Source organism: Spirillospora sp. NPDC052242 (assembly GCF_040679555.1).
GTDB lineage: Bacteria > Actinomycetota > Actinomycetes > Streptosporangiales > Streptosporangiaceae > Spirillospora.
The window spans coordinates 57,672-113,512 of sequence record NZ_JBFAUZ010000030.1; the positions used below are offsets into that span (position 1 = coordinate 57,672).

51 protein-coding genes (2 of these 51 cut by a window edge) are annotated in these 55,841 nt (G+C 75.3%); 35 read left to right on the forward strand and 16 right to left on the reverse strand.

All coding sequences use genetic code 11. The annotated features are described in order from the left end of the window. Positions 1-1,099, reverse strand: the 5' portion of a protein-coding gene (locus tag AB0L25_RS24110; RefSeq protein WP_500174923.1) for an ABC transporter ATP-binding protein. 866 nt of this gene lie to the left of the window's left edge; only the first 1,099 of its 1,965 coding nucleotides appear in the window; it begins with the start codon at positions 1,097-1,099; its stop codon lies off the left edge, out of view. Between the two features lie 204 nt (positions 1,100-1,303). Here AB0L25_RS24110 and AB0L25_RS24115 point away from each other — a divergent pair, with 204 nt between their 5' ends. After that, positions 1,304-5,932 carry an HAD-IC family P-type ATPase gene (locus tag AB0L25_RS24115; RefSeq protein ID WP_500174924.1) on the forward strand — a complete coding sequence of 1,543 codons (4,629 nt, stop codon included), beginning with the start codon at positions 1,304-1,306 and terminating at the stop codon, positions 5,930-5,932. Between the two features lie 12 nt (positions 5,933-5,944). Here the strand turns inward: AB0L25_RS24115 and AB0L25_RS24120 are convergent, their stop codons facing one another. After that, positions 5,945-6,151, reverse strand: coding sequence for a hypothetical protein (locus AB0L25_RS24120; RefSeq protein WP_500174925.1), 207 nt, complete (start codon positions 6,149-6,151; stop codon positions 5,945-5,947). Positions 6,152-6,323: 172 nt separating this feature from the next. Between AB0L25_RS24120 and AB0L25_RS24125 the strand changes: the two genes are divergently transcribed. The 7 genes from AB0L25_RS24125 to AB0L25_RS24155 all read left to right on the forward strand — a co-directional run bounded on the left by AB0L25_RS24125 (position 6,324) and on the right by AB0L25_RS24155 (position 13,344). Further along, positions 6,324-7,592: a sensor histidine kinase gene (locus tag AB0L25_RS24125; RefSeq protein WP_500174926.1), complete on the forward strand. Its 1,269-nt coding sequence runs from the start codon at positions 6,324-6,326 to the stop codon at positions 7,590-7,592. Beyond that, positions 7,580-8,239 carry a response regulator gene (locus AB0L25_RS24130; RefSeq protein WP_500174927.1) on the forward strand — a complete coding sequence of 220 codons (660 nt, stop codon included), beginning with the start codon at positions 7,580-7,582 and terminating at the stop codon, positions 8,237-8,239. The genes AB0L25_RS24125 and AB0L25_RS24130 overlap by 13 nt, the downstream gene beginning before the upstream one ends. A gap of 291 nt (positions 8,240-8,530) precedes the next feature. Beyond that, the gene (locus tag AB0L25_RS24135; RefSeq protein WP_500174928.1) at positions 8,531-9,115 is read left to right on the forward strand and encodes a TMEM165/GDT1 family protein; all 585 of its coding nucleotides are present in this window, start codon (positions 8,531-8,533) and stop codon (positions 9,113-9,115) included. A gap of 95 nt (positions 9,116-9,210) precedes the next feature. Then, positions 9,211-10,485, forward strand: a complete 1,275-nt coding sequence (locus AB0L25_RS24140) for a cytochrome P450 (RefSeq protein WP_500174929.1) — start codon at positions 9,211-9,213, stop codon at positions 10,483-10,485. A 100-nt stretch (positions 10,486-10,585) separates the two neighbouring features. Continuing rightward, positions 10,586-11,197 carry a Dps family protein gene (locus AB0L25_RS24145; protein WP_500174930.1) on the forward strand — a complete coding sequence of 204 codons (612 nt, stop codon included), beginning with the start codon at positions 10,586-10,588 and terminating at the stop codon, positions 11,195-11,197. A gap of 62 nt (positions 11,198-11,259) precedes the next feature. Next, a complete protein-coding gene (locus tag AB0L25_RS24150) occupies positions 11,260-11,658 on the forward strand; it encodes a VOC family protein (RefSeq protein WP_500174931.1) in 399 nt (132 codons plus the stop codon). A 246-nt stretch (positions 11,659-11,904) separates the two neighbouring features. Then, positions 11,905-13,344 carry a DUF4303 domain-containing protein gene (locus AB0L25_RS24155; protein ID WP_500174932.1) on the forward strand — a complete coding sequence of 480 codons (1,440 nt, stop codon included), beginning with the start codon at positions 11,905-11,907 and terminating at the stop codon, positions 13,342-13,344. A gap of 7 nt (positions 13,345-13,351) precedes the next feature. On the opposite strand, the gene AB0L25_RS24160 is transcribed toward AB0L25_RS24155, so the two are convergent. Next, positions 13,352-14,026, reverse strand: coding sequence for a hypothetical protein (locus tag AB0L25_RS24160; RefSeq protein WP_500174933.1), 675 nt, complete (start codon positions 14,024-14,026; stop codon positions 13,352-13,354). A 97-nt stretch (positions 14,027-14,123) separates the two neighbouring features. Between AB0L25_RS24160 and AB0L25_RS24165 the strand changes: the two genes are divergently transcribed. The 6 genes from AB0L25_RS24165 (at position 14,124) to AB0L25_RS24190 (ending at position 21,574) form a co-directional block, all read left to right on the forward strand. Then, positions 14,124-15,119, forward strand: coding sequence for an NAD-dependent epimerase/dehydratase family protein (locus tag AB0L25_RS24165; protein WP_500174934.1), 996 nt, complete (start codon positions 14,124-14,126; stop codon positions 15,117-15,119). 129 nt (positions 15,120-15,248) lie between these two features. Then, a complete protein-coding gene (locus AB0L25_RS24170) occupies positions 15,249-16,865 on the forward strand; it encodes an alkaline phosphatase D family protein (protein ID WP_500174935.1) in 1,617 nt (538 codons plus the stop codon). A gap of 312 nt (positions 16,866-17,177) precedes the next feature. Beyond that, the gene (locus AB0L25_RS24175; RefSeq protein WP_500174936.1) at positions 17,178-18,611 is read left to right on the forward strand and encodes a sigma-70 family RNA polymerase sigma factor; all 1,434 of its coding nucleotides are present in this window, start codon (positions 17,178-17,180) and stop codon (positions 18,609-18,611) included. Between the two features lie 343 nt (positions 18,612-18,954). Next, complete coding sequence (locus AB0L25_RS24180) at positions 18,955-20,400, forward strand: NYN domain-containing protein (protein ID WP_500174937.1); 1,446 nt, start codon at positions 18,955-18,957, stop codon at positions 20,398-20,400. A gap of 80 nt (positions 20,401-20,480) precedes the next feature. After that, on the forward strand, positions 20,481-21,128 hold the full coding sequence (locus tag AB0L25_RS24185) for a tetratricopeptide repeat protein (RefSeq protein WP_500174938.1): 648 nt from the start codon (positions 20,481-20,483) through the stop codon (positions 21,126-21,128). 314 nt (positions 21,129-21,442) lie between these two features. After that, positions 21,443-21,574, forward strand: coding sequence for a hypothetical protein (locus AB0L25_RS24190; RefSeq protein ID WP_500174939.1), 132 nt, complete (start codon positions 21,443-21,445; stop codon positions 21,572-21,574). A gap of 31 nt (positions 21,575-21,605) precedes the next feature. On the opposite strand, the gene AB0L25_RS24195 is transcribed toward AB0L25_RS24190, so the two are convergent. Continuing rightward, the gene (locus AB0L25_RS24195; RefSeq protein ID WP_500174940.1) at positions 21,606-22,133 is read right to left on the reverse strand and encodes a hypothetical protein; all 528 of its coding nucleotides are present in this window, start codon (positions 22,131-22,133) and stop codon (positions 21,606-21,608) included. Between the two features lie 69 nt (positions 22,134-22,202). On the opposite strand from AB0L25_RS24195, the gene pyrE reads away from it, so the two are divergent. Beyond that, complete coding sequence (gene pyrE, locus AB0L25_RS24200) at positions 22,203-22,739, forward strand: orotate phosphoribosyltransferase (RefSeq protein WP_500174941.1); 537 nt, start codon at positions 22,203-22,205, stop codon at positions 22,737-22,739. A gap of 9 nt (positions 22,740-22,748) precedes the next feature. Here pyrE and AB0L25_RS24205 read toward each other — a convergent pair whose 3' ends face one another. Continuing rightward, complete coding sequence (locus AB0L25_RS24205; protein ID WP_500174942.1) at positions 22,749-23,135, reverse strand: RodZ domain-containing protein; 387 nt, start codon at positions 23,133-23,135, stop codon at positions 22,749-22,751. Positions 23,136-23,615: 480 nt separating this feature from the next. Here AB0L25_RS24205 and fbaA point away from each other — a divergent pair, with 480 nt between their 5' ends. Both fbaA and AB0L25_RS24215 read left to right on the forward strand, forming a co-directional pair. Further along, positions 23,616-24,638, forward strand: a complete 1,023-nt coding sequence (fbaA, locus tag AB0L25_RS24210) for a class II fructose-bisphosphate aldolase (protein ID WP_500174943.1) — start codon at positions 23,616-23,618, stop codon at positions 24,636-24,638. 88 nt (positions 24,639-24,726) lie between these two features. Beyond that, complete coding sequence (locus tag AB0L25_RS24215; protein WP_500174944.1) at positions 24,727-25,176, forward strand: winged helix-turn-helix transcriptional regulator; 450 nt, start codon at positions 24,727-24,729, stop codon at positions 25,174-25,176. A 249-nt stretch (positions 25,177-25,425) separates the two neighbouring features. Here the strand turns inward: AB0L25_RS24215 and AB0L25_RS24220 are convergent, their stop codons facing one another. Together AB0L25_RS24220 and AB0L25_RS24225 are read right to left on the reverse strand one after the other, a co-directional pair. Further along, positions 25,426-25,962, reverse strand: a complete 537-nt coding sequence (locus AB0L25_RS24220) for a hypothetical protein (RefSeq protein WP_500174945.1) — start codon at positions 25,960-25,962, stop codon at positions 25,426-25,428. Positions 25,963-25,985: 23 nt separating this feature from the next. Then, positions 25,986-26,663: a Crp/Fnr family transcriptional regulator gene (locus tag AB0L25_RS24225; protein WP_500174946.1), complete on the reverse strand. Its 678-nt coding sequence runs from the start codon at positions 26,661-26,663 to the stop codon at positions 25,986-25,988. Between the two features lie 207 nt (positions 26,664-26,870). Here AB0L25_RS24225 and AB0L25_RS24230 point away from each other — a divergent pair, with 207 nt between their 5' ends. Then, a complete protein-coding gene (locus tag AB0L25_RS24230; RefSeq protein ID WP_500174948.1) occupies positions 26,871-27,626 on the forward strand; it encodes an IclR family transcriptional regulator in 756 nt (251 codons plus the stop codon). Here AB0L25_RS24230 and AB0L25_RS24235 read toward each other — a convergent pair. Next, positions 27,623-29,140: an MFS transporter gene (locus AB0L25_RS24235; protein ID WP_500174949.1), complete on the reverse strand. Its 1,518-nt coding sequence runs from the start codon at positions 29,138-29,140 to the stop codon at positions 27,623-27,625. The two genes, AB0L25_RS24230 and AB0L25_RS24235, sit on opposite strands and share 4 nt — an antisense overlap. 110 nt (positions 29,141-29,250) lie before the next feature. Here AB0L25_RS24235 and AB0L25_RS24240 point away from each other — a divergent pair, with 110 nt between their 5' ends. Next, on the forward strand, positions 29,251-31,632 hold the full coding sequence (locus tag AB0L25_RS24240) for an AfsR/SARP family transcriptional regulator (protein ID WP_500174950.1): 2,382 nt from the start codon (positions 29,251-29,253) through the stop codon (positions 31,630-31,632). 65 nt (positions 31,633-31,697) lie between these two features. On the opposite strand, the gene AB0L25_RS24245 is transcribed toward AB0L25_RS24240, so the two are convergent. Continuing rightward, positions 31,698-32,606, reverse strand: a complete 909-nt coding sequence (locus AB0L25_RS24245; RefSeq protein ID WP_500174951.1) for an LLM class flavin-dependent oxidoreductase — start codon at positions 32,604-32,606, stop codon at positions 31,698-31,700. 165 nt (positions 32,607-32,771) lie between these two features. Between AB0L25_RS24245 and AB0L25_RS24250 the strand changes: the two genes are divergently transcribed. The 13 genes from AB0L25_RS24250 to AB0L25_RS24310 all read left to right on the forward strand — a co-directional run bounded on the left by AB0L25_RS24250 (position 32,772) and on the right by AB0L25_RS24310 (position 46,837). After that, entirely contained in the window at positions 32,772-32,990 is a 219-nt protein-coding gene (locus AB0L25_RS24250; protein WP_500174952.1) for an EF-hand domain-containing protein, read from the forward strand. 108 nt (positions 32,991-33,098) lie between these two features. After that, positions 33,099-34,214 (forward strand): hypothetical protein, encoded by a 1,116-nt coding sequence (locus tag AB0L25_RS24255; protein WP_500174953.1) that lies wholly within the window; start codon positions 33,099-33,101, stop codon positions 34,212-34,214. 39 nt (positions 34,215-34,253) lie between these two features. Further along, positions 34,254-34,865, forward strand: coding sequence for a DUF1707 SHOCT-like domain-containing protein (locus tag AB0L25_RS24260; RefSeq protein WP_500174954.1), 612 nt, complete (start codon positions 34,254-34,256; stop codon positions 34,863-34,865). Between the two features lie 59 nt (positions 34,866-34,924). Beyond that, positions 34,925-36,487, forward strand: a complete 1,563-nt coding sequence (locus tag AB0L25_RS24265) for an ABC transporter substrate-binding protein (protein WP_500174955.1) — start codon at positions 34,925-34,927, stop codon at positions 36,485-36,487. Continuing rightward, positions 36,488-37,504 carry an ABC transporter permease gene (locus AB0L25_RS24270; protein WP_500174956.1) on the forward strand — a complete coding sequence of 339 codons (1,017 nt, stop codon included), beginning with the start codon at positions 36,488-36,490 and terminating at the stop codon, positions 37,502-37,504. Next, positions 37,494-38,360 carry an ABC transporter permease gene (locus tag AB0L25_RS24275; RefSeq protein ID WP_500174957.1) on the forward strand — a complete coding sequence of 289 codons (867 nt, stop codon included), beginning with the start codon at positions 37,494-37,496 and terminating at the stop codon, positions 38,358-38,360. The genes AB0L25_RS24270 and AB0L25_RS24275 overlap by 11 nt, the downstream gene beginning before the upstream one ends. Then, entirely contained in the window at positions 38,354-39,823 is a 1,470-nt protein-coding gene (locus AB0L25_RS24280) for an ABC transporter ATP-binding protein (RefSeq protein WP_500174958.1), read from the forward strand. Before AB0L25_RS24275 ends, AB0L25_RS24280 begins: the two co-directional genes overlap by 7 nt. Positions 39,824-40,213: 390 nt before the next feature. Next, on the forward strand, positions 40,214-41,038 hold the full coding sequence (locus tag AB0L25_RS24285; RefSeq protein WP_500174959.1) for an SAM-dependent methyltransferase: 825 nt from the start codon (positions 40,214-40,216) through the stop codon (positions 41,036-41,038). Between the two features lie 46 nt (positions 41,039-41,084). After that, entirely contained in the window at positions 41,085-41,309 is a 225-nt protein-coding gene (locus AB0L25_RS24290) for a DUF397 domain-containing protein (protein ID WP_500174960.1), read from the forward strand. A gap of 72 nt (positions 41,310-41,381) precedes the next feature. Then, a complete protein-coding gene (locus AB0L25_RS24295) occupies positions 41,382-42,233 on the forward strand; it encodes a helix-turn-helix domain-containing protein (RefSeq protein WP_500174961.1) in 852 nt (283 codons plus the stop codon). Between the two features lie 16 nt (positions 42,234-42,249). Next, the gene (locus AB0L25_RS24300; RefSeq protein WP_500174962.1) at positions 42,250-42,447 is read left to right on the forward strand and encodes a DUF397 domain-containing protein; all 198 of its coding nucleotides are present in this window, start codon (positions 42,250-42,252) and stop codon (positions 42,445-42,447) included. Between the two features lie 454 nt (positions 42,448-42,901). Continuing rightward, positions 42,902-43,654: an ATP-binding protein gene (locus tag AB0L25_RS24305; RefSeq protein ID WP_500174963.1), complete on the forward strand. Its 753-nt coding sequence runs from the start codon at positions 42,902-42,904 to the stop codon at positions 43,652-43,654. Between the two features lie 150 nt (positions 43,655-43,804). Continuing rightward, positions 43,805-46,837, forward strand: a complete 3,033-nt coding sequence (locus tag AB0L25_RS24310; RefSeq protein WP_500174964.1) for an ATP-binding protein — start codon at positions 43,805-43,807, stop codon at positions 46,835-46,837. On the opposite strand, the gene AB0L25_RS24315 is transcribed toward AB0L25_RS24310, so the two are convergent. The 3 genes from AB0L25_RS24315 to AB0L25_RS24325 form a co-directional block, all read right to left on the reverse strand. Further along, entirely contained in the window at positions 46,819-47,634 is an 816-nt protein-coding gene (locus AB0L25_RS24315) for an ABC transporter permease (RefSeq protein ID WP_500174965.1), read from the reverse strand. The genes AB0L25_RS24310 and AB0L25_RS24315 overlap by 19 nt on opposite strands. Then, entirely contained in the window at positions 47,631-48,581 is a 951-nt protein-coding gene (locus AB0L25_RS24320) for an ATP-binding cassette domain-containing protein (RefSeq protein WP_500174966.1), read from the reverse strand. The genes AB0L25_RS24315 and AB0L25_RS24320 overlap by 4 nt, the downstream gene beginning before the upstream one ends. Before the next feature lie 222 nt (positions 48,582-48,803). Then, positions 48,804-49,808: a DUF418 domain-containing protein gene (locus AB0L25_RS24325; protein WP_500174967.1), complete on the reverse strand. Its 1,005-nt coding sequence runs from the start codon at positions 49,806-49,808 to the stop codon at positions 48,804-48,806. A gap of 118 nt (positions 49,809-49,926) precedes the next feature. Between AB0L25_RS24325 and AB0L25_RS24330 the strand changes: the two genes are divergently transcribed. After that, on the forward strand, positions 49,927-51,591 hold the full coding sequence (locus AB0L25_RS24330) for a serine/threonine-protein kinase (RefSeq protein ID WP_500174968.1): 1,665 nt from the start codon (positions 49,927-49,929) through the stop codon (positions 51,589-51,591). Between the two features lie 3 nt (positions 51,592-51,594). On the opposite strand, the gene AB0L25_RS24335 is transcribed toward AB0L25_RS24330, so the two are convergent. After that, on the reverse strand, positions 51,595-52,782 hold the full coding sequence (locus AB0L25_RS24335) for a CaiB/BaiF CoA transferase family protein (RefSeq protein ID WP_500174969.1): 1,188 nt from the start codon (positions 52,780-52,782) through the stop codon (positions 51,595-51,597). Continuing rightward, entirely contained in the window at positions 52,766-53,416 is a 651-nt protein-coding gene (locus tag AB0L25_RS24340) for a GntR family transcriptional regulator (protein WP_500174970.1), read from the reverse strand. Before AB0L25_RS24340 ends, AB0L25_RS24335 begins: the two co-directional genes overlap by 17 nt. A 17-nt stretch (positions 53,417-53,433) precedes the next feature. On the opposite strand from AB0L25_RS24340, the gene AB0L25_RS24345 reads away from it, so the two are divergent. Further along, positions 53,434-54,366 carry a hydroxymethylglutaryl-CoA lyase gene (locus tag AB0L25_RS24345; protein WP_500174971.1) on the forward strand — a complete coding sequence of 311 codons (933 nt, stop codon included), beginning with the start codon at positions 53,434-53,436 and terminating at the stop codon, positions 54,364-54,366. A gap of 20 nt (positions 54,367-54,386) precedes the next feature. Here AB0L25_RS24345 and AB0L25_RS24350 read toward each other — a convergent pair whose 3' ends face one another. Continuing rightward, positions 54,387-54,800, reverse strand: coding sequence for a Dabb family protein (locus tag AB0L25_RS24350; protein WP_500174972.1), 414 nt, complete (start codon positions 54,798-54,800; stop codon positions 54,387-54,389). A gap of 154 nt (positions 54,801-54,954) precedes the next feature. On the opposite strand from AB0L25_RS24350, the gene AB0L25_RS24355 reads away from it, so the two are divergent. Beyond that, positions 54,955-55,599 (forward strand): TetR/AcrR family transcriptional regulator, encoded by a 645-nt coding sequence (locus tag AB0L25_RS24355; RefSeq protein ID WP_500174973.1) that lies wholly within the window; start codon positions 54,955-54,957, stop codon positions 55,597-55,599. 62 nt (positions 55,600-55,661) lie between these two features. Here the strand turns inward: AB0L25_RS24355 and AB0L25_RS24360 are convergent, their stop codons facing one another. Beyond that, a protein-coding gene (locus AB0L25_RS24360; protein WP_500174974.1) for a TetR/AcrR family transcriptional regulator crosses the window boundary here: on the reverse strand, positions 55,662-55,841 show its 3' portion. Its footprint extends 489 nt past the window's final position; 180 of the gene's 669 nt are visible here — the last part of the coding sequence; the start codon falls outside the window, past its right edge; the stop codon is at positions 55,662-55,664.

Here is a 55,841-nt window from a genome sequence, read left to right on the forward strand (position 1 = left end):
CGACGTAGTCGCCGAAGTACAGGCCGTCCTCGTAGCAGCGGTTCATGGCGTAGACGAAGTTGATCAGGGACGTCTGGCCGGCGCGGATCGCGAGGATGGCCGTGCCGGCGACGGCGAGCGGCATGACGCCCCGCCACAGCAGGACGCCGAGCACCGTGTACATGAGGGCCGTCGCGACGCCCTTGAGGATGTCGCCGTGGACCTGGGCGACGGTCTGGCGGCGCGCGAGGTCCAGCAGGACGTCGCGGATGTGGGCGGCGAGCGCGGCGTAGCGGAGCAGGAGGAAGTCCCGGACGGTGAAGGAGCGGACCTCGGCGGCGTGCTCGCGGTCGGTCATCAGGTCGGTGAGGATCCAGTTCCGCCGCCGGTGCTCGATGAGGTCGAGCTGGGTGAGGTAGCCGAGCCGGGCCGCCCGGACCGCCGCCCACCCCTCGGGCAGCGCGGTCAGCAGGAGCAGGGGGAGCAGGACGGGGTGCAGGACGCCGAGGGCGCCCGCGGCGGCGGCGACGCCGACGGTGGCGGTGAACAGGTCGACGGCGTTGTCGACCATGGACGGGGCCGAGTCCACGCCGCGGAGCCGGGCGCGGTGCAGGTCGTCCTGGAACGCGGCGTCGTCGAACGCGCTGAGTTCGATCGCGGTGGTCAGCTCGTACAGGCGCTGCTCGACGAGCCGCTGGACCTGCGGCCGCAGCCGGGCCTGCGCCCACTGCGCGGCCGCCGCGCACGCGGCCCGCGCGGTGACGGCCGCGCCGACCAGCAGGAGCTGCGGGGCGGCGGCGCGCACCCGGTCGGGGGTGGGGCCGGACGCCAGCAGCGCGGTGAGGACGCCCGTGGTGGCGAGCAGCCCGAACGCGGTGAAGATCCCGGCGACGACGTTGAGGGTGACGGTCACGACGAGGTCGCGCCGCGCGGCCCGCCACGCCAGCCGCATGACCTGGCCGATCAGCATCGGGAGCCGCCGCGCCATGGTGAGCGTCCCGGTCCGGGACATCTCGGACGCGTTGGCGTGCCAGCCGCGAAGCTCGGCGAGTTTCGGTCCGGCGGGCGATGGCGTCGGCGCGGTGCGGCGCTTCCGCCGCCGGGACGGCCTGATCCGCATGGGCGACCTCCAGCACTCGGGGGGACCCGATCCACCTTCGTGCCGGGCCCGCGCCGGGAGGAGGGGGCGCGACCCCGTCCCGGACGCCACAGTTCTCCGCCGGGCCGGTAAGCGACGGGACGTTCCGTTTGTCTTTCGTCACTCCGGGTAGTCGTTCGCGGATCATCGATCCATCCCGGTCGTCGGTGGGAGGGGGAGCGGGACGTGCGGATCCCGGGAGCGTCCGTCGTCGGGACGGTCCTCGCCACGGCGGGCACGGGCGTGCGGCGGGTGACGGCGCTCGCCGCCGGGGGCCCGCGCCGCCGGGTGTGGGCCGCGGACGGACGCGCGCACATCCAGGTGCACGGCCTGTCGGGCACCGGGCGCGCGCACCGCCGGTACGTGACGGCGCTGACCGAGGCGCTGCGGCGGCTGGAGGGCGTCGACTGGGCGGAGGTCAACGCGGTCACCGGGCACGTCCTGGTGGCGTTCGCGGAGGGCGCGGTGGACGTGCCGGACCTCGTGTCGGCCGTCGAGGACGTCGAGGACGCGCACGAGGCCCGCGGGTTCGACGCGTCCGCGCACACCGTGCCGCCCGACGACGAGATGGCGTGGGCGGCGGCGATGTCCGCGCTGGCGGCGGACTGCGCGGGGATCGCGGGCGCGGTCGCCGGACGGCTGCTGGTGCGCCCGCCGGTGCCGAGCCCGGTGCGGGCCGCGGTGTCGGTGGCGGAGTCGGTCCCGCAGGTGCGGCGGCTGGTGGAGCGGCGGCTGGGCGTGCTCCGCGCGGACGCCCTGCTCGGGGTGGCGAACGCCGTCGCACAGGGCGCCGGGCAGGGGCTCGCGCCGGTCGCGGTCGACGCCGTCCACCGGGTCTTCCAGCTGTACGAGATCGCGGCGCGCCGGGAGGCGTGGCGGGCCCGGGAGCCGCGGCTCGGGGCGCCGGGCCAGCCGCGCGACTGCGGCGCCCGCGCCGCCCGCCCGTGCCCGCTGCCGGACGGGCCGGTGGAGCGCGCGGCGGACCGCACGGCGCTCGGGAGCCTGCTCGGCGGCACCGGGGTGCTGGCCGGGGCGCGCGACGCGTCCGCCGCCGCGGAGCTGCTGATGGCGACCGTCCCGAAGGCGGCGCGGCACGGCCGGGAGGCGTTCGCCGCGGTGCTGGGGCACGACCTCGCGCGGCGCGGCGTGGTGCAGCTCGACCCGGGGGCGCTGCGGCGGCTGGACCGGGTCGGCGCGGTGGTGATCGACTCGGCGGTGCTGTGCGACGGGGAGCTGCGGCTGCTGTCGGCGGTCGCGGCCGGCGACCCGGGAGACTCCCCGGACGACTCCCCGGACGGCGCGCTCGACGACGCGGGCGTGTGGCGGACGGCCGACGCGCTCCTCGCCGGGTACGGGCACGACGACCTGCGGGGCCCCGGCCCGTGGCCCGCCGAGGACACCGGGGCCGAGGACGGCGGGGACGGGTGGCGGCTGGCGCGCGCGGCGGACGCGCCGCCGGGCGGCCCCGCCGACCCGGACGGCGTCACCCTCGACCTCCTCGACGGCGCCGGCCGCGTCCGCGGCCGGGTGCGGGTCGGGTCGTCGCTCGACCCGCTCGCCGAGGGACTGCTCACCGCCGCGCACGAGGCCGCGGACGTCGTCGTCCTGACCGAGCACGCCAGCACGCGCGAGCTGCTGGCCTGGGGGGACGACTCCCCCGTGGCGGCGGGCGAGCTGGCCCGCTGCGTCCGCGACCTGCAGCGCGACGGGCGCGGCGTGCTGGTCGTCGCGGGCGGGGACGACGCGGCGCTGGACGCGGCCGACGTGGGCGTCGGCGTGCTGCGCGGGGACGCGCCCGCCGACTGGCGCGCGGACCTCGTGTGCGGACCGGGGCTCGCGGAGGCGTGGCGGCTGCTGGCGGCGGTCCGGCCCGCGCGGCGGGCGAGCGAGCGGGCCGCGCAGCTCTCGCTGAGCGCGTCCGCGCTGGGCGCGCTGCTGCTGGTGGGGCGGCGGCCGCGGAGCCGCGCCGGGCTGGGCCCGCTGCGCCGCGCCGTCGGGTCGTGGCAGGACGTCCCCCCGATCTACGCGGCGTCGCTGTCGGCGATGCTGGCGAACGCGGTGGCCGCGCGGCGGCTGAACCACCGGGAGCTGCCGCCCCCGGTCGTCCGGGACGCGTGGCACGCGCTGACCGCCGAGGAGGCGTGGCGCCGCCTGGCGCGCACCGCGTCCCGCCGGACGGACGAACGCGCGACCGGGCACGCGCACGGGCGCGGGCACGCGCACGGGGAGCGGCGCGCGGTCGCGCGGCCCGTCGGGGCGGGGCTGCGGTTCGCCGCCGCCGTCCGGCAGGAGCTCGACGACCCGCTGACGCCCGTCCTCGCGCTCGGCGCGGCGGCGTCGGCGGTGGTGGGCTCCAGCGTGGACGCGCTGCTGGTCGCCGGGGTGATGACCGGCAACGCCCTGGTCGGCGCGGCGCAGCGGATGCGGGCGGAGCGCGCCCTCGAGGACCTGATGCTGGGGCAGCGGATCCACGCCCGCCGGCTGCGCGTCGCCGCCGGCACGACCGGCGGGTTCGAGACGCTGCGCGGCGCCCGCGGCGACCGGGTCACGGCCGACCGGCTGCGCGCCGGCGACGCGATCCTGCTGAACGCGGAGGACGTCGTCCCCGCGGACGCCCGGCTGCTGTGGGCGGAGTCGTTCGAGGTGGACGAGGCCACGCTGACCGGCGAGTCGATCCCGGTCGGCAAGAGCGTCGAGCCGTCGCCCGGCGACGACCCGGCCGACCGGCACTGCATGGTCTACGAGGGGACGACGGTCAGCGCGGGCACGGCGGTCGCCGCGGTCGTCGCGACCGCCGAGGCGACGGAGGCGGGCCGGGCCGCGGCGCTCGCGGGCGGCGGGGACCCGTCGTCCAGCATGCAGGCGCGGCTGGCGGAGCTGACGCACCGCGCGCTGCCCGCGACGGCGCTCGGCGGCGCGGCCGTCACGGCGCTCGGGCTGCTGCACGGCCTGGACCTGCGGCACGCCCTCGGCTCGGGCGTCGCGATCGCGGTCGCGGCCGTCCCGGAGGGGCTGCCGCTGGTCGCGACCGTCTCGCAGCTCGCGGCGGCGCGGCGGCTGTCGCGGCTCGGCGTGCTGGTCCGCTCGACGCGGGCGCTGGAGGCGCTCGGCCGGGTCGACACGCTGTGCTTCGACAAGACCGGGACGCTCACCGAGGGGCGGCTGCACGTCGTCCGGGCGTCCGGCCCCGGCCGTCCGCTGCCGCTGACCGGGGACGACGGGCGGCGGATCCTGCGGGTCGCGGCGCGCGCGTGCCCGCCGCCGGGCGAGGGGCGGGCGCCGCACGCCACCGACCGGGCCGTGCTGGAGCGCGCGGAGAGCCTGCCGCCCGACACCGGGTGGCGGCTGGCGGAGGAGCTGCCGTTCGAGACGACCCGGGGCTTCTCGGCGTCCCTCGGGCACGACGGCGACCGGGCGGTCATCGCGGTGAAGGGCGCCCCGGAGATGCTGCTGGCGAAGTGCGGCCGGGTGCACGGCGGGCAGCGCCGCCCCGACCTGAAGAACGCCGCGCGCAAGGGCGCCCGCCGCAAGGGCGCGGACGGCGGGGACGGGGAGGAGGCGCCGCTCACCGCCGCCCGCCGCCGGGCGGCCGCCGCGACCGTGCACCGGCTGGCCGGGCAGGGCCTGCGGGTGCTCGCCATCGCGGAGCGGGCCGTCCCGGACGCCGACCGGGTGCGCGGGGAGATCGCCGAGCACGTCGACGACCTCACCCTGCTCGGCTTCATCGGCATCGCCGACACCCCCCGCCCGACCGCCGAGGAGGCCGTGCAGCGGCTCCGCGACGCCGGCGTCCGGGTCACCATGATCACCGGCGACCATCCGGACACCGCCGCCGCCGTCGCCGCCGAACTCGGCATCCCCGGCGCCGACCAGGTCCTCACCGGCGCCGAGATGGACGCGATGCCGGTCGCGGCGCGGGTGAAGGCCGTCGAGGTCGCGTCCGTCTTCGCCCGCGTCTCGCCCGCCCAGAAGGTCCGCATCGTCAAGGACCTGCACCGGGCCGGGCGGGTGGTGGCGATGACCGGGGACGGCGCGAACGACGCCGCCGCGATCCACCGCGCGGACGTCGGCATCGCCGTCGCGGGGCGCGGCTCCGGCGCGGCCCGCAGCGCCGCGGACCTGGTGCTCACCGCGCCCGACACCGCGCTGATCCTGGACGCCCTCCGCGAGGGGCGCGCGCTGTGGCGCAGCGTCCGCGACGCCGCGGCGATCCTCGTCGGCGGCAACGCGGGCGAGGTGGCGTTCACCGTCCTCGGGACGGCCCTGGAGGGGAACGCCCCGCTGAGCCCCCGCCAGGTGCTCGTCGTCAACATGCTCACCGACATGCTGCCGTCGCTCGCCGTCGCGATCACCCCCGCCGCGCCGGGCGCCGACCCGGTGGACCCGCTCGGCGGCGGCCCGGTGCGCGGGTTCACCGGCCGGGAGATGCGGCAGGTGCTCGCCGTGCGCGGCACCGCGACCGCCGCGGCCGCCCTGGTGTCCTGGCAGGCCGGACGGCTCGCCCGGTTCCTGCCGCGCGGGGCGCGGCGCGCGTCCACGATGGGCCTGGCCGCGCTCGTCGGCGCCCAGCTCGGCCAGACGCTCATCGCCCGCTGGCACAGCCCGCTCGTCCTCGCGACCTGCGCGGCGTCGGCCGTGGCGCTGTTCGCGATCGTCGAGACGCCCGGCGTCAGCCAGTTCTTCGGCTGCACCCCGCTGGGCGCCGGGGCGTGGACGGTCGTCCTGCTGGCGGCGGCGGGCGCGACCCTCGGCGCCGCCGTGGCGCCGCGGCTGCTGCCGTCCGCCGCCGGGCCGGAGCCGTCCCCGGCGACCTGAACCCGGCGGGGGTCAGCGGCGCGCGGGACGGCGGCGGTGCCGGTAGTGGTGGACGATCAGGCCGACGACGGCGGCGAGGCTGACCAGGCTGAACACGGCGTTCCCGACCAAGGACACGCCGGTGGTCGAGAACAGGACGTTGCCGACCAGGCTGATGGCGAGCGCCATCCACAGCGCCGGGCGCAGGAATCCGTTCGGGGCGTCGTCGGTGTTCGTCATCGTGGGCTCCTCGGGAGGTCGTCGATCGCGGTGCCCCCAACGCTAGGGACGCCGCCGGTCCCGGACGATCCAGCCATCGCGTCGCCTTCGGGTACAGCAGGCTGTACTCGGAAACATCTGACAACTCCCCGAACGCACCCTACGATCTCCATACCGTGAGGTATCGATGACGGTGAGCGAGCGGAGGGCGGCCGCGCCCGCCCGCGGGCGGCGCGGACCGCTGGTCCGGCGCGCCCGCGCCGTGTTCGACGCGGTCGAGCACCTCGCCGGCGGGGTCGGCACGGGGGTGCTGGCGCTGGCCGCGCTGGCATGGCTGCTCCTCGTCGGGCTGCTGTGCCTCACGGGCGTGGGCCTGCTGCTGACGCGCACCGTCCCCCGGGTCGTCCGGATCGTCGCGGAACGCGAGCGCGGACGGCTGTCGCGGTGGGGCCCCGACGAGCTGTTCGGCGCGGGCCGCCCGGCGGACGGGCTGCGCCCCGCGCTCGCCGACCCGGTCGTCCGGCGGGAGCTGCGCTGGCTCGCCGTCCACGCCACGTTCGGCTGGATCGTCGGCCTGATCGGGCTCACGTTCGCGCTGCACGCCGTCCAGGACATGACGTACCCGGCGTGGTGGCGGATCCTGCCGCCGGACGAGGCCACGCCGACGCTCGTGCCCTGGACGGTGCAGAGCGAGCGGGACGCCGTCGGCGTCGCGATTTTCGGCGCCGGCCTCGCCGTCCTGTTCGTGGCGGTCGGCCCGGCGCTGGCGCGGCTGCAGGCGTGGCCGGGACGGCGGCTGCTGGCGCCGCCCGCCGACATGGACCTGTCGCTGCGGATCGCGCAGCTGTCGGCGACCCGGGCCGCGGCGCTGGACGCGCACGCGACGGAGCTGCGGCGGATCGAGCGGTCCCTGCACGACGGCGCGCAGAACCGGCTCGTCGCCGTGACCGTGCTGCTCGGCGCGACCCGCCGGGCGCTGGCCCGCGACCCGGCGAAGGCCGAGGGCATGCTGGAGCAGGCGCAGGACGCCGCCGAGCAGGCGCTCGCCGAACTGCGCACGGTCGTCCGGAGCATCCTGCCGCCGGTGCTGGAGGGCCGGGGGCTCGCGGGCGCGCTGTCCGGGCTCGCCGCCGACTGCGCCGTCCCGTGCGACGTCGACGTCGACGTCCCGGGCCGCTGCGCCGTCTCCGTCGAGGCCACCGCGTACTTCGTGACGGCCGAGGCGCTCACCAACATCGCCAAGCACAGCCGGGCGCGGCGCGCGAGCGTGACCGCGCGCCGCGACGCGGACGTCCTGACCCTGCGGATCGAGGACGACGGCGTCGGCGGCGCGGACGGCCGCGGCGGTACCGGGCTGAGCGGGATCCGCAGCCGGATCGCGGCGCTCGACGGCCGCCTCGCCGTGACCAGCCCACCCGGTGGGCCGACGATCATCGAAGTGGAGCTGCCGTGCGGATTGTGACCGCCGAGGACGACTTCCTGCTGCGCGAGGGCGTCGCGCTGCTGCTGCGCGCCGAATCCCTGGACGTGGTCGCCACCACCGAGAACGCCGAGGCGTTCCTCGCGGCCGTGGACGAGCACGAGCCGGACGTCGCGATCGTCGACGTCCGGATGCCGCCGACCCACACCGACGAGGGCATCAAGGCCGCGGTCGAGGCCCGGCGTCGGCACCCGGGCCTGGCGGTGCTCGTGCTGTCCGCCTACGTCGAGCAGTCGTTCGCGAACGAGCTGCTGGCGAGCGGCGCGGAACGGCTCGGGTACCTGCTGAAGGAGCGGGTGGGCCGCGTCGAGCAGTTCCTGGACGCCCTGTACCGGGTGGCCGAGGGCGGCACGGCGATCGACCCGGACGTCGTCACGCAGCTGCTCACGCGGAGCCGTCCGGGCAGCGGGCTGGAGCGGCTGACCGCGCGGGAGCGGGACGTGCTCGCGCTGATGGCGGAGGGGCTCGGCAACGCGGCGATCGCCGAACGGCTCGTCGTCACCGAGGGCGCCGTGCACAAGCACATCCGCAACATCTTCGCGAAGCTCGACCTGGCCCCGACCGACCGCGCCGACCGCCGCGTCGCGGCCGTCCTCCGCTACCTGGACGAAACGGGCCAGCGCGTCTGATCCGCGCGACCGGCGGGGGCGCCCACCGGCCGCCCCTTGAAATGGGATGGGGCGAGCGGGTATGAATGGGACGCAGCGAAGGGGAGTAGTCCTGTAACACCGCTGGTCGACACACTGGACGTCTTCGGACGTCCCGGCCATCGGGCCCGCGGCGACGCGGGCGGACGAGACCTTCGGCCAGGCATGATCGGCCCGCACGCCACCCGTGCGGGGCGTCCCGTCGTGCCGGGCCGAGTGGTCCTCCCCCGGGATGCGGAGCGCTCTGCCCGGCCCCAGCAGAAAGCGCCCGCAATGCACTTCGACCTGCTGGCGGTCCTCACCGCCTTCGGTCTGATCTTCCTCGCCGAGCTTCCCGACAAGACGATGTTCGCGTCCCTGGCCATGGGCACGCGCATGCGGCCCCTGTACGTCTGGTTCGGCACGTCCACCGCGTTCGTCGTGCACGTGGCGCTGGCGGTGGGCGCCGGAAGCCTGCTGAGCCTGCTGCCGGGGACGGCCGTGAAGCTGGTGTCGGCCGCGCTGTTCGCCTTCGGCGCCGTCATGCTGTGGCGCGGCGGCGGCGACGACGGCGACGAGGACGCGGCCGGGAAGACCGTCACGACCTTCTGGCCCGTCTACACGACCGCGTTCATGGCCGTGTTCGTCAGCGAGTGGGGCGACCTGACGCAGATCACCACCGCGAACCTGGCCGCGACGAACGGCTGGCTGCCGACGGCGATCGGGTCGGCCGCCGCGCTGATGTCGGTGTCGGCGCTGGCGCTGCTCGCGGGCCGGTTCATCGCGAAGAAGGTCCCGCTGCGCACCGTCCAGCGCGTCGGCGCCCTGTGCATGGCGGGCCTGGCCGTCTGGACGCTCGTCGAGGCGTTCACCGGCTGAACCCGGGGCCGGATCCGGCCCCGGGCACGGCCTTGACCGCGCGTGCCGGGCCCGGAGGATGGGAGACGACCTGGCGGGCCGCGAAGGGACCGACGATGGGGCAGGGACGACCGCGGGCGGCGATCGGGCTCGACGACATCGACTTCTCCGACCTCGACTTCTGGGCCCGTCCCCTGGACGAGCGCGAGGCGGCGTTCGCGCTGCTGCGGGAACGGCCGGGGGCGCCGTTCTTCGCCGAGACCGAGGACTTCGGCGGCGGCGTGGGCCCCGGCTACCACGTGCTGACGCGGCACGCGGACGTCCAGGAGGCGAGCCGGCGGCCGGACGTCTTCAGCTCGGCGTCCGGGATCCGGATGGGCGAGAAGCCCGGCGAGTTCTTCGAGATCTTCGACTCGATGATCGAGATGGACGACCCGCGGCACGCGCGGCTCCGCCGGATCGTGTCGCGGGCGTTCACCCCGCGGATGATCGACGGGCTCGCCGCCGACATGGAGCGGACGGCCGCGGCGGTGGTGGACGCGGTCGCCGACCGGGGCTCGTGCGACTTCGTCACCGAGATCGCCGCCCGGCTGCCGCTGCGGATCATCTGCGATCTGATGGGCATCGACGAGCGGGACCACGAGTTCGTCTTCGAGCGGTCGAACGCCATCCTCGGCGCCGACGACCCCGAGTACACGGCCGGGCTCGACGACGTGGGCGCGGCGATGCTGGGGGCCGCGAACGAGCTGGGCGAGCTCGTGGCCGACCTCGCGCGCGTCCGCGGCGAACGTCCCACGGACGACCTGACGAGCGCGCTCGTCCACGCGAACCCCGACGGGGAGCGGCTGACCCGGCAGGAGATCGCGTCGTTCTTCGTGCTGCTGGTCCTCGCGGGCAACGAGACGACCCGCAACGCGATCGCGCACGGCCTCGTGCTGCTGACCGACCATCCGGAGCAGCGGGCCCGCTGGGCGTCGGACTTCGACGGGTACGCGCGGACGGCCGTCGAGGAGATCGTCCGCGTCGCGTCACCGGTCGTCTACATGCGGCGGACGCTGACCCGCGACTTCGAGACGGAGGGCGGGCTGCGGTTCGCGGAGGGCGACAAGGTGCTGCTGTGCTACTGGTCGGCGAACCGGGACGCCGCGGCGTTCGCCGACCCGGACCGGTTCGACGTCGCCCGCGACCCGAACCCGCACGTCGGGTTCGGCGCGGCCGGGCCGCACTTCTGCCTCGGCGCGCACCTGGCCCGCCGGGAGATCACCGTGATGTTCCGCGAGCTGTTCCGGCGCGTGCCGGACATCCGCGCGTCCGGGGAGCCGGTCCGGCTGCGGTCCAGCTTCATCAACGGGATCAAGCGGCTGCCGTGCGAGTTCACGCCCGTCCGCTGAGGCTTTGTGTCCACTTTGAACGCCCTGCGGTGCCCTTGGTGCGGCTCGGGGGAGGTTACGGGCGGTTGTACTCGATCGCCTACTTCTCGAGGAGTTGTGCATGGCAGCCGATCGCTCGACGAACACCACCCGGTCCAGCCAGCCGTGGCTGCACGTGGACGGGACGGAGATCCAGGAGTTCGGGACCATGCGGATGTTCCCGCTCGGTCTCTCCCGGGACGCGCGGGAGTACTCCTGCCAGCGGCTCAACCAGATCCTGGCGGACTCCCAGATCCTCTACAGCCACTACAAGAAGCACCACTGGCTGATGCGCGGCCCGACGTTCTACCAGCTGCACCTGCTGCTGGACAAGCACGCCGGCGAGCAGCTCGAACTCATCGACACGATCGCGGAGCGCGTCCAGACGCTCGGCGGCGTCGCGGTCGGCGACCCGCGGCACGTCGCGGAGATCACCGTGATCCCGCGGCCGCCGAACGGCGTCGAGGAGGTCCCCGCGATGCTGTCCCGCCTGATCGAGGCGCACGAGACCATCCTCGTGGCCTGCCACGACGCGGCGGCCCGCACCCAGGAGATGGGCGACGACGGGACGAACGACCTGATCGTCTCCGAGGTCATCAGCACGAACGAGCTCCAGGCGTGGTTCCTGATCGAGCACCTCGTCGACACCCCGCTCGTCGAGCGCCCGCAGCGCCCGTCGCACACGCACAACTGACCCGTCCGCGAGCCCGGTAGCGTGGCGCCGTCCGGACGTCGGGAGCGGCGGGAGCGCGGCGTATGAACATCGAGCTGGTGACGATCGTCGTCGACGACTACGACCGGGCTATCGGGTTCTTCACGGACGTCCTCGGCTTCGACCTCGTCGAGGACGCGCCGGCGCGGACGAACGACGGCCGCGCGAAGCGGTGGGTCGTCGTCCGTCCGCCCGGCGGCGGGACCGGGATCCTGCTGGCGCGGGCGGACGGCGAGCGGCAGGCGGCGGTCGTCGGCGAGCAGGTCGCGGGCCGCGTCGGGTTCTTCCTCCGCGTGGCGGACTTCGACGCCGAGCACGCGCGCCTCACCGCGGCGGGCGTCGAGTTCGTGACCGCGCCGCGCACCGAGCCGTACGGCCGCGTGGCCGTGTTCCGCGACATCGCCGGCAACCGCTGGGACCTCCTCGGCCCCGCCGCCCGCTGACCCCTCTCCACCGGACCCCGGCCCGCACGCCCGCCCGCGTGCGGGCCGCGCCGCATGCACGGACGGCGGCCGGATGCGGCCGGATGCGGTCGGGGGGCGGCCGGATGCATCGAGGCATGCCCGAAGCGTGCGCGAATGGTGGTAGTCAGATGTCGATGCGGGCGGCGGCGAGGGGGTTCGGGTGAGGATTCGGACGGGCGTGCACGGGCCGGCGCGGGACGCCGGGTGAGGTTCGGGGGCGTCCCGATGGGCGCGGACAGGTCCCGCCGGGCGGCGGTCGAGGAGCTGGCGGGACGGCTGGCCGGCGCGGCGCGCGCGGCGTTCGCGCAGGCGCGGGAGGCGCATCCCGGGGAGACGTTCTACTGCTACGGGCTGTTCACGGGCCCGCTCTACGAGTACGTCCTGCCGACGTGCAGCTCGGAGGAGGGGCTGCGGGCGGTGGCGCGGGTGTACGCGGGCGAGTTCGGGCGCATGGTGGGGGAGCACGCGGCGGAGCTGCGGTGGAGCCCGGCCGATTCGCCGCACCACATGCTCGGCGAGCACCATTTCGCCGGCGTCCAGGAGCTGCTGGAGGGCCGGGGCGGCGGGGACGCCGACGACGCCGAGGTGGAGGCGCGCCGGGAGGCGTGCTTCCGGGCGCTGGCCAGGCTGGACGACGAGGGGTTCTTCGGCCGCGGGGACGAGCGCGACCGGGTGGTCGTCACGGTGCTGCAGGGCGACCAGAGCGACCGGAGCCGGCTGGAGAACGCCCGGCGGCTCAACCCGGCGGCGGCCGTGGCGCGGCTGGCGGCCGACCTGGACGTGCCCGAGCCGGAGGGCGAGTTCACGACGCTCGGCTCCATGGGGACGTACCAGGTGACGGCGCTCGCGTTCGCGGCGCAGGCGCGGCTGCTCGTGGCGTGCGGGTCGGGCGGCGAGCTGTTCGCGTGGGAGGCGGACGGCGGCCGGGAGGTCGTCGCGGTGCGGCACGCCGCGGCCTACTGGCGGGCCGCGGTGTCGGCGGACGGCGGGGTGCTGGTGCTGCGGGACGGGCGGGAGGCGGTGCGCGTCGAGCTGCCGCGCGGGAAGCGCCGGGAGGCGGGCGTCGGCGACGCGTGGGACGTCGCGGTGTCGCCGGACGGGACGGTCACGGCCGCCGCGGGCGGGACCGTCCGGGCGTTCGCGGGCGGGCGGGAGCTGTGGCGGGCGGAGCGTCCGGCGTCGGCGGTGCGGTTCTCCCCGGACGGGGCGCTGCTGGCGGTGGTCGCCGACGGCCGGGAGAAGGGCGTCGCGGTGCTGGACGCGGCCGACGGCTCGGTGGTGGAGGAGCCGGTCCGGACGGGCCCGACGGTGCGGCACTGCGCGGCGTGGTCGGCGGACGGCGGGCTGCTCGCGGTCGCCGACCACGAGGCGGTGCGGCTGTGGCACCGGGACGGGCGGACGTTCGGCACAGGCCGCGTCATCGCGTTTTCGCCGAACATCGGCCAACCCGCTGACCTGGCATTCTCTCCGAATGGAACGGTCCTGGCGACGGCGCACGAGGACGGGGACGTCCACGTGTGGGAGGTCGGCACGGGGCGGCACGTGCGGCGGCTGCGCGGGGCGCAGGAGGCGATGAACGCGGTCGTCTGGCTGGACGGCGCGCGGCTCGCGGCGGCCGGGCGCGACGTCGACGCGGGCCCGCCCGTCTGCGTCTGGACGATCTGACCGTGCGTCAGCCGTTCAGCCAGGGGCCGGGGTGGTCGTCGCGGAAGCGGTCGAGGGTCTCCGGGTCGCGGGCGCGGACGGAGAGCATGGCGCCGTCGTCGCACAGGAGCACGCCGGGGCCCGCGTAGAACGCGACGTCGTCGCCGCCGGGGAAGGGCAGCGGCACGCGGGTGAAGCGCCGGGCGAGGTCGTCGCCGTCGTCGAGGTCGCGGTGGTCGCAGAGGTCCTCGGCCTGCGTGGACTCGGACAGGACGATCTCCAGGCAGGCGACGGAGAACGCGTCGTACCAGGGCTCCCAGGGGCCGTCGTCGATGCTCATCCGGACGGGCGGGTCGGCGGCGTCCATGTCGGTGACGAGGACGCCCCAGGTCGCGACGCCCTGGTTCTCCTCGCGGAACACGACCCCGCCCGCGTGCAGGTAGAAGTCCTCCGGCGCGAGCAGGCCGTGCAGGTTGGTGTGCAGGTCGGGGCGGCGGCCGAAGAGCGCGTAGCCCTCCCGCAGCGCGGCGGGCAGCCGGACGCCGAGGGCCTCCTCGGCGGCGTCCAGCTCGGCGGCGGGCGTGCCGTCGCCGGGGCCGAGCGGGACGCCCCAGTGCGCGGCGAAGCCCCGGACGTACGTCCAGGCGGCCTCGCGGTCGTGGAGGGCGGCGGGGAGGTCGCGGACGATGTCGAAACCGGTCACGGGCGCGAACCTACCGGTACCGGGACCATCCTGACCGTTCGTCCACCGACCGGGATCGAGGCTTCTGTACCGAACGTACAGAGCGTACAGTTGGCTCATGCGATTGCTGATGCTCGGAGGAACCGAGTTCGTGGGCCGCGCCGTCGTCGAGGACGCCGTCGCGCGCGGCTGGGACGTGACCGTCGTCAACCGGGGCCGGAACGAGCCGCCGCCCGGCGCGACGCTCCTGCGCGGCGACCGGACGGCACCGGACGGCCTCGCCGCGCTCGACGCGGCCGGCGGCGAGTGGGACGCGGTCGTCGACACCTGGTCGTGGGCGCCGTCCGTCGTCCGCGACGCCGCGCGCCTCCTCGCCGGACGCGCCGAACGGTTCGTCTACGTGTCCAGCCGGTCCGTGTACCCGATCCCCGCGCCGCCGGGACTCGACGAGGACGCGCCCGTCGTGGACGGCTCCCCGGACGACGAGGCGTCCGACGACTACGCGCGGGCGAAGCGCGGCGGGGAACTCGCCGCCGTCGGCGCGTTCGGCGCGGACCGGACCGTCCTGGTGCGCGCCGGCCTGATCCTCGGCCCGCACGAGAACGTCGGGCGGCTGCCGTGGTGGCTCACCCGCATCGCCGAGGGCGGCCGCGTCCTCGCGCCCGGCCCCCGCGACCTCGGCCTCCAGTACGTCGACGCCCGCGACCTCGCCGCCTGGACGCTCGACGCGATCGGGAAGCGGCTGTCCGGCCCCTTCAACCTCGTGAGCGCCCCCGGGCACACGACGATGGGCGAACTGCTCGACGCCTGCGTCCGGGCGACGGGCTCCGACGCGCGGCTCGTCTGGACCGACCCGGAGCGCGTCCTCGCCGCGGGCATCGAGCCGTGGACCGAACTCCCCGTCTGGGTGCCGTCCGGCGAGCTCTACGACACCCTGCACCGCGCGAACGTCGACCGGGCCCTGTCCACGGGGCTGCACTGCCGTCCCGTGGACGTCACCGTCGCCGACACCTGGGCGTGGCTGCGGACGATCGGGGGACGCGCGCCGCAGCGCCCCGACCGTCCGTCCCCGGGGCTGCCGAGGGAGAAGGAGGCGCAGGTCCTGGGCGGCTGAAAGCCCGCGCCCGGCGCCGCTCCCCGGCCCCGTGCCGCCCGCGCCGCCGGGGCCGTCCCGCCCGTGATCTTGGACCGCGGGTCGCCGTTCCGGTGGACGCGGCGGCCCCCGGCCCGGTAGAGAGCACATATGACCGCTTTGGTACTCGGGCCCCACCTCCGGCACGTGAGCTCCCACACGGCGACGATCTTCGTGGAGACCGACCGTCCCTGCGAGGTCCGCGTCGTGGGCGACGGGGTGGACGCGGCGGCGCGCACGTTCACCGTGCACGGCCACCACTACGCCGTCGTCGACGTCGCCGGCCTCCCCGCGGGCGCCCGCGTCCCCTACGAGGTCGTCGCGGACGGCGAGACCGTCTGGCCGCTCAACGCCGAGTTCCCCCCGAGCCTCCTGCGGACGCTCCCGGACGGCGGCCCGCTGTGCATCGCGTTCGGCTCGTGCCGCCGCGCCCCCGGCACCGTCGAGGAGTTCGGCCACGACGCCCTCACCGCGTTCGCCCGCCGCCTGCGCGCGTTCGGCGACGGCGTCGAGTGGCCCGACGTCCTGCTCATGGTCGGCGACCAGGTGTACGCGGACGAGCTGGGCGACGACATGCTCGAGTACATCCGGGAGCGGCGCGGCGACGAACCGCCCGTCGGCGAGGTCGCCGACTACGAGGAGTACGTCCGGCTTTACGAGCTGGCCTGGCGCGACGACGCCGAGGTGCGGTGGCTGCTGTCCACCGTGCCCACCTTCACCGTCTTCGACGACCACGACATCCGCGACGACTGGAACACCTCCTACGCGTGGCGCGAGGAGATGTGGGCGCAGCCCTGGTGGCGGGCGCGCATCACCGGCGGCATCGGCTCGTACTGGGTGTACCAGCACCTCGGCAACCTGTCGCCGGAGGAACGCGCCGACGACCCGATCTTCGCGCAAGTGCGGGCCGCGTCCGACGCGACCGGCGACGCCTCGGACGTCCTGGACGCGTTCACCGAGCGCGCCGACCGCGAGCCCGAGAGCATGCGGTGGAGCTACGCGCACGACTTCGGCGGCGTCCGCTTCATCGTCGTCGACAGCCGCTGCTCCCGCCTGCTCACCCCCGACCGGCGCGGCATGCTGGACGACCGCGAGTTCGCGTGGCTGGGCGAGCAGTGCCAGGGCGACGTCGAGCACCTCGTCATCGCCAGCTCCCTGCCGTTCCTGCTGCCCCGCGCCATCCACGACGCCGAGAACTGGAACGAGGCGATCTCCGAGGGCGCGTGGGGACGGCCCGGCGCGGCGCTCGGCGAGAAGATGCGGCAGGCCGTCGACCTGGAGCACTGGGCGGCGTTCGACCGGTCGTTCCGCGAGGTCGCCTCGCACGTCCTCGCGATCGGGCGCGGCGAGCGCGGGGCCGTCCCCGCGAGCATCACGTTCCTGTCCGGCGACGTCCACTTCTCGTACCTGGCGCGCGTCGACGCCCCGGACATCGACACGAAGATCGCCCAGATCGTCTGCTCGCCGTTCCGCAACCCGCTGGACGGCAAGATCCGCATCGCCCAGCGGATCGCCTGCATGTGGGAGACCGCGACGCCGTTCCGCTGGCTCGGGAAGCTCGCGAAGGTCCCCGTGCCGCCGCTGAAGTGGCGCGTCACCGACGGGCCGTGGTTCGACAACGCGATCGCCACCGTGACGCTGGCGGGCGGCGACTGCGACGTCACGTGGGAGTCGCCCCGCAACGCGGGCACGCTCGTCGAGCTGGGCAGCGCCGACATCACCGGCTGAACCGCCGGACGCCCCCCGCCCGTCCGTCGCGTGCCTCGCGTCCGGTACAGCGGCGGGGATGGTGTGCTCGCTCCGCCCCCTCGCCGGAGCGAGCACACCCCCCGGTAGCGGACGAAGCCCCCTCCGACATCGTCCGCGCCTCATCCAACGGCATGGCGACGTGTCCATGACGTGACTCCAGCGAAAAAATCCGGTCTCCCCGAATTGAACGACAAACAGTCGTCAAGGCGTCACAATGAGCGAGCAAGGCCGTCGCGGCGCGTGGGGGCGCGGCCGCGGCACGGCGGGCGGCGTGCGGCGCGAGGGGGCGGTGTGCACCAGGAGGAACCCGAGGCCGGCGACGCGGCGCTCATCTCCCGGGTCCGCGCCGGCGACACCGACGCCTACGGCACGCTCTGCGAACGGCACGTCCCGGCCGCGCGCGGCCTGGCCCGGCACCTCGCCGACGGCGACACCGCCGAGGACGCCGTCCAGGAGGCGCTCGCCAAGATCCTCGACCTGCTGCGGCGCGGCGGCGGCCCCGACTCCGGGTTCCGCCCCTACCTGCTGACCGCCGTGCGGCGTGCCGTGTACGACCGGCACCGCGCCGACCGCCGCGTCCACCCGACCGACCGGATCGACGAGCTCGACCGCGGCACCCCCTTCGAGGACCCGGCCCTGCGCGACCTGGAGCGCTCGATGGTCCTCGGCGCGTTCCAGTCGCTGCCCGAACGCTGGCAGACCGTCCTCTGGCACACCGAGATCGAGGGCGCCCGGCCCGCCGAGGTCGCCCCGCTGCTCGGCCTCACCGCCAACGGCGCCGCCGCGCTCGCCTACCGGGCCCGCGAGGGGCTGCGGCAGGCGTACCTGCAGATGCACCTGGCGGCGCTGCCCGCCGACCGCGCCAAGTGCCGCGAGGCGGTCGGCAAGCTCGGCGCCTACGTGCGGGACGGCCTCGCCCGCCGCGACACCCGCCGCGTCCGCGGCCACCTCGACGGCTGCGCCGACTGCAAGGCCGTCCACGCCGAACTCGCCGAACTGAACGGCGCCCTCCGGGAGGCCCTCGGCCCGCTCGTGCTGGGCGCGGCGGCGACGGCCTACCTGGCGACCGGCGGCGGCCTGTTCGCCTGGCTCGGGCGGGTGCCCCGGCGGTGGCGGCACGCGCTCGGCGCCACCGCCGTCGCGTGCGCCGTCGCGCTCGGGATGGTCCTGGTGTCGAACGACGAGCCCACGCGGGAGCCGGAACGCCTACCCCCGGTCGTCGCGCGGCCGGCCGTCCCGGCGGCCCCGCCCGCCCGCGCGCCCGCCGGCCCGCCGGCCCCGGTCCCGGCCGCCCCGGCGGCCGCGGCCCGTCCGTTCGAGCCCGTCCCGGCCGCCCGCGCCGAACCCGCGCCCGCACCCGCGCCCGCACCCGAGGAGGCGCCCGCACCCGAGGAGGCGCCCGCACCCGAGGAGGCGCCCGCACCCGAGGAGGCGCCCGCACCGCCGCCCGAGCGTCCCGCCCCGGCCGAGCCCGAGCCGGAACCCGAACCGGAGCCCGCGCCGCCGATCGTCGAGGTCGACTCCGAGGTCGACGTGCGCACGCTCGTCCGGACGCGGGTCCACGTGGACGCGGTGGTCGACGCGGACGTCCCGATGCGCGCGGCCGCGGCGGGCGACGTCCGGGTCGACGTGGAGGTCGAGGTCCGCACGGAAGGCGACGTCCAAACTGACCTGGACGCCACACCTCCCTCACCCCTGGCGCGCCGGGGGGCCATGCGATCGTGAAGGCGAGGTCGCGCACTGCCCCGCCCGAACCGTTCACCTGCCCGTTCCCGTAAAGATCGGCGGGAAGCCGGGGGCCGGACCGAAACGGCTGGTAGCGTCCGCCGAAGTCTCCAATTCGTTGTTACCGGAGAGTCGCGGACCGGCCGGACCCCGTGAAAGAGTGGCGAATCGCCGTATTGGCCTACGAGGCTGACGGGCTTCACTACGCTATGGAAGGCCCTAGGTCATTACGCCGCCCACGTCCCCAACAGGAAGGGCAGGCGCCGAAGATGGTCACGCTCGCCGGCCTGACCGCGGGCCGGGCACCCCGTGAGCTCCCGTGCCAGAGGAAGGGCGGTGTCGCATGGATCGCTGCGCGCTGTTCGTAGACGCCGGCTATCTGCTGGGCGACGGTGCGATGGCGGTGCACGGCACCCGCCACCGCGACGCCGTGGCCTGGGACTTCAGCGGCCTCCTGCAACTGCTGAACAACCTGTCCAGGGAGCGCACCGGCCTGCCGCTGCTGCGCTGCTACTGGTACGAGGCCACCGTCGAGGGCCGCCGCGCCCCCGAGCACGACGCGCTCGCCGACCTGCCCGGCCTCAAACTCCGGCTCGGCCGCATCCGCCCCGGCCGCCGCGAGGGCGTCGACACCGAGATCCACCGCGACCTCATGACCCTCGCCCGCAACGCCGCCCTCGCCGAGGCCGTCCTGGTCAGCGGCGACGAGGACCTCGCCCAGGTCGTCGCCGACGCGCAGGACCTCGGCGTCCGCGTCACCGTCGTGCACGTCGCCGTCGACGGCAACTGGACGATCTCGCGGGGGCTGCGGCAGGAATGCGACGACCTCATCGAGATCGGCTCCGGCGACCTGCGCCCCTACGTGAACCTCCTGACGGGCATGGACGGCGCGAGCTCGTCCGGCTCGTCGTCCGCGTCGTCGATCAGCTCGCCGCCGTCCGGTTCCGTGCTGCCCGGCGTCCCGATCGGCTCGTCCACCGCGTCGTCCGGGTCGAGTCCGCTGTCGAACGGGCACGGCAACGGCGCGTCCCTCGGGTCCCTGCAGCCCGCCGCGCAGAACGGCCCGCCCCCCTCGTCGCCGATCACCGGCACGCCCGCCCCGCCCCCGCCGTCCCCGCTCCCGCCCGTCCCGTCGAGCCCCGCGCCCGCCCGGGCGTCCACCGGCCCCTCCGTGCTGCCGTCCCCGCAGACGTCCACGGGCCCGACGCCGTCGCCCGCGTCGGGCGGGTACGGCTCGAGCGTCCTCGACACCGGCCCCGACTCCGGCCCGCTCGGCGGTTCCCCGGGGGCCGGCCCGCTCGGTTCCACCACGCTCGGGTCGTCCGGCGCCGGCGGGTTCGGCGCGTCGTTCAGCGGCGGCACCTCGCAGCCCGCCGCGCCCGTCCAGACCGGCTCGCACGCCGCGCCGTCCCAGCAGTACACGTCGCCGCCGGTGCCCGCGCCGTCGCCGCCGTCCGCGCCGCAGTCGCTCCCCGCGAGCCGCCCGCCCGGCCCCTACACCGGGCCGCAGCAGCTCTCCCCGGTGCCCGCCCAGCAGAACTCGCCGTCGCTGGCGGACGCCGTCAAGTCCGCGCACCAGGAGGGGCAGGACTTCGGCGAGTCCGTCGCCCGCGACGCGCCCGCGCTCTGGCTGGAGGCCGTCCTCGCCCGCAAGCCCCGGATGCCCTCCGACCTGGAGGCGCGCCTCCTGCAGGGCTCGTCGCTGCCGATCGACTTCCTGCTGCACGACGAGGTCCGGCACGCGCTGCGCCGCGGGTTCTGGGACGCCCTCGAACGTTCCCGCAGGTGAGGCCGACGGGTACGGTCCGGTATTCACCGACATCCCAGATTCGCCCGCTTCGGTCGGGCGCCGCCGGGTAGCGTTGAACCGTGACGCATGTGACGGAAGACGACCTCGACGACCTGGAGTTCGACACCCTGCGCACGGGCGATCACATCGCGGCGGCCCGGCGCCTGGCCGAACTGGCCGAGACGGTGTCCGGCGGGGTGTCCCGCGCGAACGTCCTGCTGCGCGCGGGCGAGCAGTGGCAGCACGCCGGCGACCACGGCAAGGCCGCCGACTTCTACCGCCGCGCCCTCGAGGACGGCGGCGAGACCTACGGCGACCCGCGCGCCTACCTCGCCGACGCGCTGTTCGAACTCGGCCGCGCCGACGAGGCCCGCACCCTCGTCGACCAGATCCGCGCCGACCGTCCCCGCGACCCCGAGGTGTACCGGGCGGTCGCCGAGGTCCTGTACGCCCAGGGCGACGCGTCCGGCGCCCACGACTGGGCCACGAACGGCGCCGACGTCGTCCTCGCGCTGCGCGACAACGCCGTCGGCACGGGCGTCGGCGGCCCCGGCGGCCCCGGCGAGCCCCCCGCCGCCGAGTCCCTGACCCCCGGCCCCGACGACGTGGCGATCGCCGAGGACAGCCTCGAAGCCCTCCTCCGCCTCCGCTACCGAGCCCGCATCGACCTCGGCCGAGGCGAAGACGACTACGACGCCCTCCTGGACGACCTCCTCAAGAACGCCTGACCCCGCACCCCACGGACGGCCCCGGCACGGTCGGCGACGACCGCACGCCGCCCCCCGTGCGCTCGGCCCGCCCACTCGTCCGTCCACAGGACCGGACGACCGCCTCGCGACCCCGCCACGCGTGTCCGTGCATCGGCCCGCCCGGACTGGGCAGGGCGGCGATGCCGTGCGACAGGCCCGCACGGCCCGCCCGGCGACGCTCCGGACGAGCGGGGCGAGGAGGCGGGCGGTAGGCCCACGGCCCGCACGGCGGCGCTGGGATGCCAGACGGGGACGGCGTGCCGACAAGGCCGGCACGGTCGGTCTGGACCCGCATGGCGATCGTGTGGCCCATCGACGAGGACGGCCGCATCATCGGCGAGGAGAGCTACACCGGCCGCGACGGCTTCGCCGGCATCGCGGAACGCGAACTCGCCCCCGAGGACATCGCCCCCGCCGACGCCTGACCCCCGCCCCCCTGGCCGGTGTGGGTGGGGGCTAGAGGGTCGTGAGGAGTTCGCTCAGGGACTGGGCCACGGCGGTAGGGGGTTCGTGCTCGGTCACGGGCCAGCCGCGTAGGCGGGCCTCTCGGACGGCTTGGGCGTGCCCCGGGGACGCGGAGCGGTCGGCGTGGGTGCGGAGGTAGGCGCAGGGGGCGTCCGGCCAGTCCGGGGGCGACGGGACGTGCTCGTGGCCGTCGTCGTGGTCGTGCGCGTGGGCGGGGCGGGGGAGGTCGGCGTCGACGAAGAGGTAGCCGCCGACGGCGCGGTGGGCGGCGCGCTGCGCGAGGGCGATCGCGGGGAGCAGCGGGCCGGCGGCGCCGTGCGCGGCGAGGACGAGCGGGGTCGCGGGGGCGGTCGCGGCGATGATGAGCGACGCGCGGGCGACGTAGCGGGAGCCGGTGCCCTCGGTGACGTCGGGGGCGATGACGTCGAGCCCGTAGGAGCGGAGGGTCTCGGGAAGGTCGCCCCAGGCGGCGGAGCCGGTGTCGGGCGCGTGCAGGAGCACGAGGGATCCGGGTGTCATGTCGTCCTCCTCTCCGGCACCGTACATGGCGGGCGCGGCGCGCGCGGGCGGGGTGAATAGGGTTTCCCCGTGAGCGATCGTGATGAGCTGCTGGAACGGATCAAGGCCAAGGCGGTGGTGCACGGGGACTTCGTGCTGTCGTCGGGGAAGCGCGCGTCCTGGTACGTGGACTTGCGCCGGGTGACGCTGGACGGGGCCACCGCGCCGCTCGTCGGGTCGGTGATGCTGGACGCGACGGAGGACCTGGAGTACGAGGCGGTCGGGGGGCTGACGCTCGGCGCCGACCCGGTGGCGACGGCGATGCTGCACGCGGCGGCGGCCCGGGGGCGGACGCTGGACGCGTTCGTGGTGCGGAAGGCGGGCAAGGCGCACGGCCTGCAGCGCCGGATCGAGGGCCCGGACGTGGCGGGGCGGCGGGTGCTGGCCGTCGAGGACACCTCCACCACGGGCGGTTCGGTGCTGACCGCGGTGGAGGCGCTGCGGGAGGCGGGGGCGCACGTCGTGGCCGTCGCGACGATTCTGGAGCGGGGGGCCGCGGCGCGGATCGCCGAGGAGGGGCTGGAGTACCGGCACCCGTTCGAGGTGGCCGATCTGGGGCTGGGCTGACGCGGTCGGTCAGGGCTGCTGGGGCACCGCCCATTCGGTGCGCTGGGCGGACGCCGGGTCCTGCTTCTCGCCGTGGATGGCGACCTCGAGCGAGGAGCCGTTGTCGGCGACGACCGACAGCGGCGTCTCGTCGTAGCGGTAGGTCTCGCCGGTGGTCATGGTCCCGGTGAAAAAGATCTCGCCGTCGGGCACCCGGACGACCACCTTGGTGGGCGCGCCGACGACGCGGATCAGGAGGGCGGGCGCCTGGGAGGCGGAGCCCGCGGATGGGGAGGGGGACCCTCCGCCGCCGTCCGAGGAGACGGTGGCCGAGGGCCCCTGCGGATCGGGGTCGCCCGAGACCGCGTTCACCAGAGCCATGCCGCCCACGACGAGCAGAGCCAAGACGGCGGCCACGGCCAAAGCCGCGATCAATATGCGTGCGAGACCCCTGGGGTCCGACCGATGACGTCCCACATGGGGAGGTTAGCGATAACTGTCACCGCTGAGCGACGGACGTGACTCTTCAGGGACATTCTTCTTCGCGCCGCTGTCCGTTTTGTTCCCTTGGCTCCGGATCTCGTGGTCCGCGGGGCCGATCGGGCCGCGGGCGCCGCGGCGGCGGGCGTCCGCGCCGGGCGGCGGGGGGACGTTCCGGACGGCCGGAAGCGCGCGGCGATCGGGCGCCGCGCGGCGCGCGTCCCCACTGGCTCCGGACGCGAAATCCGGGATACTGGCACCCGTGGCGCCCCCGGGTGAGCTGGGCGAGCGTCGCGACCGCGATACTGACCGTGGACGGCATGCCCGACCCGGCGTTCCCGCCCGTGCGGCGGGTGCCCGGGAGCTACCGCCCGGCCGGATGCCCGGCGGCACCGCTGCGTATGAAAGGACGCTGAAATGCCCATCGCAACGCCCGAGACCTACGCGGAGATGCTCGACCGTGCGAAGCGGGACGGCTTCGCCTTCCCCGCCATCAACGTCACCTCGAGCCAGACGCTGAACGCGGCGCTGCGCGGCTTCGCCGAGGCCGAGAGCGACGGGATCGTCCAGGTCTCGACGGGCGGCGCGGAGTACCTGTCCGGGCCGTCGGTGAAGGACATGGTGACGGGCGCGACCGCGCTCGCCGAGTACGCCAAGGTCGTCGCCGCCAAGTACCCGGTGAACATCGCGCTGCACACCGACCACTGCCCGAAGGACAAGCTGGACGGCTTCATGCGTCCGCTCATCGGGATCTCGCAGGAGCGGGTGGCGCGCGGTGAGGAGCCGCTGTTCCAGTCGCACATGTGGGACGGGTCCGCCGTCGAGCTGCACGAGAACCTGCGGATCGCGGAGGAGCTCCTCGAGGAGTGCGCGAAGGCCCGCATCATCATGGAGATGGAGATCGGCGTCGTCGGCGGCGAGGAGGACGGCGTCGCCAACGAGATCAACGAGAAGCTGTACACGACCCCGGGCGACGCGCTCGCCACCGCCGAGGCCGTCGGCGTCGGCGAGAAGGGCCGCTACATCCTGGCGGCGACGTTCGGCAACGTGCACGGCGTCTACAAGCCGGGCTCGGTCAAGCTGCGCCCGGAGGTCCTCAAGGAGATCCAGGACGCGGTCGGCGCGAAGCACGGCAAGGACAAGCCGTTCGACCTGGTGTTCCACGGCGGTTCGGGCTCCACGCTCGAGGAGATCCGCGAGGCCGTCTCCTACGGCGTCATCAAGATGAACATCGACACCGACACGCAGTACGCGTTCACCCGCCCGGTCGCGGAGCACATGTTCCGCAACTACGACGGCGTCCTGAAGGTGGACGGCGAGGTCGGCAACAAGAAGCAGTACGACCCGCGCTCGTGGGGCAAGGCCGCCGAGGCGAACATGGCCGCCCGCATCGTCGAGGCGTGCGAGAGCCTGCAGTCGGCCGGCAAGAAGCTGAAGTAACCGGTAGCTCCGGTGCCGTCGGGCCCGGGACGGGGACGCCCCGTCCCGGGCCCGACGTATCACCACAATGCTCGGCTACTCTCGAAGCGTGGCCCTGCCCCGCACCTACGAGTCGCAGAACTGCTCGATCGCCCGCTCGCTGGAGGTCGTCGGCGACCGCTGGACGCTGCTGATCATCCGCAGCGCGTTCGAGGGGATCCGCCGCTTCGACGACTTCCAGGACGTGCTCGGCGTCGCCCGCAACATCCTCACCGACCGCCTCGGCCGGCTGTGCGACGAGGGCATCATGCGCCGCGTCCCGTACCAGGAGCGCCCGGAGCGCTACGAGTACCGGCTCACCCGCAAGGGCGTCGAGCTGTGGCCCGCGATGATGACGCTGCTGCTGTGGGGCGACCGCCACTACGCCCCGGACGGCGCCCCGGTGATCGTCGGGCACCGCGGCTGCGCCGGGACGCTCACGCCCCGCTTCACGTGCGACGCGTGCGGTGCGCCCCTCGGCCCGACCGACGTCGAACCCCGCCCGGGCCCCGGCGCCTGACGGCCGTCCGCACCCGTCCGCCGCTCACCGAGCGTGACCGTCCGGACGTGCGCGGGCGTGCGGGCGGGCCGCGCCGCGCCCGCCGGAAGCGGGTGCGGCACGGCCCCGGGGCCGCTTGTTCACCAGGTGATGAGCGGCATACCCTGGTGCATGAGGAACAACAGGCATCCTGCAAGCACCACGAGCAGGATCGCCCCGCGGGCGGTGTGGCTCCAGCTTGCCAGGGCCAGCCGCACCGTCCGCGCCGTCTCAGTGACAGCCTGCGACCACATGGGTCATCACCTCCTCTCCTTCGGGTAGCGGACCGAGCATGGGCGGGGCCGCGCCGCCCGGCGCGGGCGCGCCGGGGCCGGGGCCCGGTCGGGGGGAGCGGCGCGCGAGTAGCCGCAGGTCGGCGTGGTCCTTGGCGCGCCCCAGCCGACGTTTGTAGGCGCGGACCTCGTCGAGGCGCGCGAAGCGGATGCCCTCGAACAGGTCGGCGTTCTCGATGAGCGCGTCGACGCCGGCGTCGGTGTCGGCGGGCGGCAGGAACCAGTGCCGGGAGACGTGCACCCGGCCGTCCCCGAGTTCGTACATCGGGGCGCCGCTGACGGCGCCGCGGATCGGCCGGCCCAGCCGCGCCGCCGCGCGCCAGGCGGCGCCGCGGGCGACGATGTCGAGTTCGTCGACCGGCCGCAGGCCGCGGGCGAGCAGCGGCCCGCTGCCGTGGACGACGTAGTGCTCCGCGGGCAGCCGGAACCCCAGCAGCACCTTGATCAGCGGGTGGTCGGACAGTCTGCCGGTCATCGCGCTCTCCCTTGCCGCCGCCGCTACGGGGCGGTCATGCTTCCCGTGGCGATCGCCGAAAGCCGATCGAGGTCGATGAGGGTCAGCCGCTGCCGGCCCGTCCGGATGAGGCCGTGGTCCTTGAAGATGCGCAGGACCTTCTTGATGGAGTCGATGCGGGCGCCCGCCAGGGACGCGAGTTCCTGCTGGCTGATCGCGATCTCGACGCCATCGTCGTCCAGCCGCCGCCCGATCCCGGCCTCGACGAGGTCGAGCAGGGCGCCGGCGAGCCGCCGCTCGACGGAGAACTCCGAGTCCTTGATCTTCTGGGTGGCCTGGTCGAGGCGCTCGTCGGTGGCCGCGATCAGCGCGATCGCGGCGCGTGGGTGGGCGTCGAGGAAGTCCAGCCACTGCGCGGCGGAGATCCACAGGACGACGACGTCGGTGGCGGCCTCGACGGTCGCCGAGCGGGGGGTGCCGCGGATGGGGGCCATCTCGCCCACGATCTCGCCGGCCCGGCGCAGCGCGACGGTCCGGGCGGGCTGCCCGACCTTGATCTTGACGACGCCCTTCTCGATGAGCATGACGAAGTCGGTCTGCTCGCCCTCGTTCATGAACACCGTTCCGGCGGGCCGCTGGATCAGCTGCCCCGCCAGTTTCAAAGCGTCGTGCTCCGCTTCGATGAGAAGCGGATCGCCCACCGTGTAGCGCTGCTTCGACATGCCATTGAGTGTACTAATGCACTTAGCTCTGTTGAAAGAGCATCCGGCAAGGTGCTTTCACCGTGCCTCCATAGTGCCTCGCGGTGCCTCGATGCAGCGGTGCTCCACCGCGCCTTCCTTGCGAGGCCCAATACGACCTGGTCAAGGGGTTTCCGCTCAATGGGCGGTTCCCGGGTGAACGTTCGCGGGCGCGGCGATGATGGGGACGTGGCCAGGTCTTCGAGCGGCGAGTCGGTCGTCACGCGGGTGGTGCGGATCCTGGACGCGTTCGGCCCCGACCGTCCCGTCCTGACGATCAGCGACATCAGCCGCCGCGCCGCGCTGCCCATCGCGACCGCGGCGCGGCTCGTGGACGAGCTGACCCGGCACGGGCTGCTCGTGCGGGACGAGAAGCGCCGCGTCCGGATCGGCACCCGCATGTGGGAGCTCGCCGAGCGCGCGTCGCCCGTCCTCGGCCTGCGGGAGACGGCCCTGCAGTACATGGGCGACCTGCACTCGGTCGTCGGCCACTCGACCCAGCTCGGCGTCCTCGACGGGGAGGAAGTGCTGTTCGTCGAGCGGCTCACCGTCCCGGGGTCGGTCGTGAACGTCACGAAGGTCGCCGGACGGCTGCCGCTGCACGCGTCGTCCGCCGGGCTCGTCCTGCTCGCCCACGCACCCGAGGACGTCCGCGAACGGGTGCTGCGCGGGCCGCTGGTCCCGTTCACGTCCCGGACGATCCGGGACGAACGCACCCTGCGGGCCGTCCTCGCCGACGTCCGGACGCGCGGCGTCGCGTTCTGCCCCGGGCACATCCACCCCGACGCCACCGGGATCGCCGTGCCGGTCCGCGCGGACGGGCGCGTCGTCGCCGCGCTGGGCCTGGTCGTCCCGAACGACGACCAGGCCTGGTCGCTGGCCGGCCCGCTGCGGCTCACCGGCCTGTCGATCAGCCGCGCGCTGGCGGCGGGCACGCCGCGCTAGGCGTCGCCGCCGCCGATCGGCGGCAGGTGCCGCAGGGCGGTCGCCGTGAGGACGGCCAGCCCGGCGAGCAGGGCGGCGGCGACGACGGTGACGACGCCGAACCCGTCGAGGAACGCGTCCCGGGCGGCCGACAGCAGCGCGGCGGCGGGCTCGGGCGGGAGCCCCTCGGCGGCGGCGACGGCGCCCTCGATCGACTCCCCGGCGGCCCCCGGGGCGCCCGGCGGCAGGGCGACCAGCGCGGTGTAGGCGGCGCCGCCGATGCTGCCGAGGGAGGCGATGCCGAACGCGATGCCGAACTCTCCGGACGTCTCGGCCACCGCGGACGCCGCGCCGGCGCGCTCGTCCGGCGCCGCGCCGACGATCAGCGCGATGCCCAGGGCGGCGACGGGCGACAGCCCGAGGAACCCGATCGTGAGCCCGGCCATCAGCGGCCCGATGCCGTCCCCGAAGCCGGCCACGAGGAACCCGCCCGCCGCCGGGACCATCCCGCCCGCGATCAGCGTCCCCGGACGGACGCGCCGCGCGGCGAGCGGCGCCAGCAGCGAGCCCGCGACCATCGCGATCGCCGGGAGCGTCAGCCACAGCCCGGAGTCCAGCGGCGACAGCCCCTCGCTCGTCTGCAGGAAGCGGCTGGCGAACAGGTACAGGCCGCCCGACAGGACGTTCGTCGCCAGCAGGACGCCGAGGGCGACCGAGAACGTCCGGGACCGCAGCAGCCGCAGGTCGAGCAGCGGGTCGGGGATGGCGCGCTGCCGCCGGACGAACAGGTACCCGGACGCGGTCCCGGCGGCGAGCACGGCGTACGCGGCGGGCCGCGACGGGTCCTCGGCGAACTCCTTCAGCCCGTACACGACCGGGAACGCGGCGGCCAGCGACAAGGCGACGCTCGCGAGGTCGATGCGGCCGCCGCCGCCGGGGGCGCGCGACTCCGGCAGCAGCGGCGCGGCGGCCAGCAGCAGCACCATGACCGGGACGCCGATCAGGAACACCGAGCCCCACCAGAAGTTCTCCAGCAGCGCGCCGCCGACCACCGGGCCGAGCGCCGCGCCGCCCATGAAGCAGCCGGTGAACACGCCGATCGCGAGGGTGCGCTGCCGCTCGTCCCGGAACATCGTGCTGATCAGCGCCAGCGACGACGGCATCAGCGTCGCGCCGCTGAGCCCCAGCAGGATCCGGGCGGCGATCAGCATCTCGGGGCTGCTCGAGTACGCGGCGAGGGCCGAGGCCGCGCCGAACGCGACCGCCCCGCACAGCAGCAGCCTGCGCCGGCCGATGCGGTCGCCGAGCGCCCCCATCGTGACCAGGAACCCGGCGACCATGAAGCCGTAGACGTCCATGATCCAGAGGAGCTGGACGGGCCCGGGGTCCAGGTCGGCGCCGAGGTGCGGCATCGCGAGGAACAGCACCGTGTTGTCGATGGACAGCAGGAGGGTGGGCAGCGCCAGCACGGCCAGTCCGAGCCATGCGCGCGCACCGGCCCGGGCGGGCCGCCCGGGCGCGGCGGTTGCGGTCATGATCTCTCCCCGTTTCGTTCGGAAGGTGACGCGCACACCCTGCGCCGCGGGTGTTATGGCGAGGTTCGGACGGGATTCCGGCCCGGTTCGGGGCCGGTTACGGTGAACGCATGCGCTTCGGGGTGCTGGGCCCGCTGGAGATCCGGACGGACGACGGCCGCCCCGTCCGGGTCCCGGAGCTGAAAGTCCGGCTGCTGCTGGCGGCGCTGCTGGCCGCCGGGGGACGGCCGGTGTCGGCCGAGCGGCTGATCCGGGACCTGTGGGGCGACGACCTCCCCGCCCGGCCCGCCGCCGCGCTCCGCGTGAAGGTGTCGCAGCTCCGCCGGGCCCTGGACGACGCCGAACCCGGCGGGCGCTCCCTGGTGGCCGCGCGGGCCCCCGGATATGCGCTGGCCGCCGCGCCGGACGCGATCGACTCGCTGCGCTTCGAGACCCTCGCCGCCCGGACGGACCCGGACGCGCGGGCCCGCGCGTCCGCCCTCACCGAGGCGCTCGCCCTCTGGCGCGGCCCCGCCTTCGCCGACTTCGCCGACGCCCCGTTCGCCGTCGCCGCCGCCGACCGCCTGGAGGAGCGCCGCCTCACCGCCCGCGAGGATCTGGCCGAGGCCCGCCTCGCGCTCGGCGAGCACCGCGCCCTCGTCGCCGACCTCACCGACCTCGCCGGACGCCACCCGCTGCGCGAGCGCCTGCAGGCCGCCCTCATGCGCGCGCTTTACGGCGCCGGCCGCCAGCACGAGGCCCTGCAGTGCTACGAGCGCGTCCGGAACCGGCTCCGCGACGAACTCGGCCTCGACCCCGGGCCCGAACTCACCGCCCTCCAGCGGGCGATCCTCCGCCAGGACCCGTCCCTGGACGTCCCCGCGGCCGTGCCCGCGCGCCCCGCGCCCCTCGCGCCCGCGCGGCTCCCCGTCCCGCGCACCGCGCTGATCGGCCGCGACGGCGAACCGGACGCGATCGTCGCCGCCCTGCGCGCGTCCCGGCTGGTGACCGTCACGGGACCGGGCGGCGTGGGCAAGACGCGCCTCGCGCTGGAGGCCGCCGCCCGCACGGGCGACGCCTTCCCCGAGGGCGTCGTGCTCGTCGAACTGGCGGGCGTCGCCCCGGGCGGGGTCGCCGAGGCCGTGACCGCCGCCGCCGGCCTGCCGGAGCGCGGCGGGACGCACGCCGCCGAACCCGTGGAGGGGCTCGCCGGACGCCGCGCGCTGCTCGTCCTCGACAACTGCGAGCACGTCATCGAGCCCGCCGCGAAACTCGTGGACGCGCTCCTCGCCACGGGAGCCGAACTGCGCGTCCTCGCCACCGCCCGCGAGCCCCTCGGCATCTCCGGCGAGCACCTGCACCCCGTCTCGCCCCTCCCGGTCCCGCCCCCCGACCTCCCGTCCTCGGAGGACGGGGTGCGGCGGCTCGCGGAGGTTCCGGCGGTTCGGTTGTTCGTCGCGCGTGCGGCGGCGGCGGATCCGGGGTTCGTGCTGGACGCGTCCAACGCGGCGGCCGTCGCCGCCGTCTGCCGCCGCCTCGACGGGCTGCCGCTGGCCCTCGAACTCGCCGCCGCCCGCGTCCGCGCGCTCGGGCCCGCGACGCTCGCCGCGCGGCTCGACGACCGCTTCCGGGTCCTGCGCTCCGAGCGCCGCGACGTCCCGCCGCGCCAGCGGACCCTGCACGCCGCGATCGCGTGGAGCTGGGAGCCGCTCGCGCCCGCCGAGCGCGCCGTCCTGCGCCGCCTCGCCGTCCACGCCGGCGGCTGCACCCTGGAGGCGGCCGAGGAGACCTGCGCGGGCGGCGACGTCGACCGCGCCGAGATCATGGACGTCATCGTGCGGCTCGTCGACCGCTCGCTCGTCCTGCCGGCCGACGGCCCCGGCGGCGTCCGGTACCGGCTCCTGGAGTCGGTGGCCGCCTACGCGCTCGACCGCCTCGCCGACGCGGGCGAGACCGGCGACGTCCAAGAGCGCCACGACGACTACTACGCCCGCGTCGCGGAGTGCGCCGACGCGTCCCGGACCGGGCACGCGCGGCTGCGCTGGCTCGCCCGCCTCGACGCCGAGGCCGCGAACCTGCGCCGCGCCCTGGAGAGCGCCGTTAGCCGCCGGGACGCGCGCCTCGCGCTGCGGCTCACGTCGTCGCTGGCCTGGTACTGGATCGAACGGGGGCGGGCCGGGCACGCGGGCCGCGCGCTGGGCGCCGCGCTCGCCGCCGCGGCGCGCCCGCACCATCTCGACGGGCTCGCCGCCGCCCGCGCCCTCGGCGACGCGGCCGCCGCCGCGTCGGCGCTCGACGGGCTCGCCGGCGCCGAGCTGCTCGCGGGCCGCGACGACCGCGCGGCCCGGCTGCTCGGCGCCGCCGCGGCCGTCCGCGCGGCCGCGGACCCGTCCGCGGGCGTCCCGTCCCGGGAGACCGCCCGCCTGCTCGACGCCGCCCGCGCGGCGCTCGGCGACGCCTTCCCCGCCGCGTACGACGCAGGCCGCGCCGAGGCCCCGGCCACCGAGCGCTGACCGGGCGGCAGCCCGAGGAGCGCGAGCCGTGCGTGCTCGGCAGCCCACGTGTGCGTCCGTCCGGGTCACGGGCGTTGGTTCGGGAGGTCGAGTTCGGTCGCCAGGGCCTCCAGCAGTTCGACCTGGCGCCGCGCCGGGACGCCCAGGAGCGCGGTCACGACGTGCACCTCGTCGGCGCCGAGCGCGACGGCCCTCTCGAGGTTCGCGAGCGTCGCGGCGGTGAAGTCGGCGGACGACACGTCCGTCCCGGGCGGGGCGGGCAGGACGTTGACGACGACGTCGCCGGTGCCGCCCGCCGCGCGGTACCAGCCGACCTGCGTGCGGGTGTCGTCCCAGTTCACGGCGACGGTGACGAAGCCGTCGCCGATGCGGGCCGCGCGCTCGATCGCGGGACGGGCGGTGGCGCCGAAGCGCAGCGGGATCCGGTCGCCCCACGGCTTCGGGCCGATCTTCGAGGCGGGGACGCGGTAGTGCTCGCCGTGGAACTCGACGGGGTCGGGCCCCCAGCAGGCGCGCATCGCGGCGACGTGCTCGGCGAACCCGGCGCCGCGCCGCGCGGGGGACACCCCGGCCGCGACGAACTCCTCGGGGATGTAGTGCGGCGGCAGCCGGGTGCCGCCGCCCTGCCCGATCCCGGCGTCCAGCCGTCCGCGCGACAGCCGGTCGAGCGTGGCCAGCCGGCGGGCCAGCGCGACCGGCGACTCGAAGATCGAGTTGAGCACGCCGGTGGCCACCCGGATCCGCCGGGTGTGCGCTGCGGCCCAGGTGAGGACCTCCAGGGCGTCCCACGGGGTGTCCTCGGGCAGCCCGGCGTCGTTCGTCCAGTGCGGCCCGACGGGGATGAGCAGCCGGTCGGAGACCGAGACTGCGTGGAACCCGAGCCGCTCGGCGGCCCGGGCCACGGTGACGACGGCGTCCGGCCCGGCGTGCGGGCCGAAGTGCTGAAGGGTGACGCCGAGTCGCGGCAGGTCCATTCGCGTGTCCTCCTGTGTTCGTCCGGTGCGCCCGCGGCGCGGTCCACAGAGGGATCGGAGCCGGCGGCGGGTTCTCGACATCTGGACGTCCGGCGCGCGGCGGGGCAGGATCGGGCTTCGACGCTGTTCGCCCGCACCCCGCACGACACCGATCGCGAGGTCCCCATGCCGGTTCCCGACGACCCGACCGCCACGTTCAAGGAGTTCGACCGCGACGGCGACGGCTACATCACCCGCGAGGAGTTCGCGCTCGCCATGAACGCGCGCGGCGAGCAGATCACGGCCGCCGAACTCGACTCGGTCTTCGGCGCGGCCGACGACCGCGACGGCGACGCCGACGGCCGCATCTCGCTCCCGGAGTTCCTGGTCGCCTGGAACCGGTGACCGCTGTTCGCCCCGTTCCTGTCACCGGCGGGTGCTGTACTACCTGACCGGGCGGTGATCGCGGGCCGGTCGCCCGGCACGACCGCACCCGAACGGAAACGGGAGTCGATGGAGCACGTTCCGAAGTTCGTCATGACCTACGACGTGCGCGTGCCGGACGACGAGTCGCTGCAGGCCGTCGCGGCGTTCATGATCGGGCGCGGGTACGCGACGGTGCGCGTCACGTCTCCGGGCACGATCACCGGTGTCGACGAGGGCCCTTTCCCGGACGGCGACGCGGAATGGTGGGCGGCCGTCGAGGACCGGGTCGTCTCGGCCTTCGCGGCGGAGGCCGGCGTGACGCTGTTCCGGTGGTACGCGCACGCCGAGACGGCCCGCAAGTCCGTCCGGCACGGCGAGGCCATCGGCGAGCGGACGGCGGCGGAGGCCGCCGCGACGCGGCTCGCGGTGCTGTCCCGCGAGCCCGCGCGTGCGCCCGTCCCGGAGATCGTCCACCGGCTCGGCGACCCGGTACGGACGGGCGACCTCGGCGCGCCGGTCGTGCTGGAGGGGCTGGACGACGTCGACTGGGCCGCGCTCGACGACGCGTACGGGACGGCGGAGGAGGTCCCGGACATTCTGCGGCGGCTCGCGGCGAACGACGAGGGCTGGGACGAGGCGGTTTTCGACTACTACAGCCATGTCGTCCACCAGGGCACCTGCTACACCTGCACGCCGCCCGCCATCGGGTTTCTGGTCCAGATGGCGCGCGCGCCGCAGCTCTTCTCCGGGTACCGCATCGATCTGCTGCGTGGGCTGGTGATGACGGCCCTGGAGGACCCGGGGCCGGCGTGCGGGGAGGAGATCGACGATCTCGCGTCCTGCGAGGCGCTCACGTGCCGGGCCGTCCTCGACCATCTGCCGGACGTGCTGGCCCGGTGGCCGGACGCGGGGCCGACCGAGCGCGCGTGGCTGGTCGTCCTGGCGGCGCTCTCCCCGGAGGCCGCCGCCGACCGGCTCCCCGATTTCCGGGCGTTCCGCGACGGGGTGGACGGCCCGAGCCCGGCGCTCGACCTGGCGCTCGCGCTCGCGTCCGGGGACGACGACGCGGCCGCCGGTCTCGTGCTCGACGCGTCCACGTGGGACGAGGCGGTCGGGGAGCGGCTGCGTCGCAACGAGCCGTTGCGGGCGCGGAACCTGCGGGCGCTGCTCCATCTCGCCGGGCGGGAGTTCGCACCCGGATGACACCTCGCCAGTCGAGATATATCGGGTTAGCATCCCGGTATGAGCGGAACCCTGGAGCCCGTCGAACCCGTGAAGTCCGTCGAACCCGCGGAACCCGCGGAGTCCGGGATGCGGGCGTCGCACGACGACCGTGAGCTGGCGGTGGAGCGGCTGCGGGTGGCGGCCGGGGACGGCCGCCTCGGGCCCGCCGACCTGGACGAGCGCATCGAGCGGGCGCTGACCGCGACCACGCGGGGCGAACTGCGGGACGTCCTGCGCGACCTTCCCGTTCCGGCCGAGGACGAGCTGAGCCTGCGGGCGAGGCACGGGAACGTGGAGCGGTCCGGGGTGTGGACGCTGCCGCGCCGGTTGCGGGTGGACGTCCACGCGGGCAACGCGACGATCGACCTGACGCGAGCGGTCGCCGTCCACGCCGAGCTGGACGTGGAGGTGGCGGCGAAGCACGGGAACGTGCGGATCATCGCGCCGCCGGACGTCGAGGTCGAGGTGGGGGACATGGCGGTGCGGGCCGGGAACGTGCGGCGGCGCCGGCGGGCGGAGGCCGCGCCCGCGCGCCTGCGGGTGCGGGTGGAGGGTGAAGTGCGTCACGGGAACGTGATCGTCGCGGGGCCGCGCCGCACGCTGCGGGAGCGCCTGCGCCGCCGGGCATGATCGTCTTCCGGTAGGTGCGGTGGCATGGTTATTGCGAAGCGTTTGCAATACTGTGCTTCATGTTGAAACGTCCGGTTCTGGCCTTGCTGGCCGTGGTCCTCGCCGCCGCGCTCGCGTCCGCCTGCGGGCAGGGCGGCACGTCCGCCTCCGGTAAGGACGGCGTGTTCACCTACGCCGTCGGGGACGAGCCGGAGACGTTCAACCCCGGACTGCAGGACGGGCACACCGACCCCGTCACCGAGCTGGTCTTCCGCGGCCTGACCGGGCACGACGCGAACAACAAGATCGTCCCGGCGCTCGCGGAGTCGTGGGAGGTGTCCGAGGACGGGACGTCGTACACGTTCAAGCTCCGCGAGGGCGTGACGTGGCACGACGGGAAGCCGTTCACCTCGGACGACGTCAGGTTCACGATCGAGACCGTGCGGGACGCGGGGGCCGACGCGCCGCTGTCGCGCAACTTCACGATGGTGAAGGAGATCGCGACGCCCGACGCGAACACCGTCCGGCTGGAGCTGGACGAGCCGTTCGCGCCGATGCTCGGGGCCCTGTCGATGGGGATGCTGCCGAAGCACGTGCTGGACGGCAAGAAGATCACCGACCCCGAGTTCGGGCGGAACCCGATCGGCACCGGCCCGTTCAAGATCTCGACGTACGAGCACGGGCAGTACGTGGAGCTCGCGGCGTTCGAGCGGTACTACGAGGGCGTGCCGGGCCTCAAGAAGATCGTCATCAAGTACGTGCCGGACGACTCGGCCCGGCTGATCCAGCTGAACGGCGGCGAGGTCGACGGCGCGTTCGTCCGGCCGAAGCAGGCGGAGCAGGTGAAGGAGCACCGGCTGGAGGTGTACCCGACGGCCGACTACCGGGCGATCAGCTTCAACATGAAGAAGCCGGTCTTCGCGGACGCCCGGGTGCGCAAGGCGATGAACCACGCGATCGACCGCAAGGCGATCGTCGACAGCGTCGTCATGGGCTACGGCGCCCCCGCGAAGGGGCCGCTCGACATGAGCGAGTACGCCGCCGCCGAGGGCTTCACGTTCGACGCGGCGAAGGTCGAGTCGCTCATGAAGGAGGCGGGGTACGCCGAGAACGGCGACGGGCTGTGGGCGAAGGACGGGAAGACGGTCGCGTTCGAGCTGACGACGTTCGCCGAGGACTCGCTCCGCGTCGCCATGCTGAACGTCGCCGCGACCCAGCTCAAGCAGCAGGGCTTCGACGTGAAGCCCGCGCCGCGCTCCAGCGACTGGGTGCGCAAGCACTGGGGCGACCTGGACGCGGCCGTGGTCGGCTGGGGCACGCCGTACGACCCGGACTCGTCGGTGTACGGGGTGTTCCACACCGACGAGGCGATCGGCGACGGCGGCTCCAACCTCGGTTCGTACAGCAACGAGGAGGCCGACAAGGCCCTCGACAAGGGGCGTTCCACGCTCGACCCGGCCGAGCGCAAGACCGCCTACACCGACTTCCAGAAGGCGCTGCAGGACGACCCGCCGTTCGCGTGGATCGGGTACCTGAAGGCCGTCAACGCCGTCCCGGAGAACCTGACCGGGCCCCAGCAGCGCACCATAGGGCACCACGGGTACGGCTTCTTCTGGAACGCGCAGACCTGGCGCTACGAGTAGATGGTCCTGAGGATCGCCCGGCGGGCGGCGACGGCCGTGCTGGTCGTCGTCGCCCTGTCGGCGGTGTGCTTCGGGCTGCTGGACGCGGCGCCCGGCGACCCGGCGGCGTCGATCCTGGAGGCGCGGTCGGGCGGACGGCCGCCGAGCCCGGCGGCGGTCGCGGAGCTGCACGCCGAGATGGGCCTCGACGATCCCGTGCACGTCCGGTACGCGCGGTGGGTGTCGGACGCCCTGCACGGCGACCTCGGCACGTCGTACATGTCCGGCACGCCGGTGACCGAGGTCCTCGGCGACACCGTCCCGTGGACGCTGCTGCTCGCCGCCGCCGCGACCGTCCTCAGCTTCTCCGCCGCCCTCGCCGTCGGGCTCGTCGCGGCGCTCACCCGGCGCGCGTGGCTGCGCCGCGGCATCGACCTGATCCTGTTCGTGATGGGCGGGATGCCCGGGTTCGTCGTCGCCCTCCTGCTCCTCTACGTGTTCGCCGCGTCGACGCAGCTCATGCCGTCCGGCGGCGTAAGCAGGCCCGGCGAGGACGTCACCGCGTACGGGCTGCTCGCGCACCTGACGCTGCCCGCGTGCGCGCTCGCGTTCGGGCACCACTTCGGCATCTACGTCCGGCTCGTCGAGAGCGGCGTCGGGCGGCTCCGGGACGCCCCGCACGTGCAGAACGCGCGCGTCCGGGGGCTGCCGCGCCGGACGGTCGTCACGCGGCACCTGATGCGGCCCGGGCTCGTCCCGTTCACCGCGCGGCTCGGCGTCGGCGTCGGGACGCTCGTCGCGGGCGTCTACGCCACCGAGGTGATCTTCTCGTGGCCCGGCATGGGCCGCGAGGCGATCGAGGCCGCGCGCGCCCAGGACTACCCGCTGCTGGTCGCGATCGTGCTGGTCACCGGGCTGCTGGTGGTCGCCGCGAACCTGCTCGCCGAGCTGATCGTCGCGGCCCTCGACCCGCGCGCCCGGCGCGGCGGCACGTCCGGCCCGTCCCGCCCGGTCAAGGAGGCGACCGTTGCCGGCTGAGACGACCCGCGCGCCGCGCGGCCTCCTCGCCGTCCGGCTGCGGCCCCGGCGGCCCGCCCTGGCCGCCGCCGTCGCGGTGCTCGCCGCGTTCGGCCTCGCCGCCCTGCTCGCGCCCTGGCTGACGCCGCTCGACCCGCTCGCCACCGACACGTCCGCGACGTCGCTGCCGCCCGGCTCGTCCGGCCACCTCCTCGGCACCGACCAGCTCGGCCGCGACCTGCTGACCCGCATGCTGTACGGCGCCCGGACGTCCCTGCTGGTCGGGCTCACCGCCGCCGCGATCACCGTCGGGGTCGGGATGCTGCTCGGCGGGCTCGCCGCCGTCGCGCCCCGCTGGCTGGACGCGCTGATCGCCCGCACCGCCGACGTGCTGCTGTCGCTGCCGCTGCTGGTGATCGTCCTCGCGTTCGCCGCCGTCGCCGGGCCGTCCCTCACCACGGTGATCGTCGCGATCGCGGTGTCGAGCTGGATGCCGGTCGCCCTGATCGTCCGCGCCGAGCTGCGCGGCCGCCGCGAGCGGCTGTACGTGCGCGCCGCGTACGGGCTCGGGCTGTCGCGCCGGCAGGTGCTGTGGCGGCACCTGCTGCCGGGCGCGCTGCCGCCCGTCGCGTCCATCGCGGCGTTCGAGGTGGGGCACGCGATCCTCGCCGAGTCGACGCTCAGCTTCCTCGGCCTCGGCGTCCCGCCGAACAACCCGAGCTGGGGCAACCTGCTCACCGAGGCGCAGTCGCACCTGCTGACCGGCGCCTGGTACACGGTCGCGATCCCGGCGGCGGCCGTCGTCGCCACGATCATCGCGGTGAACGTCGTCGCCGGCGCGATCGCCGGCCCGTCCGACGAAGGCGGTTCATGGTGACATCCGCAGGACTGACCGTCGAGGGGCTCACCGTCGACGTGCCCGGCCGCCGCGTCGTGCACGGCCTCGACCTGGACGTCCCCGCCGGGCGCGTGCTCGCGCTCGTCGGGCCGAGCGGCAGCGGCAAGACGCTCACCGCCCGCGCGATCGCCGGGCTCCGTCCGCACGGCGGGACGGTCCGGGTGGACGGGCGCGCCCCGGAGCGCGGGCGCGACGTCGGCTACGCGTTCCAGGACGCGCTCGCGTCCCTCAACCCGACCGTCACCGTCCGCCGCCACCTCACCGAGACCGTCCGGGCGCACGGCACCGGCGACCCCGACGCCGCCCTCGCCCGCTTCGGCCTCGACCCGTCCCTCGCCGCCGCGTACCCGTTCGAGCTGTCCGGCGGGCAGGCGCAGCGCGTCGCGCTCGCCCTCGCGACCGTGCACGAACCGCCCGTCCTGATCGCCGACGAGGTCACCAGCGCGCTCGACCCCGTCGCGCAGGCCGCCGTACTCGACCTGGTCCGATCCGCGTCGAGCGACCGGGCGGTCCTGCTCATCACCCACGACCTGGCCGCCGCCGCCCGCTGGGCCGACGACATCGCCGTCATGCGGGACGGCCGGATCGTCGAGCACGGCCCCGCTGCGCGGATCCTCACCCACCCCCGCACCGACCTCGCCCGCGACCTGGCCGCCGCCGCGACCGCCGCGGTCGATCCGCCGCCCGCGCCCGCCGCCCGCCCGTCCGACGGGAGCCTGGCGCTGCGCGGGACGACCCGGGTGCTGCGGTCCCGCCGCCGCGCGACGGTCGCGCTGGACGGCGTCGACCTCGACGTCGCGCCCGGCGAGGCCGTCGCGATCGTCGGCCCGAGCGGCTCCGGCAAGTCCACCCTGATCGGCGCGCTCGCCGCCCTCGACCGGCCCGCCGCCGGGACCGTCCTGCGCGACGGCCGGGACGTGTGGCGGCTGCGCGACCGCGACCGGCGCGGCGTCCGCCGCCGCACCGGGCTGATCTTCCAGGACCCGCTCGCGTCCTTCGACCCCCGGCACACCGTCCGGCAGGTCGTCGCCGAGGCCGGCCCGTACGACGACGACCTGCTCCGCCGCGCCGGGCTCGACCCGGCCGTGGCCGCCCGCCGCCCCGCGACCCTGTCCGGCGGCGAGTGCCAGCGCGTCGCGATCGCCCGCGCCCTCGCGCAGCGGCCCCGCGTCCTGCTCGCCGACGAGCCCACCAGCGGCCTCGACGTCCTCACCCGGGACCGCATCCTCGACCTGCTCACCGCGCTCCGCCGCGACGAGGGGCTCACGATCGTCCTCGTCACCCACGACCTCCGCGTGGCGCGCCGGGTCGCCGACCGCGTCGTCGTCCTGCACGAGGGCCGCGTCGTGGAGGACGTCCCGGCCGCCGGCCTCGACGGCGCCGCGCACCCGCAGACCCGCAGCCTGCTGGACGCGACCGTCCTGGCGCCCGCCGCCGGCTAGCCCCCTGGACGGGCACCGCGGCGCGTCCGGCGCCGGATCCACGGCGGGCACCGGGAATGCGGCCGCCGGGACGTCGGGGCCGCAGGAGATATCGCGCCGAAATGTTCGCCGACGGAGACGGGCGGGTTATCGATGGGCCGCCGAAGACCGCGGCTTCGTGCTTTCCCGGCCTGTCCGGCGGTTCGTTCGCACAAGAATTCGATAGTTCATGGGCGACTTCCCGGCGGGCCATGTAATAGTCGCCGGGCGGTAAGTTGCCTTACCGGGCCGCCTGTAAAGAGATGCCCGCGGGCACTGCACAGAAGGCCCATTCATGCTTCATAATTTGTGCATCACAAGTTGTGCCATATCGGGTGAACCGGCGAGCGGCAGGGATCCGGAGGCGATGCGATGAGCGACACCGAAGAGGCCCCGCCGGGCGTGGACGTGTCCGTCCCGAGCGCCGCCCGGCTGTACGACTACTACCTCGGCGGCAAGCTCAACTACGCGGCCGATCGGGCGGCCGGCGCCGAGGTCAACCGGAAGGTGCCGGAGATCCGGGACGTCGCGTGGTCCAACCGCGGCTTCCTGCAGCGCGCCGTCCGCTGGGTCGCCGAGCAGGGCGTCCGGCAGTTCGTCGACGTCGGCGCCGGGCTCCCCACGCAGAACAACACGCACCAGGTCGCACGCGCCGTCCGCCCCGACGCCCGGGTCGTCTACGTCGACCACGACCCGATCGTCCAGATCCACGCGAACGCGCTGCTGGAGGGCGACGAGCAGACCGCGGTCGTCCTGCGCGACATGCGCGACCCCGAGGCCGTCTTGGACGACCCCGCCACGCGGCGGCTGATCGACTTCTCCGAGCCGGTCGCGATGATGCTGGTCGCGGTGACCCACTTCCTCTCCGACGAGGAGGACCCGTGGGACCTCGTCGCCCGCTACCTGCGGCGGCTGGTGCCCGGCAGCTACCTGGTCCTGTCCGCGGGCACCCAGGACTTCCAGCCCGAGTGGCGGGTCAAGGCGATCCAGGAGATCTACGCCAAGTCGGCGACCGGCGTGTACACGCGCACCCGGGAGCAGATCGAGCGGTACTTCGACGGCCTGGAGATCGTCCCGCCGTACGAGGGCGCGAAGGCCGAGGTCACCTACGTCGGCTTCTGGGGCGCCGAGGACGCCGAGCAGGCCGACAGCGACGGGTCCCGGTGGAGCTACTGCGCGGTCGGCCGCGTGCCCTAGCCGTCCGGACCCCGCCCGCCCCCCGCCCCCCAGACAGGAGATGGACGTGCGCAAACCTTCCGCGGCGGAACTGGGCGTCGACCTCGACGCCCTCGACTGGCGGCGCTCCGCCACGCCGGACGGGGCGATCGAGGTCGCCTTCGCGGGCGAGTGGACCCTGCTGCGCAGCACCGGCGAGCCCGGCGCGCTCGTGTCGGTGTTCGACGAGCGCGAGTGGGCGTGCTTCCTTGACGGTGCGAAGAAGGGGGAGTTCGACCGGGTCGCGGACTGAACCCGCGCCATCTGTGACGCACAGATGCGACCCGGACGGCCGGGTGCGGGCATGCGGAGGGAGGCGACGCCCGTGAGCGACGCGTACGGGGCCACCATCGCCAAGTGGACGCTGGCACGGCGGCTGAAGGAGCTGCGCGAAGCGTCCGGCTACACCGCCAACCAGGTCTGCGACCGCCTCAGCTGGGGGCGCGGCAAGGTCGGCCGGTTCGAGGCGAACACGTGGGTCCGTCCGGAGCTCAGCGACATCCGCGACCTCGCCCGCCTCTACGGGGCCGACGACGAGACCGTCGAGCGGCTCCAGGACCTCGCGCGCAGCGCCCGCCGCCGCGCCTGGTGGCGCGAGTACGGCGAGGTGTTCGAGAGCGTCGAGTTCCCCGGCTTCGAGAACGACGCGTCCGAGATCCTCGTCTACACGCCGCTGCTCGTGCCCGGGCTGCTGCAGACCGTCCCGTACATGCAGACGCTCCTGTCGTACGGGACGAAGCCGCCCGAATGGCGGGAGGTCGCCCTGCGCGCCCGGCTGCGCCGCCAGCAGATCCTGGAGCGCGACGACGACACCGCGCCCCGGCTCACGGCCCTGATCACCGAGGCGGCGCTGCTGTACGAGTGGGGGCACGGCGACGACCGCCGGGCCCAGCTCGCGCACCTGCTCAAGATGGCGGAGCGCCCCAACGTCGAGCTGCGGCTGCTCCGCTTCCAGGACGGCCTGCACCCCGGCATGGCGATGGTCTTCCACATCTTCCGGTTCCCCGGCGGGGAACCGCCCATGGTCTACCTCGAGACCGACGCGGCCATCCAGGACATCGATCCCGCCGACAACGTGGAGGCGTATGAGCTGATCTACGACCAGATCAAGCAGGCGGCGCTCGGCCCGGCCGACAGCGCCGAGTACATCAGCAAGCTCATGGCAACACTTGAGTGACCTCAAGGAGACAGCGATGGACCTCTCTCAGGCACAGTGGTTCAAGGCTTCGGCGAGCGCCAGCAGCAACGGCGCCTGCGTCGAGGTCGCCGACCTCGACGCGTGCACCGGGGTGCGCGACAGCGTGACGCCCGAGGCCGGCGCGCACGTCGTCGCCCGTCCGGTGTTCGCCGCGTTCCTCGCCGACGTCAAGGCGGGCCGGTACGACCGGTAGCCGCGGCCGCTGACCCGGACCCGCGGCGCGGGCGGCCCCGGGCGGAGGCCGCCTGAAGCCGCACACGAGATCCCCCAGGGCTGCACCCCTGGGGGATCTTCCGTGTGCGGCCCCTCTCAGGCGTTCTCCACGCTACAGCGCGTGCACCGCGCGTCCCAGATGCCCGCCGTTACGCGTTCGTCCGATCACGGCCGCGCGGATTTTGTCGGCCGGGGTCCGGATTGGTGACCATCTCGTTCGTCAACACATCTCCTTGCTCATGTTCGGGGTCTTGTCCGGTCGCGTGTGCAACACTGAATCTGTGATTCACAGGTAGCGAGTCGGGAACTGCAGGGCTTATGTCGCGATTGTCGGAATCATTTCGGCCGTGCCGTCCCCGGACCGCCTACCGCTCTCACGCGCCGGTGGGCGGTAGCCACGGAAGAACTCAATCGATTTCACCGAGGTGGCGACCATGACGAAGGCGGCGACGCTGTGCGGGGTCCCCTGGACGCTCGAGAACGGCGGCTGCACGGCCGTGCCCCTGCCCCCGGACGAGACGATCGCCGGTGTCGCGCGCGCACACGTCGCGAACCTGCTCCCGAAAGCCGGCGTCCAAGACGCGGACGACGTCACCCTGATGGTCAGCGAACTGGCCACCAACGCGCTCCTGCACGGCACCCCGCGCTCCGCCGACGGCAGCCGCAAGCCGTCCGCGGGCGCCGAACTCTGGATCTACCGCCGCGGCGACGGCCGCGGCCGCCAGGAACTCGTCGTCAAGATCTTCGACGAGCTCCGCTGCTGGCGGCGCCGCCCGTCCGCCGGCCCGATGCCCGAGCACGGCCGCGGCCTCGACATCATCGACATGCTCTCCGGCGGCCGCTGGGGCCACCACGCGTCCCGCTCCCGGCTGCGCTCCCCGCAGGTCTCCGGCAAGGCCACCTGGTTCGCCGTCCCGGTCCGCGCGGGCCGCGGCCGCCCCCTGTCGGCCGACCCCGCGCACGCCGTCGAGGAACTGGGCGCCCTCCTGGCCGACCGCGGCCTCCCCGCCCCGACCGCCGTCGCCCCCGCGGGCCTCGCCGTCGGCGACCTCACCGTCTGGTGCGAGCGCGCCGCCTTCCACTGGTGCGGCCGCGGCGGCGAACTCGCCCGCCTGCCCGTCGCCGACATCACCGAGGTCTGCGAACAGCTCGTCCAGCTCCACGAGGCCGCCCGCGAGACGGCCTGACCCGCACGTCCCGTCTCCAGGAGGGGGGAGACGGGCCCATCGTCCCGGCCGCGGGGACCGCTCCCGTCCCCGCCCGGTGCACCTTCCCGCCATGCGCTCACAGGCTGTGGACGGGGTTCCGTCAGTGGACGGCCGGTCCAGAATGGGGGGATGTTCGTCGGGATCCTCGGGCCGCTGGTGATCACGGACGCCGGGGCGCCGGTGCCCGTCGGCGGGGCGCGGCTGCGGGTGCTGGTGACGCGGCTGGCGCTGGACCCCGGACGGACGGTGACGGGCGAGGCGCTCGTCCGCGCGGTGTGGCCGGACGGCGGGCCGGCCGATCCCGGGCACGCCCTGCAGGCGCTCGTGTCGCGGCTCCGGCGCCGCCTGCCGGACGGCCGGGTGCGGTCGGAGCCGGGCGGGTACCTCCTGGACGTCGCCCCGGACGCGGTGGACGCGCACAGGTTCGAGCGGCTCGCGCGGGAGGGCGCGCGGGCGCTGCGCGGCGGGGAGGACGGGCGGGCGGCGAAGCTCCTCGGCGAAGCGCTCGGCCTGTGGCGCGGCGACCCGCTCGCGGACGCCGGGGACGCCCCGTTCGCCGCGGCCGAGGCCGTGCGGCTCCGCGGGCTGCGGCTCGCGGCGACCGAGGACCGGGTCGCCGCCGAGCTGGCGGCGGGCGCCGACCCGGGCGCGCTGGCGGCCGAGCTGGAGGGGCTCGCGGCGCGGCATCCGCTGCGGGAGCGGGTGCGGGCGCTGCTGGTGCGGGCGCTCCACCGGGACGGGCGTCCGGCGGAGGCGCTCGCGGTGTTCGAGGAGTTCCGGCGGACGCTGGCGGACGAACTGGGCGCCGACCCCGGCGACGAGGCGCGCGCCGCCTACCTCGACGTGCTGCGGGTCCCGCGGGCGCGGCCGCGCGGCAACCTGCGGGCGCCCGCGACGGGGTTCGTCGGCCGGGAGGACGAGTGCGCGTGGATCGCCCGGCGGCTGTGGGAGGGGCGGCTCGTCACGCTGGTCGGGCCGGGCGGTGCGGGCAAGACGCGGCTGGCGACGACGGTCGGGGAGCGGCTCGCGGAGCGGTTCCCGGGCGGGGTGTGGGTCGTGGAGCTGGCGGCGGTCGGCGCGGGCGGCGAGGTTCCCGGGGCGGTCGCGGCGGCGCTCGGGGTGCGGGGGCCCGAGCGGGTCGCCGAGGCGCTCGCGGGCGTGGAGACGCTGCTCGTCCTCGACAACTGCGAGCACGTCCTCGACGCGGCGGCGGAACTCGCGGGCGGGCTGCTCGGCGCCTGCCCGGGGCTGCGGGTGCTGGCGACGGGCCGGGAGCGGCTCGGCATCGACGGCGAGGCGCTGTGCCCGGTGCCGCCGCTGGACGGGCCCGACGCGGCGCGGCTGTTCGCGGAGCGCGCGGCGGCCGTCCGTCCCGGGTTCGACGCGGCGGAGAGCGCGGCGGCCGTCGCGGAGATCTGCCGGCGGCTGGACGGGCTGCCGCTCGCGATCGAGCTGGCGGCGGCGCGGCTGCGCGCGATGACCCCCGAGCAGCTCGCCCACCGGCTCGACCGGCGGTTCCGGCTGCTCGGCGGGGACCGCCGCCCGGCCCGGCACCGCACGCTGCGCGCGGTCGTCGCGTGGAGCTGGGACCTGCTGGACGAGCGGGAGCGGCGGCTCGCCGAACGGCTCGGGGTGTTCGCCGGGACGATCGCCCCCGAGGCGGCGCACCGGGTCGCGGGCGCCGGGCTCGACGACCTCGACGCGCTCGCCGACCGGTCGCTGCTGCAGGCGGTGGAGGGGGCGGAGCCGCGCTTCCGGATGCTGGAGACGATCCGCGAGTACGGGCGCGAGCGCCTGGCCGAGCGCGGGGAGCTCGACGGCGTCCGGGCCGCCCACCGGGCGTACTTCCTGGAGCTGGCGGAGCGGGCCGAACCGCATCTGCGCCGCGCGGAGCAGGCGGCGTGGCTGCCGCTCCTCACGGCCGAGCACGAGAACCTGCTCGCCGCGCTGCACGGCGCCGAGGCGGACGGGGACGCGGGCGCGGCCGTCCGGCTCGCGGCGGCGCTCGCCGTGTTCTGGATGCTGCAGGGCGACCACGCCGAGGTCGCGCGGCTGCTCCGCGGCGCGCTGGAGACGCCGCGCCGCACGCCCGTCCCGGCGGACGCCGAGGGCGCCGCCCTCGGCGGGTACGTGCTGAACACCGTGCTGGCCGGCGGCGCCGCCCGCGACGATCCGCTGGTCGGGACGCCCGCGCGCGGCGACCGTCCGCTCGCGGTCCTGGCCGGGCCCGGCGCCGCGCTGCTGGCGGACGACACCGCGGGCGGCCTCGCGGCCATCGACCGCCTCCTGCCCGGACGGGACGCCTGGACGCGGGCGACGCTGCACGTCATGGCCGCGATGCTCAACGGGAACGCGGGCGACATGGCGGCGGCGCACCGCGACCTGGCCGCCGCCGTCGCCGCGTACCGGGAGAGCGGCGAGCGGGGCGGCCTGGCGATGGCGCTGCTGTTCGCGGCCTCGACCGAGATGAGCGCGGGGGACTACGCCGACGCCGCCGCGGCGCTGGAGGAGTCGATCGGCCTGCTGCGCGCCCTCGGCCAGGAACGGGAGGCGGCGCAGCAGCGGGTGATGCTGGCGGTCGTGCTGGCCCGGTCGGGCGACGTCCGCCGGGCGCGCGGCGAGCTGGCCGCCCTGCTCGACCCGGAGGCCGCGACGCCCGCCCGGTACCTGGCCGGTGCCCGGCTCGCGCTCGGCGACCTGGCGCGGCACGGCGGCGACCCCGCCGAGGCCGAGCGGCACTACGCCGACGCCGAACGGGACCTGGAACGCGCGCCCTCCGGACCGCAGTACCGGTCCCTGCTGTCGACGGCGCGCGCGCACATCGCGATCAGTGCAGGCGAACGCGCCGCGGCCCGCCGCCGCCTGCGGGCCGCGCTCGCCGAGGCGGTCGCGGCCCCCGACATGCCCGTCGCCGCGTCCGCCGGGGTCGGCATCGCGCGGCTGCGGGCCGCCGACCGTCCCGCGGACGCCGCGGCGGCGCTCGGCGCCGCGTCCGTCCTCCGCGGCGGACCGGACGAGTCCGACCTCGACCTCGCGCACGTCACCCGCGACCTGCGGGACGCCCTCGGCGAGCGCGCCTTCGAGGACGCCCGCGCGCGCGGCGCGGCGCTCGACCTCCCCGGCGCGCTCGCCCTCCTCGAGGATCAGCTCCGCCGCCGGTAGGCGTACACGGCCAGCGGCGCGAACACCGCGAGGAAACCGGCCGCCCACAGCAGCGTCGCGGTCGCCGCGCCCGCGACCGGACCGCCGACGAGCAGGCCGCGGCAGGCGTCGACCGCGTGATCGACCGGGTTGACCTCCACCCACGCCCGCAGCCAGCCCGGCAGCGTCTCGGGCGGCACCGCCATGCTCGTCCCGAACGTCAGCGGGAAGACCCCGAGGAACGCCACCGTCTGCACGACGGTCTCCTCCTTGATCAGCACCCCGACCAGCACGTTCACCCAGCTCAACGCGAACCCCAGCGCCGCGCTGAGCCCCGCCGCCGCGATCGCCGCCGCGACGTTCGTCTCGACCCGGAAACCCATCAGGTAGCCGGTCGCGAACAGCACGGCGCCGGTGACGGCGTAGCGGGGGCCGTCGCTGACGACGAGGCCGACCAGCGGCGCGGACCGTCCGATCGGCAGGCTGCGGAACCGGTCGAACACGCCCTTCTTGACGTCCACGTTGATGGCGACGCCGACCGACACCATCCCGGCGAGGACCATCGTCATCACCAGGACCCCCGGGAAGATGTACTGCAGGTACTCCCGGGTGGAGCCGGACACCGCGCCGCCGAACAGGTACACGAACAGCAGCAGGAACATGATCGGCATGAACAGCGCGTCCAGCAGGACGCCCGGGTTCCGCCGCGTCTTGGTCAGGCTTCGCCCGGCGAGCAGCAGGCTGTGCCGGGCCAGTGCGAACGGACGCGCCCCCGGTCCGGCCGAGCGCGCCCTCGGGCGGGCGACGGTGCCGGTCATGCCGCGTCCTCCTTCTGCGCGCCGTGGCCGGTCAGGGTGAAGAACACCTCGTCCAGGCTCGGCAGCCGCAGCGACAGCTCGGCGACGCCGATGCCCGCCGCGTCCAGCCGCCGGACCGTCTCGGCGAGCGCGTCCGCGCCGTCCACCGGCACCGTCAGGACGTCCCTGCGCGGCGACTCGGCCGCGCGCCCCGACACCGCGTTCAGGATCGCGGCGACCTCCAGGAGCCGCCCCGGATCCCGCGGCCGCACCGTGATCGTCTGCCCGCCCGCGACCCGCTTCAGCTCCGCGGGCGTGCCCTCCGCGATCACCCGGCCCCGGTCGATCACGACGATCCCGTCGGCGAGCGCGTCCGCCTCCTCCAGGTACTGCGTCGTCAGCAGCACCGTCCCGCCGTCCGCCGTCATCGCCCGGATCATCCGCCACACGTCCTCGCGGCGGCCCGGATCGAGCCCGGTCGTCGGCTCGTCCAGGAACGTCACCGCCGGACGTCCCACCATGCAGGCCGCGAGGTCGAGCCGGCGCCGCATCCCGCCGGAGGACGTCGACACCCGGCGCCCCGCGTCGTCCGCCAGCTCGAACCGCTCCAGCAGCTCCGCCGCACGGGCGCGCGCGTCGCCCTTCCGCAGGTCGAGCAGCCGCCCGATGAGCACGAGGTTCTCCGTCGCCGTCAGGTCCTCGTCGACCGACGCGTACTGCCCCGTCAGCCCGATCTCCCGCCGCACCCGGGCGTCGTCGCGGACGACGTCCAGTCCGCCCACCCGCGCCGTCCCGGCGTCCGGCCGCAGCAGCGTCGCGAGCACCCGCACGACCGTCGTCTTCCCGGCGCCGTTCGGCCCCAGCAGGCCGAGCACGCTCCCGGGCGGCGCGCTCAGCCCGACGCCGTCCAGCGCGACCGTCTTCCCGAATCGTTTGACCAGGCCCTCGGCCCGGATCGCAACTTCCATGCGGCCGAGCCTCCCCGGCCCCCCTCACAAACCGCTCACACCGGTCTACTCCCCTCGGCGAGCGTGTGGGCGTTCCCTCACGGTCGGCGTCGGCCCGCACCCCGCCCCCGACCTCGTCATCGAGCGCCGCGCCGACGGCGCCGTCCGCATCCACGGCGACCCGGCCCTCCTCCACCGCTTCCCCCGCCTGTTCCGCCTCTGGCCCCGGCCCTCACGGACGGGTCACGCCGTGTCGGCGCGGTTCGCGCCGGGCGGAACCGGCCCCCACCAGGTGAGACGGCGCCAGACCCACTCCAGCGGCCCGTACCGGGCCCGGCGGAGCCACAGGTTGCCGAGGACGAGCCCGAGGCCGAAGACGGACGCGCCGAAGGCGAGGGCGGCCGGGAGGTCGGGAGACGCGGCCGGACGGACGACGCGGTCGGCCGCGACGATCGCGAGCGTCGCGCCGACGTAGTTCGTCAACGCCATCCGGCCCGGCGGGGCGAGGCAGCCCAGGAAGCGTGCGGCGCGCGTACGCGACGTCCACGCCACCGCCGCCGCGTAGCTCGCGGCCGTCGCCAGGCCCGCCCAAGTCGCCAGTGCGGAGCCGGGGCCCGCCGCCGCCGCGACCTGCCAGGCGTTCAGCGTGGCGGCGAGGACGAGGCCGAACAGGAGGAACTGCGCCATTCGGGTTGCGGGCGCGTCCAGGATCTTCCCGACGCCGTACCGGTGGATCGCGTACCCCACCAGGAACAGCCCGGGGACGAGCGCGCTGCCGCCCACCGTCGACGCCGCCGCGCCCGTGGCGACCAGGCCCAGCGCCAGCAGGGTCCGCCACCCGGGGACGAACGACGCGGGAAGCAGGACGGCGATCCCGACCACCGCGTACGTCAGCAGCACCTCGCGGGGGTGCAGCATCCGGTGGAGCGCGCCGATGGGGATCAGGAAGCCCAGCCGGGCGAGCATGAGCACCCGCGGGTGCGGCGTCCGGTCCCGGACCGCGTCCAGGAAGAGACCGAAGCTCAACCCGAACAGCAGCGAGAAGATCGGGAAGAACCGCTGGTGGAGCAGGGTCTCGTACGCCCAGTAGAGGGGGCCGGGGTCCGGCATGGGCGTGCCCGTGATCCCCACGGTGTTCACGATCACGACGCCGGACAGGGCGAACCCGCGGAGGACGTCGACCTCGGTGACGCGCGGGCGCGGGGCCCCCGCCGAACTCGCGGCGGCGGGCGATGATCGCGGCGCCATGCCCCTCCCGGTGTCGTCCCCCGCCCACCATGGCGCAGCCCTCCGGCCATGACCAGCGGCGGTGGCGGCGTGGGCCGGGGTTGACCATGATCGACTCTGCTGGAACCGTGGTCCGGCGATGGAGATCCTGCGGCCGGACGATCCGCGCGAAGCCGGCGCCTACCGGTTGCTGGCCCGGCTCGGCGCGGGCGGCATGGGCAGCGTGTTCCTCGGGCGCGCGCCGACGGGACGCACGGTCGCGGTGAAGTTCGTCCACGCCGAGCTGGCCCGCGACCCCGGTTTCCGGAGCCGCTTCCGGCGGGAGGTCGAGACGGCCCGCCGGGTGAGCGGTCCGTGGACCGCGCCCGTCCTGGACGCCGACACCGACGCGGACGCGCCGTGGGTCGCGACCGGCTACGTCGCCGGGCCCACGCTTCAGGAGACGGTCGCCGACCTGTACGGGCCGCTGCCCGAACGGTCGGTGCGCGCGCTGGCCGCGGGACTCGCGGAGGCGCTGCGCGAGGTGCACGGACACGACGTGGTGCACCGCGACCTCAAGCCGTCGAACGTCCTGCTCACGCTGGACGGGCCGCGCGTCATCGACTTCGGCATCGCGCGCGCCGGCGACGGCGGCGCCCTCACCCGGACCGGTATGGTCGTCGGCACCCCCGGCTTCATGCCGCCCGAGCAGCTGCGCGGCGAGCGCGTCACCCCGGCCGGGGACGTCTTCTCGCTCGGCGCCGTCCTCGCGTACGCGGCGACCGGGCGGCATCCGTTCGGCGCCGGGGAGGGCGGCGCCGCCGCGCTGACGTACCGCGTCGTGCACGAACCGCCCGACCTCGACGGCATGCCGCCCGGGCTGCGCGAACTCGCGGAGCGGTGCATGGCCAAGGACGCCGCCGCGCGGCCGTCCCCCGCGGAGATCGCCGCGGCGGTCGCGGCGCCGGACGCGTCCGGGTCGTGGCTGCCCGGCGCGGTCGTCGAGGCCGTGGGGCGGCGCGCCGTCGAACTCCTCGACCTGGAGCGCGGCGACGAACGCCCGGGTCTGGGCGTCCCGGGCGCGGCGGCCGCGCCGCCGCCAGGGCCGCCAGGGCCGCCGGGGTCCCCGGCGGGCACGGTCCCGTTGGGTTCGACGGGGACGAACCCGCCGGGCGTCCTGCCTGGGCCGTCAGGCGCCCCGCTTAGGCCGCCGGGTGTCCCGCCGGGGGCGTCCGGGCCGTTCGCGCCCGGTCGTCGGGCGATGACGGTGCTCGTGCTGGTCGCCGTGGCCGCGTTGAGCTTCGGTCTGCTCTTCGTCGTCGCGATGAGGACGTCGGGCGCGGGCGACGAGGGGGAGCCGCGCGCGGGGCAGACGACCGGCCCGCCGCCGGCGCCCACCCGGAGCACCGAGGGCGCGCCGCCGCCGAGCGAGCCCGTCGAGACGCCGTCGCCGTCGCCCTCCGGCGGCGACGCGGCGGGCACGGGCGACGTTCCGGAGGGCTTCCTCGGCACGTGGACCTGGGAGGGCGAGACCCCCGACGACGGCCGGGTCTCCCAGCGCATGGTCATCACCCAGGGGAACCTGGACGGATACGTCATGGACGTCACGACCACCGCCTCCGACTGGCTGTGCGTGCAGCGGGGCCGACTGCGGGAGGCCGCCCCGCACGTCATCGAGGTGAGCGTCCACAACGTCCGGAACGTCGGGGCCGGGGGCGACTGCAGCGGCCCCCCGCTCCGCCGCGTCTTCAGCCTCCAGGACGACGGGACGCTCAGACGCGGGGCCGGGGCGTCGCCCCGCGTCTACCGCAAGGTCGGGGAGTAGGGGTCAGATCGTCCCGGCGTTCGTGAGGGCGTCGAGGTCGGTGGGGGTGAGGCCGAGCAGGGCGCCGTAGACCTCGGGATTGTGCTCGCCGAGGGACGGGCCGAGCGCGCGGACCTCGCCGGGGGTGTCGGAGAGCTTCGGGAAGACGTTCTGCATCGGGAACTCGCCGAACTCGGGGTGCGCCATCCGGATGATCGCCTCGCGTGCGCGGTAGTGCGGGTCGGCGAGCATGTCCTTCGCGCGGTAGGTGAGGCCCGCGGGGATGCCGTTCTCGTGCAGGAGGCCGAGGAGCGCGGCCGAGTCCTGGGCGGACGTCCAGTCGCCGATGAGGCCGTCGAGTTCGTCGGCGTTCGCGCCGCGGGCGCCGTGGGTGGCGAACCGCTCGTCGTCGGCGAGTTCGGGACGTCCCATCAGTGCGGCCAGCCGGCGCCAGATCGTGTCCCGGTTGGCGGCGATGAGGACGGGGCCGTCCTTGGTGGGGTAGACGTTGCTGGGGGCGACGTTCGGGAGGACGGAGCCGGTGCGTTCGCGCTGGTAGCCCGCGATGTCCCATTCGGGGACGAGGGACTCCATCATCGCGAGGACGGCCTCGTAGAGGGCGGAGTCGACGATCTGGCCGCGGCCGGTGCGGTGCCGGGCGTGCAGGGCGACGAGGGTGCCGAGCGCGGCGAACGTCCCGGCGAGCTCGTCGCCGAGGGAGATGCCGGCGCGGGACGGGGGCTTGTCGGGGTCGCCGGTGACGTAGCGGATGCCGCCCATCGCCTCGCCGATGGAGCCGAACCCGGCGCGGGGGGCGTAGGGGCCGTCCTGGCCGTAGCCGGTGACGCGGGTGACGATGAGGCGGGGGTTCTCGGCGCGGAGCCCGTCCGGGGAGAGGCCCCAGCGTTCGAGGGTGCCGGGGCGGAAGTTCTCCACGAGGACGTCGGCCTGCGCGATGATGCGGCGGGCGAGGGCCTGGCCGTCGGGCGTGCGCAGGTTCAGTGTGATCGACTTCTTGTTGCGGGCGAGGATCGGCCACCAGAGGGACTTGCCGTGCGGCTTCTCGCGGCCCCACTCGCGCATCGGGTCCCCGGCGCCCGGCGGTTCGATCTTGATGACCTCGGCGCCGAAGTCGCCGAGCAGTTGCCCGCAGAACGGGCCGGCGAGGAGCTGGCCCATCTCCACGACCCGCAGGTCACCGAGTGCGTTCATCGTCGTCCTTCCGGTTCAGGTTGGCGGCGGCGGCGCGGATGTGGGCGCGCATCACCGCTTCGGCCCAGTCGGGGTCGCCCGCCGCGATGGCGGCGACGAGTTCCCGATGGTGGTTCATGGAGCGGTCCAGCTCGGCGGGGTCGTAGCGGCGGAACGTGCCGACGATCAGCGGGGCGTGCATGACGGACGTGAGCATCCCGGGCAGCCGCCGGTTCCGGGACGCGTCGATCAGCGCGGCGTGGAAGCGGGAGTTCAGCCGCGCGAGTTCGCCGAGGTCGCGGCCGGCCGCGGCGGCCTCCATGGCGTCGCAGAGCGCGGTCAGGTCGGCGAGGACGGCCGCGTCCTGGCCGATGCGCGCGGCGCGGGCGGCCGCGTAGGGCTCGAGGAGCGAGCGGAGTTCGAAGATCTCCGCGAGGTCCTCGCGGGTCCATTCGACGACGCGGGCGCCGCGGTGCGGCAGGACCTCGACGAGGCCGTCCGAGCCGAGCCGCTGCAGGGCCTCGCGCACCGGCGTGCGGGACAGCCCGAGGGTCTCGGCGAGCTCCGACTCGCCGAGCCGCGATCCGGCGGCGGCGTCCCCGGACAGGATCATCCGCCGCACCGCGTCGTACGCGACGTCCGCCGCACGCGCCATGACACCTCCTTGATTGCATGCAATATAGTCATCTTCGGCACGCAATTGGCAAATCTGGAGGCACATTGCATACAACGGTGGTGGAGGTCGGTCCCCGGGACGGTCTCCAGAACGAGGCTCGCGTGCTCACCCCGGACGACAAGATCGCCTTCATCGCGCGGTGCGCCGAGGCCGGGACGCGCCGGATCGAGGCCGTCTCGTTCGTGAACCCGAAGCGCGTCCCGCAGATGGCGGGGGCGGAGGAGGTCATGGCCGGGGTGCCCCGGGGGGACGTGCGCTACAGCGGGCTCGTCCTCAACCGGCGGGGGCTCGACCGGGCGCTGGACGCGCGGGTCGACGAGGTGAACGTGGTCGTCCCGGCATCCGACGCGTTCAGCGTCCGCAACCAGGGGGCGACCGTCGCCGAGATGCTGGACGCGTGGGACGGCATCGCCGCCGCGGCGGCGGAGGCGGGGGTGCCCGCGACCATGACGATCGCGGTGGCGTTCGGGTGCCCGTTCGAGGGGGAGACGCCGCCCGAGCGGGTCGCGGAGATCGCGCGCCGGGCGCACGCGGCGTCCGAGATCGCCCTCGCCGACACCATCGGGGTGGGCGTTCCGGGACAGGTCCGCGACCTGACGCGGCGCGCGCGCGAGGCCGCCCCGGGGATCCCCTTGCGGTTCCACTTCCACAACACGCGCAACACCGGGTACGCGAACGCGCTCACGGCGGTCGACGAGGGCGTGACGACTCTGGACGCGTCGGCGGGCGGGTTCGGCGGATGCCCGTTCGCGCCCGCCGCCACCGGCAACATCGCCACCGAGGACCTGCTCTACGCGCTGCACCGCGGCGGCGTCGAGACCGGGATCGACATGGCGCGGGTCGCCGCGACCGGGGCGTGGCTGGGCGAGTTGCTCGGCGAGCCCGTGCCGGCGCTGCTGGGGCGGGCCGGGGGCTTCCCGGGCCGGTAGGGGATCCGCGCGGCGCGGGGTTACCCGGCGTCGCGGGAGACGCCGCTGCCCTCGTAGGAGCCGAGGTCCTCGACCAGGTCGAGCAGTTCGGGGTGGTCCTTGAACCGGTCTTCGTGCACCTTCGCGATCTTCTCCGCGATCTCGGGGTCGGCGTCGTCGGTGAGGTCGAAGGAGACCATGTTCGCGATGAGCGGCAGGCCGGCCGCGTCGATCTCGCGGTGCAGGGGCGCGTACATGTAGGTGCGGTAGGCGTCGACGTCCTTGAGCACGTACACGGCGCCGTAGTCGAACTCGCCGCCGATGTCGCGGCCGACCAGGTAGGACTCGACGACGTCGAGCTCGCGGCCGAGCCGCCGCATGAGGTCGAGGGCGTGCTCGACGCGGTCCTTCGGGGCGTCCGGCTTCAGGGCCATGCGGACCTGGTGGTAGATCATGGCGAATCCTCCTCGCAACGCTTGATGCAACTGGTTGTTGCTTTTAGGAGGCTAGGGTGGCGGCGAGGGCTAACGCAACACCTTGGCGCGTTTAATCGGCCCTAAATGCGTCGGATCGTTGCGTCTGGGGCGGGCGGGGTTCTACGTTGGGCCCATGGAGGAAGCTGCGGAGGAAGGCGTTCACCAGGTACGGAGGGACGCCGCGGTGGCCCGGCCCGGCGGGCGGACGGCCCGGGTGGCGCGGGCGGTCGTCGACGCGACCCTCGCCGAGCTGAGCGAGGTCGGGTACGCCGCCCTGCGCATCGACGCCGTCGCCGAGCGCGCCGGCGTCAACAAGTCGACGATCTACCGCCGCTGGGGCGACAAGGTCGGGCTGGTCTCGGCGGCCCTGCTCGAGCGGCGCGGCGAGCTGGCCCCCGCGCCCGACACGGGCGGCCTGCGCGGCGACCTCATCGAACTGCTCAAGGGGATCCGGCTCGGGCTCAAGACGCCGTGGATCGCGGCGCTCCTCCGCGAGGCCGGGCCCCGCACCGACCGCAACACCGAGCTGTACCGGCTGCTCGACGCGTTCTGGCCCGCCCGCTACCGGGCGGCGCGGGTGATGTTCGAGCGGGGCGTCGAGCGCGGCGAGTTGCCCGCCGGCGCCGATCCCGACCTCCTGCTCGAGGTGATCTCGGGCCCGCTCTACTTCCGGTACCTGATGCTCGGCGAGGACATCGACGACGCCCGCCTCGAACGGCTCGCCGACTTCGTGCTCGCCGGAGCGGGCGCGACCCCCGCCCCGGCGGCCGACCGCTGACGGTCGCTCGCCGACGGCGCTCGCCGACGGCGCTCGCCGACGGCGGCCGCTGACGGCGGCCGTCAGGAATCGCCCCTCCGGGCGCCGCCCCGGGCCTCCAGTGCGGTCATGTACCCGGTGAGGACGCGCTTCAGCTCGACCATCAGCGCGGCGCGCTCGTCCTCCGAACCGGCCTCCGCCACCAGGGGGACGAGCGCCTTGAACACCTGGATCAGGACGCGCGCGCCGCGCGTCCGGTCGGC

What these genes read in the sequence shown, in the direction of transcription:
- AB0L25_RS24120 (WP_500174925.1), bottom strand. Translation starts at nt 6,151, where the DNA reads ATGACGAACACCGACGACGCCCCGAACGGATTCCTGCGCCCGGCGCTG.
- AB0L25_RS24135 (WP_500174928.1), top strand. Translation starts at nt 8,531, where the DNA reads ATGCACTTCGACCTGCTGGCGGTCCTCACCGCCTTCGGTCTGATCTTC.
- AB0L25_RS24140 (WP_500174929.1), top strand. Translation starts at nt 9,211, where the DNA reads ATGGGGCAGGGACGACCGCGGGCGGCGATCGGGCTCGACGACATCGAC.
- AB0L25_RS24145 (WP_500174930.1), top strand. Translation starts at nt 10,586, where the DNA reads ATGGCAGCCGATCGCTCGACGAACACCACCCGGTCCAGCCAGCCGTGG.
- AB0L25_RS24150 (WP_500174931.1), top strand. Translation starts at nt 11,260, where the DNA reads ATGAACATCGAGCTGGTGACGATCGTCGTCGACGACTACGACCGGGCT.
- AB0L25_RS24155 (WP_500174932.1), top strand. Translation starts at nt 11,905, where the DNA reads ATGGGCGCGGACAGGTCCCGCCGGGCGGCGGTCGAGGAGCTGGCGGGA.
- AB0L25_RS24165 (WP_500174934.1), top strand. Translation starts at nt 14,124, where the DNA reads ATGCGATTGCTGATGCTCGGAGGAACCGAGTTCGTGGGCCGCGCCGTC.
- AB0L25_RS24170 (WP_500174935.1), top strand. Translation starts at nt 15,249, where the DNA reads ATGACCGCTTTGGTACTCGGGCCCCACCTCCGGCACGTGAGCTCCCAC.
- AB0L25_RS24180 (WP_500174937.1), top strand. Translation starts at nt 18,955, where the DNA reads ATGGATCGCTGCGCGCTGTTCGTAGACGCCGGCTATCTGCTGGGCGAC.
- AB0L25_RS24190 (WP_500174939.1), top strand. Translation starts at nt 21,443, where the DNA reads ATGGCGATCGTGTGGCCCATCGACGAGGACGGCCGCATCATCGGCGAG.
- AB0L25_RS24195 (WP_500174940.1), bottom strand. Translation starts at nt 22,133, where the DNA reads ATGACACCCGGATCCCTCGTGCTCCTGCACGCGCCCGACACCGGCTCC.
- fbaA (WP_500174943.1), top strand. Translation starts at nt 23,616, where the DNA reads ATGCCCATCGCAACGCCCGAGACCTACGCGGAGATGCTCGACCGTGCG.
- AB0L25_RS24220 (WP_500174945.1), bottom strand. Translation starts at nt 25,962, where the DNA reads ATGACCGGCAGACTGTCCGACCACCCGCTGATCAAGGTGCTGCTGGGG.
- AB0L25_RS24225 (WP_500174946.1), bottom strand. Translation starts at nt 26,663, where the DNA reads ATGTCGAAGCAGCGCTACACGGTGGGCGATCCGCTTCTCATCGAAGCG.
- AB0L25_RS24235 (WP_500174949.1), bottom strand. Translation starts at nt 29,140, where the DNA reads ATGACCGCAACCGCCGCGCCCGGGCGGCCCGCCCGGGCCGGTGCGCGC.
- AB0L25_RS24240 (WP_500174950.1), top strand. Translation starts at nt 29,251, where the DNA reads ATGCGCTTCGGGGTGCTGGGCCCGCTGGAGATCCGGACGGACGACGGC.
- AB0L25_RS24245 (WP_500174951.1), bottom strand. Translation starts at nt 32,606, where the DNA reads ATGGACCTGCCGCGACTCGGCGTCACCCTTCAGCACTTCGGCCCGCAC.
- AB0L25_RS24250 (WP_500174952.1), top strand. Translation starts at nt 32,772, where the DNA reads ATGCCGGTTCCCGACGACCCGACCGCCACGTTCAAGGAGTTCGACCGC.
- AB0L25_RS24255 (WP_500174953.1), top strand. Translation starts at nt 33,099, where the DNA reads ATGGAGCACGTTCCGAAGTTCGTCATGACCTACGACGTGCGCGTGCCG.
- AB0L25_RS24260 (WP_500174954.1), top strand. Translation starts at nt 34,254, where the DNA reads ATGAGCGGAACCCTGGAGCCCGTCGAACCCGTGAAGTCCGTCGAACCC.
- AB0L25_RS24265 (WP_500174955.1), top strand. Translation starts at nt 34,925, where the DNA reads ATGTTGAAACGTCCGGTTCTGGCCTTGCTGGCCGTGGTCCTCGCCGCC.
- AB0L25_RS24270 (WP_500174956.1), top strand. Translation starts at nt 36,488, where the DNA reads ATGGTCCTGAGGATCGCCCGGCGGGCGGCGACGGCCGTGCTGGTCGTC.
- AB0L25_RS24280 (WP_500174958.1), top strand. Translation starts at nt 38,354, where the DNA reads ATGGTGACATCCGCAGGACTGACCGTCGAGGGGCTCACCGTCGACGTG.
- AB0L25_RS24285 (WP_500174959.1), top strand. Translation starts at nt 40,214, where the DNA reads ATGAGCGACACCGAAGAGGCCCCGCCGGGCGTGGACGTGTCCGTCCCG.
- AB0L25_RS24300 (WP_500174962.1), top strand. Translation starts at nt 42,250, where the DNA reads ATGGACCTCTCTCAGGCACAGTGGTTCAAGGCTTCGGCGAGCGCCAGC.
- AB0L25_RS24305 (WP_500174963.1), top strand. Translation starts at nt 42,902, where the DNA reads ATGACGAAGGCGGCGACGCTGTGCGGGGTCCCCTGGACGCTCGAGAAC.
- AB0L25_RS24310 (WP_500174964.1), top strand. Translation starts at nt 43,805, where the DNA reads ATGTTCGTCGGGATCCTCGGGCCGCTGGTGATCACGGACGCCGGGGCG.
- AB0L25_RS24315 (WP_500174965.1), bottom strand. Translation starts at nt 47,634, where the DNA reads ATGACCGGCACCGTCGCCCGCCCGAGGGCGCGCTCGGCCGGACCGGGG.
- AB0L25_RS24320 (WP_500174966.1), bottom strand. Translation starts at nt 48,581, where the DNA reads ATGGAAGTTGCGATCCGGGCCGAGGGCCTGGTCAAACGATTCGGGAAG.
- AB0L25_RS24325 (WP_500174967.1), bottom strand. Translation starts at nt 49,808, where the DNA reads ATGGCGCCGCGATCATCGCCCGCCGCCGCGAGTTCGGCGGGGGCCCCG.
- AB0L25_RS24330 (WP_500174968.1), top strand. Translation starts at nt 49,927, where the DNA reads ATGGAGATCCTGCGGCCGGACGATCCGCGCGAAGCCGGCGCCTACCGG.
- AB0L25_RS24335 (WP_500174969.1), bottom strand. Translation starts at nt 52,782, where the DNA reads ATGAACGCACTCGGTGACCTGCGGGTCGTGGAGATGGGCCAGCTCCTC.
- AB0L25_RS24340 (WP_500174970.1), bottom strand. Translation starts at nt 53,416, where the DNA reads ATGGCGCGTGCGGCGGACGTCGCGTACGACGCGGTGCGGCGGATGATC.
- AB0L25_RS24345 (WP_500174971.1), top strand. Translation starts at nt 53,434, where the DNA reads ATGCAATATAGTCATCTTCGGCACGCAATTGGCAAATCTGGAGGCACA.
- AB0L25_RS24350 (WP_500174972.1), bottom strand. Translation starts at nt 54,800, where the DNA reads ATGATCTACCACCAGGTCCGCATGGCCCTGAAGCCGGACGCCCCGAAG.
- AB0L25_RS24355 (WP_500174973.1), top strand. Translation starts at nt 54,955, where the DNA reads ATGGAGGAAGCTGCGGAGGAAGGCGTTCACCAGGTACGGAGGGACGCC.